This is a genomic window from Promicromonospora xylanilytica (genome assembly GCF_054782895.1).
Genome location: NZ_BAAGRP010000007.1, coordinates 458,544 through 514,199, shown reverse-complemented (window position 1 = coordinate 514,199; position 55,656 = coordinate 458,544). Strand labels below are relative to the sequence as shown.

General features: G+C 71.0%; 55 protein-coding genes (2 of these 55 running past the window's edge). 33 read left to right on the top strand and 22 right to left on the bottom strand.

All coding sequences use genetic code 11. The features are described 5' to 3' along the window. The 3 genes in view from ACYVK7_RS10075 to ACYVK7_RS10065 are tightly spaced (each overlapping or abutting the next) and all read left to right on the top strand, a layout consistent with a single transcriptional unit that may run on beyond the window. Nucleotides 1–818, top strand: partial view of an LLM class flavin-dependent oxidoreductase gene (locus ACYVK7_RS10075; protein ID WP_460887550.1) — the 3' portion only. It extends 253 nt beyond the left edge of the window; the window shows 818 of its 1,071 coding nt (coding positions 254–1,071); its start codon lies off the left edge, out of view; its stop codon occupies nucleotides 816–818. Continuing rightward, nucleotides 815–1,480, top strand: coding sequence for an NADPH-dependent F420 reductase (locus ACYVK7_RS10070; RefSeq protein ID WP_460887549.1), 666 nt, complete (start codon nucleotides 815–817; stop codon nucleotides 1,478–1,480). Before ACYVK7_RS10075 ends, ACYVK7_RS10070 begins: the two co-directional genes overlap by 4 nt. Further along, nucleotides 1,477–2,460: a pirin family protein gene (locus tag ACYVK7_RS10065; protein WP_460887548.1), complete on the top strand. Its 984-nt coding sequence runs from the start codon at nucleotides 1,477–1,479 to the stop codon at nucleotides 2,458–2,460. Before ACYVK7_RS10070 ends, ACYVK7_RS10065 begins: the two co-directional genes overlap by 4 nt. A 192-nt stretch (nucleotides 2,461–2,652) precedes the next feature. Here the strand turns inward: ACYVK7_RS10065 and ACYVK7_RS10060 are convergent, their stop codons facing one another. The 3 genes from ACYVK7_RS10060 to ACYVK7_RS10050 form a co-directional block, all read right to left on the bottom strand. Continuing rightward, a complete protein-coding gene (locus ACYVK7_RS10060; RefSeq protein WP_460887547.1) occupies nucleotides 2,653–5,952 on the bottom strand; it encodes a S8 family serine peptidase in 3,300 nt (1,099 codons plus the stop codon). Nucleotides 5,953–6,017: 65 nt separating this feature from the next. After that, the gene (locus ACYVK7_RS10055; protein ID WP_460887546.1) at nucleotides 6,018–6,587 is read right to left on the bottom strand and encodes a small multidrug efflux protein; all 570 of its coding nucleotides are present in this window, start codon (nucleotides 6,585–6,587) and stop codon (nucleotides 6,018–6,020) included. 189 nt (nucleotides 6,588–6,776) lie between these two features. Then, complete coding sequence (locus ACYVK7_RS10050; RefSeq protein WP_460887545.1) at nucleotides 6,777–7,439, bottom strand: hydrolase; 663 nt, start codon at nucleotides 7,437–7,439, stop codon at nucleotides 6,777–6,779. 170 nt (nucleotides 7,440–7,609) lie between these two features. On the opposite strand from ACYVK7_RS10050, the gene ACYVK7_RS10045 reads away from it, so the two are divergent. The 8 genes from ACYVK7_RS10045 (at nucleotide 7,610) to ACYVK7_RS10010 (ending at nucleotide 16,743) form a co-directional block, all read left to right on the top strand. Further along, nucleotides 7,610–8,617, top strand: coding sequence for a LysR substrate-binding domain-containing protein (locus ACYVK7_RS10045; protein WP_460887544.1), 1,008 nt, complete (start codon nucleotides 7,610–7,612; stop codon nucleotides 8,615–8,617). Nucleotides 8,618–8,708: 91 nt separating this feature from the next. After that, the gene (locus ACYVK7_RS10040) at nucleotides 8,709–9,350 is read left to right on the top strand and encodes a hypothetical protein (RefSeq protein WP_460887543.1); all 642 of its coding nucleotides are present in this window, start codon (nucleotides 8,709–8,711) and stop codon (nucleotides 9,348–9,350) included. A gap of 158 nt (nucleotides 9,351–9,508) precedes the next feature. Beyond that, nucleotides 9,509–10,435 (top strand): ABC transporter ATP-binding protein, encoded by a 927-nt coding sequence (locus tag ACYVK7_RS10035; protein ID WP_460887542.1) that lies wholly within the window; start codon nucleotides 9,509–9,511, stop codon nucleotides 10,433–10,435. Beyond that, entirely contained in the window at nucleotides 10,432–11,292 is an 861-nt protein-coding gene (locus ACYVK7_RS10030) for an ABC transporter permease (protein ID WP_460887541.1), read from the top strand. Before ACYVK7_RS10035 ends, ACYVK7_RS10030 begins: the two co-directional genes overlap by 4 nt. 138 nt (nucleotides 11,293–11,430) lie before the next feature. Beyond that, entirely contained in the window at nucleotides 11,431–12,699 is a 1,269-nt protein-coding gene (locus tag ACYVK7_RS10025) for a glutaminase (protein WP_460887540.1), read from the top strand. Between the two features lie 141 nt (nucleotides 12,700–12,840). Then, a complete protein-coding gene (locus ACYVK7_RS10020) occupies nucleotides 12,841–13,602 on the top strand; it encodes an SDR family NAD(P)-dependent oxidoreductase (RefSeq protein ID WP_460887539.1) in 762 nt (253 codons plus the stop codon). A 147-nt stretch (nucleotides 13,603–13,749) separates the two neighbouring features. After that, nucleotides 13,750–14,871: an Rv2578c family radical SAM protein gene (locus ACYVK7_RS10015; RefSeq protein WP_460887538.1), complete on the top strand. Its 1,122-nt coding sequence runs from the start codon at nucleotides 13,750–13,752 to the stop codon at nucleotides 14,869–14,871. Between the two features lie 120 nt (nucleotides 14,872–14,991). Then, nucleotides 14,992–16,743 (top strand): alpha/beta fold hydrolase, encoded by a 1,752-nt coding sequence (locus tag ACYVK7_RS10010; protein ID WP_460887537.1) that lies wholly within the window; start codon nucleotides 14,992–14,994, stop codon nucleotides 16,741–16,743. Between the two features lie 64 nt (nucleotides 16,744–16,807). On the opposite strand, the gene ACYVK7_RS10005 is transcribed toward ACYVK7_RS10010, so the two are convergent. From ACYVK7_RS10005 to ACYVK7_RS09960, 10 genes are all read right to left on the bottom strand, one after another. Continuing rightward, the gene (locus ACYVK7_RS10005; RefSeq protein ID WP_460887536.1) at nucleotides 16,808–18,022 is read right to left on the bottom strand and encodes a pyridoxal phosphate-dependent aminotransferase; all 1,215 of its coding nucleotides are present in this window, start codon (nucleotides 18,020–18,022) and stop codon (nucleotides 16,808–16,810) included. Nucleotides 18,023–18,065: 43 nt separating this feature from the next. Next, complete coding sequence (locus ACYVK7_RS10000) at nucleotides 18,066–18,533, bottom strand: PPOX class F420-dependent oxidoreductase (protein ID WP_460887535.1); 468 nt, start codon at nucleotides 18,531–18,533, stop codon at nucleotides 18,066–18,068. A 58-nt stretch (nucleotides 18,534–18,591) separates the two neighbouring features. Beyond that, nucleotides 18,592–19,836, bottom strand: a complete 1,245-nt coding sequence (locus ACYVK7_RS09995) for an SseB family protein (RefSeq protein ID WP_460887534.1) — start codon at nucleotides 19,834–19,836, stop codon at nucleotides 18,592–18,594. Between the two features lie 64 nt (nucleotides 19,837–19,900). Beyond that, nucleotides 19,901–20,239: a hypothetical protein gene (locus tag ACYVK7_RS09990; protein ID WP_460887533.1), complete on the bottom strand. Its 339-nt coding sequence runs from the start codon at nucleotides 20,237–20,239 to the stop codon at nucleotides 19,901–19,903. Then, a complete protein-coding gene (locus ACYVK7_RS09985; protein WP_460887532.1) occupies nucleotides 20,236–21,921 on the bottom strand; it encodes a polymorphic toxin-type HINT domain-containing protein in 1,686 nt (561 codons plus the stop codon). The genes ACYVK7_RS09990 and ACYVK7_RS09985 overlap by 4 nt, the downstream gene beginning before the upstream one ends. A 56-nt stretch (nucleotides 21,922–21,977) precedes the next feature. Further along, nucleotides 21,978–22,268: a hypothetical protein gene (locus ACYVK7_RS09980; RefSeq protein WP_460887531.1), complete on the bottom strand. Its 291-nt coding sequence runs from the start codon at nucleotides 22,266–22,268 to the stop codon at nucleotides 21,978–21,980. A gap of 184 nt (nucleotides 22,269–22,452) precedes the next feature. Further along, nucleotides 22,453–22,839: an Imm32 family immunity protein gene (locus ACYVK7_RS09975; protein WP_460887530.1), complete on the bottom strand. Its 387-nt coding sequence runs from the start codon at nucleotides 22,837–22,839 to the stop codon at nucleotides 22,453–22,455. Nucleotides 22,840–22,841: 2 nt separating this feature from the next. Next, nucleotides 22,842–23,033 carry a hypothetical protein gene (locus tag ACYVK7_RS09970; RefSeq protein ID WP_460887529.1) on the bottom strand — a complete coding sequence of 64 codons (192 nt, stop codon included), beginning with the start codon at nucleotides 23,031–23,033 and terminating at the stop codon, nucleotides 22,842–22,844. 93 nt (nucleotides 23,034–23,126) lie between these two features. Further along, nucleotides 23,127–23,657, bottom strand: a complete 531-nt coding sequence (locus ACYVK7_RS09965; RefSeq protein ID WP_460887528.1) for an SMI1/KNR4 family protein — start codon at nucleotides 23,655–23,657, stop codon at nucleotides 23,127–23,129. A 3-nt stretch (nucleotides 23,658–23,660) separates the two neighbouring features. After that, nucleotides 23,661–25,532, bottom strand: a complete 1,872-nt coding sequence (locus tag ACYVK7_RS09960) for a polymorphic toxin-type HINT domain-containing protein (protein ID WP_460887527.1) — start codon at nucleotides 25,530–25,532, stop codon at nucleotides 23,661–23,663. 302 nt (nucleotides 25,533–25,834) lie between these two features. Here ACYVK7_RS09960 and aspS point away from each other — a divergent pair, with 302 nt between their 5' ends. The 5 genes from aspS (at nucleotide 25,835) to ACYVK7_RS09935 (ending at nucleotide 30,297) form a co-directional block, all read left to right on the top strand. Further along, nucleotides 25,835–27,625: an aspartate--tRNA ligase gene (gene aspS / locus ACYVK7_RS09955; protein ID WP_460887526.1), complete on the top strand. Its 1,791-nt coding sequence runs from the start codon at nucleotides 25,835–25,837 to the stop codon at nucleotides 27,623–27,625. Continuing rightward, nucleotides 27,622–28,401 carry a GNAT family N-acetyltransferase gene (locus ACYVK7_RS09950; protein WP_460887525.1) on the top strand — a complete coding sequence of 260 codons (780 nt, stop codon included), beginning with the start codon at nucleotides 27,622–27,624 and terminating at the stop codon, nucleotides 28,399–28,401. The genes aspS and ACYVK7_RS09950 overlap by 4 nt, the downstream gene beginning before the upstream one ends. A gap of 99 nt (nucleotides 28,402–28,500) precedes the next feature. Next, nucleotides 28,501–29,019, top strand: coding sequence for a DUF4190 domain-containing protein (locus tag ACYVK7_RS09945; protein ID WP_460887524.1), 519 nt, complete (start codon nucleotides 28,501–28,503; stop codon nucleotides 29,017–29,019). A 130-nt stretch (nucleotides 29,020–29,149) separates the two neighbouring features. Then, the gene (locus ACYVK7_RS09940; RefSeq protein ID WP_460887523.1) at nucleotides 29,150–29,650 is read left to right on the top strand and encodes a DUF4190 domain-containing protein; all 501 of its coding nucleotides are present in this window, start codon (nucleotides 29,150–29,152) and stop codon (nucleotides 29,648–29,650) included. Between the two features lie 134 nt (nucleotides 29,651–29,784). Then, nucleotides 29,785–30,297 carry a DUF4190 domain-containing protein gene (locus ACYVK7_RS09935; RefSeq protein ID WP_460887522.1) on the top strand — a complete coding sequence of 171 codons (513 nt, stop codon included), beginning with the start codon at nucleotides 29,785–29,787 and terminating at the stop codon, nucleotides 30,295–30,297. A gap of 1 nt (nucleotide 30,298) precedes the next feature. Here ACYVK7_RS09935 and ACYVK7_RS09930 read toward each other — a convergent pair whose 3' ends face one another. Beyond that, nucleotides 30,299–31,723 carry an FAD-dependent oxidoreductase gene (locus ACYVK7_RS09930; protein WP_460887521.1) on the bottom strand — a complete coding sequence of 475 codons (1,425 nt, stop codon included), beginning with the start codon at nucleotides 31,721–31,723 and terminating at the stop codon, nucleotides 30,299–30,301. A gap of 106 nt (nucleotides 31,724–31,829) precedes the next feature. On the opposite strand from ACYVK7_RS09930, the gene ACYVK7_RS09925 reads away from it, so the two are divergent. Next, nucleotides 31,830–32,402 (top strand): TetR/AcrR family transcriptional regulator, encoded by a 573-nt coding sequence (locus ACYVK7_RS09925; RefSeq protein ID WP_460887520.1) that lies wholly within the window; start codon nucleotides 31,830–31,832, stop codon nucleotides 32,400–32,402. 21 nt (nucleotides 32,403–32,423) lie between these two features. Here ACYVK7_RS09925 and ACYVK7_RS09920 read toward each other — a convergent pair whose 3' ends face one another. Both ACYVK7_RS09920 and ACYVK7_RS09915 read right to left on the bottom strand, forming a co-directional pair. Beyond that, a complete protein-coding gene (locus tag ACYVK7_RS09920) occupies nucleotides 32,424–33,755 on the bottom strand; it encodes a sensor histidine kinase (protein ID WP_460887519.1) in 1,332 nt (443 codons plus the stop codon). Beyond that, a complete protein-coding gene (locus tag ACYVK7_RS09915; protein WP_460887518.1) occupies nucleotides 33,755–34,453 on the bottom strand; it encodes a response regulator transcription factor in 699 nt (232 codons plus the stop codon). The genes ACYVK7_RS09920 and ACYVK7_RS09915 overlap by 1 nt, the downstream gene beginning before the upstream one ends. Nucleotides 34,454–34,579: 126 nt before the next feature. Here ACYVK7_RS09915 and ACYVK7_RS09910 point away from each other — a divergent pair, with 126 nt between their 5' ends. The 7 genes from ACYVK7_RS09910 to ACYVK7_RS09880 all read left to right on the top strand — a co-directional run bounded on the left by ACYVK7_RS09910 (nucleotide 34,580) and on the right by ACYVK7_RS09880 (nucleotide 42,928). Then, the gene (locus ACYVK7_RS09910; protein WP_460887517.1) at nucleotides 34,580–35,692 is read left to right on the top strand and encodes a LolA family protein; all 1,113 of its coding nucleotides are present in this window, start codon (nucleotides 34,580–34,582) and stop codon (nucleotides 35,690–35,692) included. Continuing rightward, on the top strand, nucleotides 35,689–36,702 hold the full coding sequence (locus ACYVK7_RS09905; RefSeq protein WP_460887516.1) for an ABC transporter ATP-binding protein: 1,014 nt from the start codon (nucleotides 35,689–35,691) through the stop codon (nucleotides 36,700–36,702). The genes ACYVK7_RS09910 and ACYVK7_RS09905 overlap by 4 nt, the downstream gene beginning before the upstream one ends. Then, entirely contained in the window at nucleotides 36,699–37,637 is a 939-nt protein-coding gene (locus ACYVK7_RS09900; protein WP_460887515.1) for an ABC transporter permease subunit, read from the top strand. Before ACYVK7_RS09905 ends, ACYVK7_RS09900 begins: the two co-directional genes overlap by 4 nt. Nucleotides 37,638–37,804: 167 nt before the next feature. Continuing rightward, complete coding sequence (locus tag ACYVK7_RS09895) at nucleotides 37,805–38,320, top strand: DoxX family protein (protein ID WP_460887514.1); 516 nt, start codon at nucleotides 37,805–37,807, stop codon at nucleotides 38,318–38,320. Nucleotides 38,321–38,550: 230 nt separating this feature from the next. Beyond that, nucleotides 38,551–40,281 (top strand): ABC-F family ATP-binding cassette domain-containing protein, encoded by a 1,731-nt coding sequence (locus ACYVK7_RS09890; RefSeq protein WP_460887513.1) that lies wholly within the window; start codon nucleotides 38,551–38,553, stop codon nucleotides 40,279–40,281. An 87-nt stretch (nucleotides 40,282–40,368) separates the two neighbouring features. Further along, nucleotides 40,369–41,388 (top strand): chitinase, encoded by a 1,020-nt coding sequence (locus ACYVK7_RS09885; protein ID WP_460887512.1) that lies wholly within the window; start codon nucleotides 40,369–40,371, stop codon nucleotides 41,386–41,388. A gap of 160 nt (nucleotides 41,389–41,548) precedes the next feature. After that, nucleotides 41,549–42,928 carry a ricin-type beta-trefoil lectin domain protein gene (locus tag ACYVK7_RS09880; RefSeq protein WP_460887511.1) on the top strand — a complete coding sequence of 460 codons (1,380 nt, stop codon included), beginning with the start codon at nucleotides 41,549–41,551 and terminating at the stop codon, nucleotides 42,926–42,928. A 55-nt stretch (nucleotides 42,929–42,983) separates the two neighbouring features. Here the strand turns inward: ACYVK7_RS09880 and ACYVK7_RS09875 are convergent, their stop codons facing one another. Then, nucleotides 42,984–43,409, bottom strand: a complete 426-nt coding sequence (locus tag ACYVK7_RS09875; RefSeq protein WP_460887510.1) for a DUF6314 family protein — start codon at nucleotides 43,407–43,409, stop codon at nucleotides 42,984–42,986. 54 nt (nucleotides 43,410–43,463) lie between these two features. On the opposite strand from ACYVK7_RS09875, the gene ACYVK7_RS09870 reads away from it, so the two are divergent. The 3 genes from ACYVK7_RS09870 (at nucleotide 43,464) to ACYVK7_RS09860 (ending at nucleotide 47,273) form a co-directional block, all read left to right on the top strand. Next, nucleotides 43,464–45,572, top strand: a complete 2,109-nt coding sequence (locus ACYVK7_RS09870) for a M3 family metallopeptidase (protein WP_460887509.1) — start codon at nucleotides 43,464–43,466, stop codon at nucleotides 45,570–45,572. 112 nt (nucleotides 45,573–45,684) lie between these two features. Then, complete coding sequence (locus ACYVK7_RS09865) at nucleotides 45,685–45,918, top strand: hypothetical protein (RefSeq protein ID WP_460887508.1); 234 nt, start codon at nucleotides 45,685–45,687, stop codon at nucleotides 45,916–45,918. A 5-nt stretch (nucleotides 45,919–45,923) separates the two neighbouring features. After that, nucleotides 45,924–47,273, top strand: coding sequence for a M20/M25/M40 family metallo-hydrolase (locus ACYVK7_RS09860; protein ID WP_460887507.1), 1,350 nt, complete (start codon nucleotides 45,924–45,926; stop codon nucleotides 47,271–47,273). 40 nt (nucleotides 47,274–47,313) lie between these two features. On the opposite strand, the gene ACYVK7_RS09855 is transcribed toward ACYVK7_RS09860, so the two are convergent. Together ACYVK7_RS09855 and ACYVK7_RS09850 are read right to left on the bottom strand one after the other, a co-directional pair. Further along, complete coding sequence (locus ACYVK7_RS09855) at nucleotides 47,314–47,529, bottom strand: DUF5703 family protein (RefSeq protein WP_460887506.1); 216 nt, start codon at nucleotides 47,527–47,529, stop codon at nucleotides 47,314–47,316. Between the two features lie 159 nt (nucleotides 47,530–47,688). Beyond that, a complete protein-coding gene (locus ACYVK7_RS09850; protein WP_460887505.1) occupies nucleotides 47,689–48,729 on the bottom strand; it encodes a DUF418 domain-containing protein in 1,041 nt (346 codons plus the stop codon). Between the two features lie 164 nt (nucleotides 48,730–48,893). On the opposite strand from ACYVK7_RS09850, the gene ACYVK7_RS09845 reads away from it, so the two are divergent. Further along, nucleotides 48,894–49,199, top strand: a complete 306-nt coding sequence (locus tag ACYVK7_RS09845; RefSeq protein WP_460887504.1) for a primosomal protein — start codon at nucleotides 48,894–48,896, stop codon at nucleotides 49,197–49,199. 34 nt (nucleotides 49,200–49,233) lie between these two features. On the opposite strand, the gene ACYVK7_RS09840 is transcribed toward ACYVK7_RS09845, so the two are convergent. Next, complete coding sequence (locus ACYVK7_RS09840; protein ID WP_460887503.1) at nucleotides 49,234–50,208, bottom strand: aldo/keto reductase; 975 nt, start codon at nucleotides 50,206–50,208, stop codon at nucleotides 49,234–49,236. Between the two features lie 68 nt (nucleotides 50,209–50,276). On the opposite strand from ACYVK7_RS09840, the gene ACYVK7_RS09835 reads away from it, so the two are divergent. The 3 genes from ACYVK7_RS09835 (at nucleotide 50,277) to ACYVK7_RS09825 (ending at nucleotide 52,898) form a co-directional block, all read left to right on the top strand. Beyond that, entirely contained in the window at nucleotides 50,277–51,197 is a 921-nt protein-coding gene (locus tag ACYVK7_RS09835; protein WP_460887502.1) for an undecaprenyl-diphosphate phosphatase, read from the top strand. 63 nt (nucleotides 51,198–51,260) lie between these two features. Then, nucleotides 51,261–52,571, top strand: coding sequence for a cysteine--1-D-myo-inosityl 2-amino-2-deoxy-alpha-D-glucopyranoside ligase (gene mshC, locus ACYVK7_RS09830; RefSeq protein ID WP_460887501.1), 1,311 nt, complete (start codon nucleotides 51,261–51,263; stop codon nucleotides 52,569–52,571). Nucleotides 52,572–52,682: 111 nt separating this feature from the next. Continuing rightward, nucleotides 52,683–52,898: a hypothetical protein gene (locus tag ACYVK7_RS09825; protein ID WP_460887500.1), complete on the top strand. Its 216-nt coding sequence runs from the start codon at nucleotides 52,683–52,685 to the stop codon at nucleotides 52,896–52,898. Between the two features lie 121 nt (nucleotides 52,899–53,019). Here ACYVK7_RS09825 and ACYVK7_RS09820 read toward each other — a convergent pair whose 3' ends face one another. Both ACYVK7_RS09820 and ACYVK7_RS09815 read right to left on the bottom strand, forming a co-directional pair. Next, on the bottom strand, nucleotides 53,020–53,898 hold the full coding sequence (locus ACYVK7_RS09820) for a PAC2 family protein (protein WP_460887499.1): 879 nt from the start codon (nucleotides 53,896–53,898) through the stop codon (nucleotides 53,020–53,022). A 105-nt stretch (nucleotides 53,899–54,003) separates the two neighbouring features. Then, entirely contained in the window at nucleotides 54,004–54,291 is a 288-nt protein-coding gene (locus ACYVK7_RS09815) for a hypothetical protein (RefSeq protein ID WP_460887498.1), read from the bottom strand. 166 nt (nucleotides 54,292–54,457) lie between these two features. On the opposite strand from ACYVK7_RS09815, the gene ACYVK7_RS09810 reads away from it, so the two are divergent. Beyond that, a complete protein-coding gene (locus ACYVK7_RS09810; RefSeq protein WP_460887497.1) occupies nucleotides 54,458–55,192 on the top strand; it encodes a helix-turn-helix domain-containing protein in 735 nt (244 codons plus the stop codon). Next, nucleotides 55,192–55,656, top strand: the 5' portion of a protein-coding gene (locus ACYVK7_RS09805; protein WP_460887496.1) for an NUDIX hydrolase. The gene runs 9 nt beyond the window's last position; 465 of the gene's 474 nt are visible here — the first part of the coding sequence; it begins with the start codon at nucleotides 55,192–55,194; its stop codon lies beyond the right edge, outside the window. The genes ACYVK7_RS09810 and ACYVK7_RS09805 overlap by 1 nt, the downstream gene beginning before the upstream one ends.

The following is a 55,656-nucleotide window of genomic DNA, read 5'->3' as shown; positions in this document are numbered from 1 at the left end:
TGACGGTCCTGTCCTCCGACGACCCGGTGCGCGTCTTCCAGCGCTTCGCCACGGTCGACGCGCTCTCGAACGGGCGCGCCGAGGTGATCCTTGGCCGAGGGTCTTTCACCGAGTCGTTCCCCCTGTTCGGCTACGACCTGGCCGATTACGAGATCTTGTTCGACGAGAAGGTCGACCTGTTCCACAGGCTGCTGGACGAGGGACCGGTCACGTGGAAGGGCACCACGCGCGCGGCGCTCAAGGACGCCGACGTGTTCCCCAAGACGGAGTCCGGGCGGCTGACGACCTGGGTCGGCGTCGGCGGGTCGCCGCAGTCCGTCGTCCGCACCGCCCAGCACGGGTTCCGGCTCATGCTCGCGATCATCGGCGGCGCCCCCGACCGGTTCGTCCCGTACGTCGACCTGTACCGGCGCGCCACCGAACAGCTGGAGACCACCGCCTACCCGGTCGGGATGCACTCGCCCGGTTTCGTCGCCCGGACGGACGACGAGGCCAAGCGGCTCTTCTGGCCCGGCTACAAGGAGATACGCGACCGCATCGGTGCACTGCGCGGCTGGCCGCCCCTGCGGCGCGACGAGTTCGAGGCCGACGTCGAGTACGGCTCGCTCTACGTCGGCTCGCCCGAGACCGTCGCGCGCAGGATGGCCCGCGCCATCCGCACGCTCGACGTCGGACGCTTCGACCTGATCTACTCCGCCGCTGGAGCGGTCGCGGCCGGTGACCGGCTGCGCGCCGTCGAGCTGTACGGCACCGAGGTGATCCCGATGGTGCGCGAGCTGCTCGCCGACGAGACCAGCACGCTGGAGGTGGCCCGGTGACCGCGCGCACCATCGGCGTTCTCGGCGCCGGCAAGGTGGGTACGGTCCTGGCCCGTCTTGCCCTCGCCGCCGGGTACCGGGTCCTCGTCGCGGGGTCAGGGGACCCGGCGAAGATCGCCCTCACCGTCGACGTCCTGACGCCCGGTGCCACCGCCGTCCGGGCCGTCGACGCGGCGCAGAAAGCCGACGTCGTGATCCTCGCCCTTCCGCTCGGCAAGTACCGCGCCGTCCCGGCCGGTGAACTGCGCGGCAAGCTCGTCGTCGACACGATGAACCACTGGTGGGAGGTCGACGGGCCACGCGAGCGGGTCCTCGAGCCCGGTGTCTCGTCCAGCGAGCAGGTGCAGCGGTTTCTCGACGGCGCGCGCGTGGTCAAGGCCTTCAACCACATGGGGTACCACGACCTGGAGGACGGCTCACGACCCGCCGGGGCACCGGGCCGCAAGGCGATCGCGGTCGCCGGCGACCGGGCGGCGGACGTCGCCGAGGTCGTGGGGCTCGTCGACGCCCTGGGCTTCGACCCCGTGCCCATCGGGCCGCTCGCCGAGGGTGCCCGGCTCGAGCCGGGCACCGCCGCCTTCGGCGCCAACGTCCAGGCTGCCGAGCTTCGAGCGATGACCCAGGCAGCGGTGCGCGACACGATCGGGGAGTGGACCAGATGAGCAACTCAGAAGCGGTCTCGGAAGCGGTGCGCTGCGGTACACGGACCGAAGGCGCTACGGGGGTCGAGGTGCTCTCGGCGCGCGACGTGCCACTGGGCGGACCGCGGGCACTGCAGGTGCGGCGCACGATTCCGCAGCGGGCCCGGACGCTGATCGGCGCCTGGTGCTTCGCCGACCACTACGGCCCGGTCGAGGTCCAGGCGAGCGGCATGGACCTGCCGCCGCATCCGCACACGGGGCTGCAGACGGTGAGCTGGCTCTTCAGCGGCACGATCGAGCACCGCGACAGCCTCGGCACCCACTCGCTCATCCGCCCCGGAGAGCTCAATCTGATGACCGGCGGCCACGGCATCGCGCACTCGGAGGTGTCCACCGCGGACACCACCGTCCTCCACGGCGTCCAGCTGTGGGTGGCCCTGCCCGAGGCGGACCGGGAAGCCGGGCGCGATTTCCAGCACCACGTGCCGGAGCCCGTGCGGATCGACGGGGGCGAGCTGCGGGTCTTCCTCGGCGCGCTGAAAGCCGAGGTCTCACCGGTCCGGACATTCACGCCCTTGCTCGGTGCGCAGCTCGACCTCGAGCCGCACGCCACAGTGACGCTGGCCGTCGACCCCGAGTTCGAGCACGGCCTGCTCGTCGATGCGGGAGACGTACACCTGGACGGCGCGGCGGTCTCGCCGGGGGAGCTGGGCTACGTGGCGCCGGGTGTCGACGTCCTGACGGTGACGAACCGCTCGGACGGCCCGGCGCGCACGGTCCTGCTCGGCGGCCCGCCGTTCGAGGAGGAGATCGTCATGTGGTGGAACTTCGTCGTCCGCGACCACGAGGAGATCCTGCGAGCCCGCCAGGACTGGGAGTCCGCCTCCGACCGCTTCGGAAGCGTCGAGGGGTACGACGGCCGCCGCCTGCCCGCGCCGCCGGTGCCGGACGTCATCATCACGCCACGGCGCAATCCACCCCGCCGAACCGGCAGGGCATGAGGAGCACCGCACGGACCGGCGGGCGTGCGGCGGTCCATGCGGCCCGAAGGTCCGCGACTGCACTCCGCGACTACACGGAGGGCCAGGACTTCAGCAGGACGACCGCTTCCTCGCGCCAGGCGATCAGAGCGTCCTGGGCCGTGTGCCTGTCGCGCGTCGTCGCCGGCGCAGCCTGCCCGCTGCCAGGCGGGTTCACGAGGCCTGCCGCAGCAGGTAGGCGTCCTGCACCGTCTCGGAGGCCGTCTCGCCCGCGGTGTTCGACGCCGTGGCGCGCAGGGAGATGGTCGAGGCGCCTTCCGGGGCGTCCACGGTGGTGACGCCGTCGGTCAGCGTGGCCTTGGTCCACGTCGCACCGCCGTCGGCGGACCACGACAGGTCGGTGACGGACGCGCCGTCACCGCCCACTGCCTGGACCGTGATCTGGGTCGTGCGCGGAGCGTCGCCCTGCGGCCCGATCCCGGCCACGTCGTAGCGCAGGTCCAGCAGGTCGTGCCTCGTGTACCGCGCCGGTCCGGGCTCGGCACGGAAGCTCCACTCGCCGGAGACGACTGCCCCGGTGTACCACCGGTCGGAGCCGCGGGTGCCGTCGAACGTCACCTCGTAGTCGGCCCCCGACGACGGCACGGTCACGGTGGCCCAGCCCGTCCTCTCGTCCGCGACCACCTGACCGTCCTGCCGGACCACCAGGTGCACGTCGTCCGGTCCCTGGCCGGCCCCGAGGTTCCCGGTCGAGTCCGACCAGTCGGTGAGGATGTCGAGCTGATCGCCACCCAGCCCGCGGTATCCGGCGGGGGAGTGCGGAGCGCTGCCCACGGTCGTTGCGGTGCTGGACCCTGGTTCGAGGCTCAGCTCTCCTGTGCCGAACTGACCGACGGGCATGCCGTCGGCGGAGGAGTAGAGGATGCTCCTGCGCCAGCTGACCCCCGCGGCATTCACGTACTCGGTCCGGGTCCCCGGTGTGACGGGGTTCGAGAGCGCCGTGCCGGTGTCGCGGCCGTCCGGTCTGCCGGACCAGGACAGCGACGCCGTCACCTCACGCGCCGGCTCGGCGTAGGTCGTGGTGAACGTGGCGAGGTCAGCGGGCTCGACAGCGAAGGTGCCGGTCGCCACCGGTGACTGCCGGAAGGCGAGGTCATAGGTGTACGACGGCGGTGCGGCGTCCGCGCCGGGCTCGGTCAGCCGCGTGCTGGTGACGTGGTCGAACGTCCCGACCGTCACCGGATCGGTCGGTGTGACGTAGGCGTCCGCGCCGGTGTCCACGGAGATGCCCGTGGTGAAGCGCCCTCCCTGCTCGTCGACATGCGTCCCGTCCAGCACCAGCGCGGTTTGCTCGGCCGGGCGCGGTACGTCGAACGAGACGGGCAACGCCTCTCGCGCATCCAGCGTCACCGTCGTGTCCCCGTTCACCACGACCTGTGACGCGTAGGTCTGGACCATCTGGTCGACCGTCAGGTCGTCCGCGTGCCGCATCATGACCGAGCCGAGGAAGTAGGTGCCGGCCGGGACCTCGAACGTCTGCTCGGCCGCGTCCGCCCCCTCGACGGCCGACGACTGCTGGAACTTCGCGTGCCGGGCCGAGTCGACGATGCCCAGGGAGGCCGTCTCGTCGAACGGCTCGCCGTCCCGCCCGGTCTGCTTGACCGTCAGGTCGAACAGCTCGGGCTGCTTGTCCCAGCCGAACGGTGTCCGCACGGACGTGCCGTCGGCTCCGGTCGCGACGACCGCACCGCTGTACCGGCCGATCGTGCCCGCCGCCTTGGCCGCGGAGACCTTCACGGACGCGGTCCCGTTCGCGGGAACGACCACCCGGTCCTTCGAGAGCGAGACGGCCTCGACCGGATCGCCGCCGGGCCCTGTCGCCGAGTGTGCCAGCCTGAGGACGACCTTCTTGGTGCCGGTATTGCGGTAGGTGACGGTGTTCGACACCGATCCGGTGTAGGGCGGTTCGAACTCCCCGAACGACAGCGACGCCGGGTTCGCCAGTACCTGCTGATCCAGCGCCGTGGGTAGGAAGACACGCCCGGCGCCCTCTTCCCACGCGGTGCCGCCGGTGGCGTCCGCCGACCCCATGAGCGCTGACCTGGCCTGAGCCGGCGTCAGCTCGGGCCGCGCCTGCAGCAGCGCGGCCGCGGCACCCGCGACGTGCGGCGCCGCCATCGACGTACCGCCCACCGCGACGTGGTGTGCGTCGACCACCGTGCCGAGCGTCGTCCCGTCCGCGCGGGCTGCGACTATGTCGTCGCCCGGTGCCGCGATGTCGGGCTTGATCGCCCCGTCGGCACGGGGCCCCCTGCTGGAGAAGGCTGTCACCTGGTCCGCGTCGTCCACGGCGCCCACGGTCAGTGCGGACGACGCCGTGCCCGGCGAGCTGATGGTCTCGTGATCGCCGGAGTTCCCCGCCGCGACCACGAACAGCGTGCCGTGCTGCTTCGTCAGGACGTCCACGGCGACCGATGCCGGGTCGGTGCCGTCCGAGGAGTTCATGAAGCCGAGCGACAGGTTCACCACGTCCGCTCCGTGCGCGGCCGCCCACTCCATGCCCTCGATGACCACCGACATCGTGGAGACGCCCTGGTCGTCGAGCACCTTGCCGACCATGAGGTCGGCGTCGGGCGCCATGCCGCGGTTCTCGCCCTCGGACGCGTCGCCGGAGCCGGCTGCGATCGATGCCACGTGCGTACCGTGGCCGTTGCCGTCGACGACGGAGCCCGTGCCGGAGAAGTCCTTGGTGGCCACGACGTTCTCGTCCAGGTCGGGATGCGTCGGGTCGATGCCGGTGTCCAGGATCGCGATCTGCACGCCCTTGCCCGTGGCGCCGGACTCCCACGCCTGCGGCGCACCGATCTGTGGCGCGGAGTCCGCGTCGAGTGCCTCGGCCGGGGCGTCCAGCCACACTCGGCCGATCACGGGAGTGTCCGCGGTCCTCGCGCCCTCGTTCCCGTCCTGGGCGCGCAGTGTGCCGAGCAGTCTCGCGCCCTGGGTGGCACCGACGTCGTCGGCGACGGCACCGACGGACTCCAGCCGACGCTCCGGCGTCAGACCGGCTGCCTGCCATGCGGTGGCTGCCGCCAGGGCCGGGGACCCGCCACCTTGCTGCACGATCACCGGCACCGTGTCACGGTCCTCGCCGGCCGCAGCCAGCCCGGCGACGTCGAACAGGGCCTCGTCCAGGCTCTCACCCACCAGCGGGGCGATGTCGGACGGGATCACGAGCAAGCGGTCACCATCGGTCTGCTGGAGGAATGCGATCCCCTGACGTCCCTCGGCCGGGTGGATCGTGGTGGATCGGTGCCCGTCGGTCATGGGCGTCACCGTGACCCGGTCGCCGGTCAACAGGGTGACCGTGACCGGGTCGCCGGTGGGGGACGCCGGCGCGAGGCGGCCAACCGCGCCGCCCTGGCCGTCGGGTGCGGCCGGCGTGCCGGTCAGCGCTCCAGCGCCCGTCGTGACCGCCACGGCGAGTGCCGCGGCGACGATTGCTCTCGTGCGCAAGGGAAGTTCCTCCAAGATGTCCAGCGGCGGACGTGGGATGCGTGACCAGGCAGAGCTTCAGCGGTTCAGACGGGGACGACGAGCTGCAGCGCGAGCCAGGAGGACGTGGTCGCCACGGCCGTCCAGAGAACGATCGCTATGGCCTGCCAGAGCAGTACCCACGCTCGCGGGGTCCCTCCGGCGACGAGCATCGCGGACGTGAACTGGGTCGGGATGGCGAGCGGGCCGAGGATGCTCGCGCCAGGAACTCCGAAACGGACCAACCACTTCTTGAAGCGTCGGCGGCCCTTCGACTCGGGCTTGGCAGGCGTTGCCTGAGCGAGGTCCGCCGAGGACTCGGAAACTCCCGCAGCCCCCACGTCCGCTCCGACACCGGCGGTGCGGCGGCTCACGACGGCGGCGCGAGCCCTCGAGGTGAGGAGCACGACGAGGAGAACGCAGAGAAAGTTTCCTGACGCTGCGGCGATGCCTGCCACGAAGGGGTTGAGGCCGCCGACGACGCCGATCATCCCTGCCACCTCGCCCTCGATGAACGGAATCGCCCCGGCGAGCAGCACGACGACAGGTTGAAGGATCTCGGGAAGCTGTCCCACGAGTTCTTGGAAGCCATTGACGAGTTGCTCAAGGGGGTTCATGGCAGGATTCCTTGTGGTTGTAGGCTGCAGATGTCGAGCTGTCTCGGCTGGTTTCCAGTAGAGACCGTGTCCTTGGAACCGGGTCAACTCGTTCGGTGCACGCGATCTCTGCTTCGACGGGACACACGGAGGCCGGCCTGGGTCACGCCACGGTTGCCAGGCCCGCCTCCTGCTACGCAGCGGTCTGCGCTACGCACCCGCGCTGTCGATGGTGGGGGTGGCCAGCAGCTGCAGCTCCCAGGCGAGTGCGACGCCGGTGGCACCACCGTGCTCGAAGAGGATCGGTCCGAGCTGGTTGGCCGTCTCCTCGCGAGCCCAGTCGCGCTGCCATTCGCTGGACACGACGAGCCAGGTGACCGGGACCACGCCGGCTCGTTCCATGCGGCGTACCGCCATGTCGTGCGCCTCGGCGCTCACCCCGCCGCTGGCGTCGGTGACGACGAAGACGTCGTACCCGTCGTCGAGCGCGTGGATGGCGGGCATCGCGACACAGATCTCGGTCCATAGCCCGGCGATGATCAGCTTCTTGCGTCCGGTCTTCTTCACGGCGTCGACGACGCGCGGGTCTTCCCAGGTGTTGATCGACGTGCGGTTGATCGGCGTCTGGTCCGGGAAGACGTCCTGGATCGCTTGGATGAGGTGGCCGCCGCGTTCCTCGATCACTGTGGTCAGGATGGTCGGCACGTCGAAGACCTTCGCGAACTTGGCGAGGCCGACGGTGTTGTTGACGACGAGGGTCGGTTCGTGGCTGTGGAGATTGGCCACCTGGAAGGGCTGGTGGTCGATGAGCACCAGCACGCTCTCCTCGGGAGTGAGCAGTGCGTCGAGTCCGACCTTTGCGGTACGCGTCATGTTCTTCCTTCTGGGTGAGGGGTTGGACACCGAGGGGAGTGCCGGGCTCAGAGAGCTGCCTCCACGCGTCCCGGCCGGGTAGGCCGGAGCCTGTCCCCGTGGCGTGACATGACGCTATGGCGGGCGTCCGGCGAGCGTCCAAGACTTGTGCTGACGTCGGACGATAGAGTTTGTCTATCGATATCAGCCCCCGCCTCCTGCGCTACTTCCTGGCCGTGGCCGAAGAACTCCACTTCGGCCGCGCAGCCATGCGCCTCTATATCTCTCAGCCGTCTTTGAGCCATCAGATTCGCAAGCTCGAGGAGACTCTCGGCACGCCGCTGTTCGTCCGTTCGAGTCGTCGGGTGCATCTGACCGCCGCGGGGCGAACACTGGTTCAGGAGGCGCCGAAAGCGCTGACTTCGCTGGAGCAAGCCGTGCAGCTCACCCGGCTGGCCGGGTCAGGGGTCGCTACGACGATCCGGTTGGGCTATACCCCGGTCGCCAACTTCGGCACCATCGCCGTGCTCCTGGACGCACTTCAGGAGGCGCACCCCGACTTCACGATCGACGCCCGAGAGATCTTCAGCGCCGAGATCCCCGGGCGGCTCCGCGCCGGCGACCTCGACGTCGGCCTCGCCCTCTCACCGCAGCCCTGCACCGGGGTCGCCGGTGAGGCCTTGCGCCGGGAGGTCGTCTCCGCCCTCCTGAGCACGCGGCACCGCCTTGCCGCGGCGCCGAAGACTCCGCTGGCTGACCTGCGTGACGAGACGCTGCTGCTGTTCCCACGCCGACTCGCACCCGCTTACTACGACGGTATCGTCGCCGCATGCCACGAGGCGGGCTTCACGCCGGAGATCTGCGCGTTCGAGGATCCACCGGTGAACGCCATGCTCGCGCGCCTCTCCAGCGGGCGCGAGGTCGGACTGGCCCCCGCATCGTTCGCCGACCACGCCGCGAATCTCGGTACTGCTCTCACCGTTCGCGACGTCATCGACCCGCAGATCCCGGCAGAGCTGTCGATCCTGCGGCCGATCAACGATCCCTCGCCCGCTATAGCAAGCGTCCTGGACACCGCACGACGGTGTGCCGAACGCCACCACTGGCTGCGCGGTCCGTCGGGTGACAGGAGTGGGACGTCGTGGAGCGTTCCCCCAACGGCTCGGACGAGTGGCAGCACGCCGAGCCACCCCAACTGAGCCAGCTCTCGTTCATCGTCCGGACAACGCGTGGTAACCGTGCAGCGGCGCGGGTCGCATACGGTCGCGTCACCACACTGCAGGAGGCGACATGAGCACTGAACCAGGTACGGCGCGGGCGCTCGCCCACAAGCTGTCGCGCGGAATCGACCCGGACGCCCTCGGTCACGATGCCCTCGGAGCCGACATGGCACGGGCTGCCGAGGTGCCCGGCCCGCCGCTGCTCGAGGCGGGCTGCGTGCGCGCTGCGTACGAAGCAATCGCCGCGGCGGGAGAGCGCACCGACGCACCGGACGACGCGACGTTCCTCTCGCTTCGAGCCGGCGCAAGGGCTGCCGCCGACGCGGCTCGCGTCGCCGACGAGATCGGGGCAGGGGCGGGTGGAGCGCTGCGCGCCGCGGCCCGGGCCTGGTACCCGTACGCCGTCGAGAGCGAGAGCAAGTCGTGGGAAGCGGGGCTGAAGGCATTCAGCGAGACCTGCGACGACAACGTCGACGCGGACCAGGATCTCGTCGTGCGGGCTGTCGAGGCGGCGGGTGTGGCAGCGGGACGTGATGACACCGCGACGGGGCGCGCAATACACGTCTTCGCTGGTGAGCTGAAGGGCAGGGCCTCGGCCGGCGAGGACCTGCTGACCGCGTGGAGCGGCGCCGTTCGCCACACAGCCGAGACAGCACCCGACCCGGTCTTCCAGACCGTGGTCGACGCGGTGCACGGTGTGCTCACCCGGTAGGAGGTGCGAAGAGCTGGGGGCCGTCACTTCCTTGACTGTGTCCCGGCAACACGGTGTCGACTGACTGCAGACATCGGACGTGACGGTTCATCGGACCTAGTCTCACGACACCGAATGACGCAGGAAGGCATTCAGTTGAGAACAGATGGAGTTCATTCGTGATCGAGGCCCAGTCGCTCACGAAGCGCTATGGCACCAAGACTGCTGTCGACAGCATCGACTTCACCGTTCGCCCCGGCCGGGTGACTGGTTTTCTTGGTCCGAACGGCGCCGGCAAGTCGACCACGATGCGGATGATCCTCGGCCTCGATCGCCCGTCGAGCGGATTGGTCCGGGTCAACGGCAAGGCTTACGCCCGGCATCACGCCCCGTTGCGCCAGGTAGGTGCTCTGCTCGACGCCAAAGCGGTTCATCCGGGGCGCAGTGCGCGTAACCATCTCCTCGCCATGGCGGCTACACATCGCATTGGCGCCCAGCGCGTCGACGAGGTGATCGAGCTGACGGGGCTCGAGTCGGTGGCCCGCAAGCGCGTGGGCGGCTTCTCGCTCGGGATGGGCCAGCGGCTCGGTCTTGCCGTGGCACTGCTCGGCGATCCCGCCACACTGATCCTTGACGAGCCGGTCAACGGGCTCGACCCCGAGGGCGTGGTATGGCTGCGTCGGTTCGCGCGGAGCCTTGCCGCAGAGGGACGGACTGTCTTCCTCTCCTCCCACTTGATGAGTGAGATGGCGCAGACAGCTGATCACGTCATCATCCTCGGCCGAGGGCGGATCGTCGCCGACGCCCCCGTGAGCGAGATCCTCTCGGGTGCCGAAGGAGACTCGGTGCAGGTGCGTACTCCGCAGGTCGAGCTCCTCACCCGTCTGCTCGAAGCAGAAGGCGCGACCGTATCGCACCTGGAGGTCGACCTGGTCTCGGTGACGAACCTCGGTACGTCGCGTATCGCCGAGGTCGCCGCCGGCGCGGGGGTCGTTGTCTACGAGCTCACCCCGGTGACGCGCTCACTCGAAGAGGCCTACATGGCCTTGACGCGAGACGACGTCGAGTACCGCACCACGCAGACATCTCCCGAGGTGAACCGATGAGCACCACCGATGCACCGACCGTCTTCATCCCCGCCGAGGGCGATCTCGACTTCGGCGGCGTCGTCCGCTCGGAGTGGGTCAAGTTCCGCAGCGTGCGCTCCACCTGGTGGGCTTATGCAGTTCTGCTGGCGGTCTCCGTCGGGATCGGGGCGGAGGTGTCGTCGTCGCTCAGCTTCGACGGTATGACGGGCGTGCCTACCCAGGACGCGATCCAGGACCTGGCTGTGTATGCCGTCACGATCAGCACCGATTTCGGTGCGCTGATCGTGGGCGTTCTCGGTGTGATCGTGATCGCCGGAGAGTACGGCACAGGCATGATCCAATCGACCGTCACCGCCGTGCCGAGGCGCCTGCCGGTCCTGCTCGCCAAAGCGCTCGTCCTCGCCGTCGCCACCTTCGTCGTGAGCGCCGTCGCGTTCGCTGTCACGGTTCCGGTCTCCGTCAGCCTGCTTGCGGGCAACGGTGTCGCCGTCCGCCTCGATGATCCGCAGTACTGGACCGCGCTGTTGGGCGGTGTGGGATACCTCGTGCTGGTCGGTCTTGTCGCGTTCTCGATCGGCGCGCTCCTGCGCAGCACAGCGGGTGGAATCGGCGCGATGCTCGGCCTGCTCCTCGTGGCACCGCTCGCAATGAGCTTCCTGCCGGCCGGGACGGAGAACATCGGCATGCTGTTGCCCTCGCTCGCGGGTGACGTGCTCCTGAGCTACCCGACCGAGCAGAGCTGGGTGGACCTGGCGGCGCCGTCTGCCGGCAGCGATTGGATCACCGAACCGTGGCAGGGCGGCCTCACTCTCGTAGCTTGGGTGGCGGTGCTGTTCACGGCCGCGGCGGCGCTTCTCAAGCAGCGCGATGCGTAGTCGGACGGAGCCTCGCCACGCGGGTCGATCGTCCAGGAGGAGTCTGCCGTGCCTGCCAGGTCACTACCCTGGGCACGTGGGGCGGGGGAGTCCCGGAGCCACACCCGAGAGAGCTTCGTCCGAGCGTCAGGAGCACGCGTGCGGTCCATGATTCCGGACTATCTGAACGGTGCGCTCGAGGATGTGGTGTCGGACACGTCCGGCGAGCTCGCGGGCTATATCCCTGAGCTTGCTGCGGCGGACCCCGAGCGTAGCGGTGCGGTCTTCGCCACGGTCGACGGGCGCGTGTACGGCGCGGGAGACGTCGACACCGAGTTCACGATCCAGTCGATCTCCAAGCCGTTCGCCTACGCCTTGGCGATTGCCGACTCCGGTTTCGATCCGGTGCTCGCGAAGGTCGGTGTCGAGCCGTCCGGGGAAGCCTTCAACGAGATCTCCCTGGAGAGAGGTACCGGGCGTCCTCTCAACCCGATGATCAACGCCGGCGCGATCACGACCCATTCGCTCGTCGGCGCCGGGCGGCTGACACCGGACGAGCGCGTGGATCGTGTGGTTCGTGGGCTCTCGGCCTTCGCCGGCCGTTCATTGACGGTTGACGCGGCAGTGTGCGCTTCCGAGATGGAGAACGCGCACAGAAACCTCGCGATCGCTCACATGCTGCGGAGCTACGACATCCTCGCCGAGGACCCGCGCGCCGTGGTCGACGGGTACGTCAAGCAGTGCTCCGTGCTGGTCACCGCCCGAGATCTGGCGGTGATGGCTGCGACGTTGGCCAACCGGGGCGTCAACCCGCTCACCGGTGACCGGGTGGTCGCCGCGCCTGTGGTGCGACAGGTGCTCAGTGTGATGGCAACCTGCGGCATGTACGACGCCGCAGGTGACTGGGCGACGCAGGTCGGTATACCGGCCAAGAGCGGTGTGGCCGGGGGGCTCATCGGCGCACTGCCCGGCCAGATCGGCATCGCGACCTTCTCACCACGGCTGGACCCGCACGGGAACAGTGTCCGTGGTGTCGCTCTGTTCGAACGCTTCTCCTCCGACATGGGCCTGCACGTCATGGAGGTTCCGCCTGCCGCGCGTGCGGTCGTGCGGTCCAATCACGTCCGAGACGGCGCCGTGGGTGCGATCCGCGTCATGCAGTTTCAGGGTGGTATTCGTTTTGCCGGTGCCGAGCGAATCGTCCGTGAGGTGGTGGACACCGCGCCCACGGAGAGTCGGGTGGTGCTCGACCTCACGATGGTCTCCTCGATCGACGACGTCTCACGACGGATGCTCCTCGAGGTGGCGCGTCGGCTCACCTTGGACGGGAGCGAGGTCTATCTGGTGGATCCCGCGGCGATGATCCCCGATCCGGACCCCGGCGACGGTGGCCGGCTCACTGTCGTGGACGATCTCGATCAGGTTTGAGCCAGACGCGCGGGATGATGCACAGGACTGGAGACGTCTGGATGCTGTCCTTGCCGTTTCATGGCGCGTTTCTGTCGGGTGTGGGTTCTGATATTGGTTCACCCGCCCAGGCGTCCTGGGTGGATCGCGGAAGGTGATCTGATGGCGAACGTTCTGGTGACGGGCGCGTCCCGAGGGATCGGGCGTGCGATCGCGGTGGCTCTTGCTGGTCGTGGCGATCGGGTCGCTGTGCACTACGGCTCCGATCTCGCGTCCGCTGAGCAGACGCTCGGATTGCTCGCCGGTACGGGGCACACGGTCGTGGGCGGGGACCTGAGCCGGCCCGAGGGTGCCGAGACCACCGTCACGGCGGCGGCACGGGCGCTCGGAGGAATCGACGTCCTGGTCAACAACGCGGCGCTCGCGCCCAGTGCACGTCACCATCATCCGATCGCGACCGTGAGCTACGAGGACTGGCAACGAAGCTGGCGGGAGATGGTCGACGTCGACCTGATCGCGGCGGCGAACGTGACGTATCTCGTGGCACGTCAGATCATCGCCAGGGGCTCAGCGGGGGTCATCGTGAACATCGGCTCCCGGGACGCGTTCCGCGGCGAGCCGGAGTTCCCCGCGTACGGGGCGGCGAAGGCGGCGCTGCACGCCTTCGGGCAGTCGATGGCGGTCGCGCTCGCGCCGCACGACATCGCGGTGGCGTCGGTCGCGCCCGGATTCGTCAGCTCCGAGCGCCAGGCCGAGAAGTTGTCGGGCCCTACGGGTGACTCCGTGCGTTCGGAAAGCCCGTTCGGCCGGGTGGGGACGCCGCAGGAGGTCGCGCATGCGGTGCTGTACCTCACCTCACCGGGGGCCGCCTGGGCATCAGGAGCGATCCTTGACCTCAACGGCGCGTCCCACCTGCGCACCTGAGGACCCGCTTCTCTCGGAGCCTCCGCGACGTGGGAGCCGTCCGACAAGGACCGCCGGCCGCGGGTGATGCCTCAGCACTGACCGGCGGTCCTCCCGGCAGGCGGCCTCGTGACTTGACGCCGGTTCGAACGAGTGTTCGAATCAGGTATGCGATGGCAAGGTCAGGCGATCAATCATGACGACGGTGCGCTTCCAGGGCTCGAGCTGCCCGGGTTGCGCACCGCCGGCCTGCTGCGGACCGTCAGGTCGCCGGAGTTCGCGGGCGTGACGTTCCACGAGGTGCTGGCCAAGAGCGCGCTGTCGAAGGTTCCGGCGGTGTCGCAGATGCCGTTCCGGTGGACGGTCAATCCCTATCGTGGCTGCTCCCATGCCTGTTTTTACTGCTTTGCTCGAAACACCCACGAATATCTCGACCTCGACGCCGGGCACGACTTCGACTCCCAGGTCGTCGTCAAGGTCAACGCCGACCAGGTGCTCCGCGCCGAGCTGGCCAAACCCTCCTGGACCCACGAGGCCGTCGCGCTCGGCACCAACACCGACCCGTACCAGCGGGCCGAGGGGCGTTACCAGCTCATGCCCGGCATCATCTCGGCGCTCGCGGACTCGGGCACGCCGTTCTCGATCCTCACCAAGGGCACGCTCCTGCGGCGTGACCTGCCGCTGCTGGAACGGGCCGCCGAGAAGGTGGACGTCGGGCTCGGGGTGTCCCTCGCCTTCGCCGACACGCCCGCCGGCAAGACGCTGCAGCATGCCGTGGAGCCGGGCACGCCGTCGCCGCGCGCCCGCCTCGACCTGATCCGCGCGATCAGGGCGGCCGGCCTGCCGTGCGGCGTCATGGTCGCGCCTGTCCTGCCGTGGCTCACGGACTCGCTCGCCCACCTCGAACGGCTCCTGGACGACGTGGCCGACGCCGGTGCGACCGGCGTCACCGTGCTGCCGCTGCACCTGCGTCCCGGGGCCCGCGAGTGGTACCTGGGCTGGCTCGAACGGGACCATCCGCACCTGGTGGAGGGCTACGGCAGGGTCTATGCGCGTGGTGCCTACGCGCACAAGGGCTACCGGGACTGGCTCTGGGAACGGGTGCGGCCGCTCATCGAGGAGCGTGGACTGGGCGGTGCCGCCATGCACCGCGCCCGAGCGGCCGGCGCGCACGAGGGCGGCCGGCACGCGGAGGGCGACTACCCGCGCGGCGCCTTCGGCGGCGTACGCGCCGACGGCACCGGAGCGGCGTCGTTGGTGGCGGACGTCGGAGGCGAGACCCTGTTCTGAGGCAGCAGCCGGTGACCGGCCGACGCCACTGCCCGGCCCGCCCGCGCGCTGGACGAAGCGCGCCGGCGCGCGCCCGAACTTTCGTTGTGCCTCCGGGCGTGGGCTGTTTCACTCGACGCCATGACCTTGCGCTCGACGGCGTCGCGCCGAGCACGCGCGGCCCTCACCCCCACCCTGTCCCTGCTCTTCGTCGGCTCGCTCCTCGCCGTGGGCGCGGTGCCCGCCCGGTCGGCGACCGCCGCATCACCATCACCCGCAGCACCCGCGGCGGTAGGGGCGAGCACACCGTCCGAGACCATCGTTCCTGGGTCCGCCGAGGACATCTCCTGGTCCTCCTGCGAGGGCGCGGAAGCCTTCGACTGCGCCACGGTCGAGGTGCCCTCCGACTACGACGAGCCGCAGGGAGCGACCACCAGCGTCGCGGTGACCCGCCTGCGGGCCCTGGACCAGGAGAACCGCATCGGCAGCGTGCTGGTCAACTTCGGCGGACCGGGAGGGCCGGGCGTCTCGACACTGCACCTGCTCGGCGAGGACCTCTTCGACGAGTCCGTCCGCGAGCGGTTCGACATCGTCAGCTTCGACCCGCGTGCGGTCGGCACGTCCGACCCCGCCACCTGCTTCCCGTCGGCGGAGGCCGAGCAGGACTTCCTCTCGTCCAGCCTGGCGCTCCCGCTGACCAGGACCGAGAATGCTCGCTTCCTCGGGGAGGCGGCGGCGCTCGGGACGGCGTGCACGGTGTTCGGTGGCGACCGCATCGCGACGGCGTCCACCGCCAACGTGGCCCGCGACATGGATGTGCTGCGGCAGCGGCTGGGCGACGACGAGCTCACCTATGTCGGGTACTCGTACGGCACCCTCCTCGGTGCGACGTACGCGGCGCTGTTCCCGGACAACGTGCGTGCCCTGGTGCTCGACGGCACCGTCGACCCGCGGGCCTGGACCGGCCCGGCCGACGGCGAGCTGTTCGGTACCCGCCTGCGGCAGGCGGAGGCCGGCACCGAGACGTACGGCGAGTTCGTGCGGCTGTGCGCCGAGGCGGGGGAGCGCTGCGCCCTGAACGCCCTCGGACACCCCGCCGAGGTGGTCGAGGACCTCTACGCGGCTGTGAAGGAGGGGCCCGTCGAGGTGCCGCTGGGCGACGGGACCACCGTCGAGCTGGGATACGCCTACGTGGTCCAGCAGGTCTTCTTCTCGATGTACGGCGCGGCGGGCTGGCCGGACCTGGCGGCACTCCTCGCCGAGCTCGCGGTCCTGGCGGACGTCGTCCCGCCGTCGGCGGCGAGGGCGTTGGACGGCGGCCCGTCCATCAGCGAGCTGCTGCGCCGCCTCGGTATCACGGAGGACTACGAGTCCGTGGGCGGCGGCCTCGCGAGCCTGTGCGTGGACGCCGACTTCTCGGGCTCGCCCTGGTCCTACCCGCGCAAGGTCGCTGAGCTCGACGAGCAGTACCCGCACTTCGGGCTGTTCCGCGGCTGGGTGGGCGTCCACTGCGAGTTCGTCCCCGTCCAGGACGAGGACGCGTACGACGGCCCCTGGGAGCAGACCACGCAGCGGCCCGTGCTCGTGATCGGCACCCGGTTCGATCCCGCCACGCACTATGGCTTCACGGCGCCCTACGCGGCCCTGTGGCCGGACGCGCGGATGCTCACCGTGGAGGGCTGGGGCCACACGACGGTAGGCGTGAGCGAGTGCGCCGACGCAGCGATCGGGCGGTACCTCGTCACTCTCGAGGCCGACGACGGCGCGGTGTGCCGGCAGGACCTGGTGCCCTTCGCACCGGGCACGCTGCGGGACGACGCGCGGCCGACCCTGCCCACGCCTCGGGTGCCGGTGCTCCCGGGTACGACGCCTGTGCTCGGCTCCGGACGCTGACTCACGTTCGCTGGTCGAGCCTGTCAGGGTCCGGGTCTCGACGGGCTCGACCAGCGGGAGCGAGTCAGGCGCGCAGAGTCTCCAGGTGCTCGGCGATCCGGCCGATCGCCTCGGTGAGCACGTCGACGTCGGGCAGCGTGACCAGGCGGAAGTGGTCCGGCTGCGGCCAGTTGAACCCGGAGCCGTGCGTGACCAGGATCTTCTTGTCGCGCAGCAGGCCGATCACGAACGCCTCGTCGTCCTTGATCCGGTACACCTCGGGGTCCAGACGCGGGAAGCAGTACAGCGCTCCGCGCGGCCGCACGGACGTGACGCCGGGGATCTCGTTGAGCAGCTTGTCGGCGAGCATGGACTGCTCGTAGAACCGGCCGCCGGGCACGATGAGCTGGTCGATCGACTGGTAGCCGCCCAGCGCCGTCTGGATGGCGTGCTGCGCCGGCACGTTGGCGCACATGCGCATGTTCGCCACGAGGGTGAGACCCTCGATGAAGTCCGCGGCGCGGTGCCTGGGGCCCGAGATCATGGCCCAGCCCGAGCGGTAGCCGCAGATCCGGTACGCCTTGGACAGGCCGCTGAACGTGATGCACAGGACGTCGTCGCCGGCGTAGGTGGCGGTGTGGTGATGGGTGGCGCCGTCGAACAGGATCTTCTCGTAGATCTCGTCGCTCAGCAGCACCAGGTCGTGCTTGCGCGCCAGCTCCGCCAGGCCCTTGACCGTCGACTCGCTGTACACGGCGCCGGTCGGGTTGTTCGGGTTGATGACCACGAGCGCCCTGGTGGCGGGGGTGATCAGCGACTCGATGTTCTCCAGGTCCGGGTTCCAGCCGTTGTCCTCGTCGCACAGGTAGTGCACGGGCGTGCCGCCCTGCAGGCTCACGGCCCCGGTCCACAGCGGGTAGTCCGGCGCGGGGACCAGCACCTCGTCGCCGTCGTCGATCAGGGCCTGCAGCACCAGGCTGATCATCTCGGACACGCCGTTGCCGACGTAGACGTCGTCGACATGGGCGTCGAGGCCGTGCGACTGGTAGTAGTGCGCCACAGCCGTACGAGCCGAGTAGATCCCACGGCTGTCGCTGTAGCCCTGCGCCTCGGGCAGGTGGTGGATCATGTCCGCGAGGATCGCCTCGGGCGCCTCGAACCCGAACGGCGCGGGGTTGCCGATGTTCAGCTTGAGGATCTTGTGACCCTCTGCCTCCAGCCGGTACGCCTCCTCGAGGATGGGACCCCGGACGTCGTAGCGGACGGACTTCAGCTTGCGGCTCTGCCTGATCTCTCGCACCGGCACATGTTCTCAGACCGCGGGGCCGGCTCAGGCGACGTCGTCACTCCGCGAGCCGCGCGGGGAACCCGCCCGTCGCGATCGGGCCCCAGCGCTCGATGGTGATCCGCACGAGCGACTTGCCCTGCTCGACCATGGCGGCGCGGTACTCGTCCCAGTCCGGGTGCTCCTTGCCCGCCGCGGCACGGAAGTAGTCCACGAGCGGTTCGACGGACTCGGGGACGTCCAGCACCTCGGCGGTGCCGTCCACCTGCACCCAGGCCTCGTCGAAGCCCTCACCGAGCGCCATGAACGACGCGGCGGGCCGCTTCTTCAGGTTGCGCACCTTGGCGCGCTCCGGATACGTCGAGACGACGACGCGCCCCTGCGGGTCCACGCCGTACGTGACGGGGCTGAGCTGCGGGGCGCCGTCGGCCCGGCCGGTTACGAGGATCCCGTTGCGGCGCGAGCGGAGGAACTCCAGCAGCTCGTCGCGGGTCACTGTCGTGTTGGTAGCGATCGTCCTGGCCATGCGCAGAGGCTACGCCAGGGGAGGGGCCCCGGGTGTGCGTACCGGGGCTCCTCCCGGGTCAGACGCCGGCGGGGCTCGGCGTCGCCGGCGCGGGAGCGGCAGGGCCCGGCTCGGCGGGACCGGCCTCCGGCGCGGCGTCCGTGGGCGCGTCCTCGCTCGGCCGGCCGAGGATCCACTCGGTGGAGAACAGGATCTTGTCGGTCAGCCGGAGCATCTCGTCGCGGATCCCGACGTGCGGCGTCGAGAACGCCAGTCGTGCGACGGACTGCTTGCCCGGCGCCTCGGCCCAGTAGTCGATCAGGAGCAGGGGCACGTCCTGACCACCGACCTCCTCGGAGCCGTGCGTGAGCCGGATGTGCCGCAGGAACGGCCCCGACAGCGTCTCGGTGCGCGTCAGGGCGTCGTCCGGGCCGGGGTTGGCGCCGAGCCGGTCCTGGATGCGCTGGAGGTGGCTGGCGCTGCCCGCCTCGGGGCCCAGGTCGTGCCAGTACAGGGTCACGTTCAGCGCGAGCGTGGCCTCCTGGCCGGGCAAGAGGAGGTAGGCCATGGCCTTGCCGCCCGCGGCATCGGCCTTGTCGGCCACCTCGATCATCTTCTCGCGCAGGTCACGGCGCAGGGGAGCGGAACGGTCGCCCAGCTTCGCCGTCTGCTGCTTGACGATCTCGCGGATCTGGCGCTCACGCTGCTCGGGCTCGTCGAGCTCGATGATGGCCCAGTGGTCGGGCAGGTTCATCTCGATGCCGATACCGCGGAACCCGCCGGGGTCCTCGACCGTGCCGAGGGCGTGCAGGGCCTCGCCGCTGATCCCGGCGCCGGTCTCGTCGAACAGGCCGGTGGGGTCGTCGGCGGGGGGCTCGGGGTCGAGGAGGGCAAGGGTCTCGGCGACCCCCAACGTCATCGGGCTGGGCCCGGCGGGGTCGATGACCACTTGCTGGAGCGCGTCGCCGTGCCTCTTGATGAACGGAGCCAGCGAATCGCGCCTGCGCAGGCTGAAGGCCCGGTCCGGCGCGTCTCCCAGGAACTCGCCAAGAGTCTGGGTCGAGGAGAACAGGTGCAGCTGGTAGGGCTTGACGGAGCCCTCCGGTGTGGGGAACACCTGGATCTGGGGTGTGCCGTCCCCGCGGTCGAGGATCGGCACGACGACGGCGTCGTCCTGCAGCGCCTCGCCCACGGCGGCTCGGTCACCCGTCGCAAGGGCCAGGGCAAGGGCGGGAGAGCCGATGTCGGTCTGGGGATCGACGGTCGGGCCGGGGCTCTCACTGTCGGATCCGAGAGGTGCCACGGGGGACGATTCGTCGTTCATACCTGAGGGTCTCCTTCGTTCCGGTCCTGACGGGGGCTGTTCCGGGACGGACGTGGTGCACGTATCACGAGGAGGCTTCTTCTGAACGCGCGACGAACGTCCAGGCCACTGCGTCGTGAGGGGTGATGGTGGGTCTGTCGTGCACCTCTTGTGCGATCGTGACGGAGACGTGCTCCCCCAGCAGCATGGAGAGTTCTTGGGCGATTTCCTCGAGATCCTCCGTGTCCGCATCGCCAATCTCCCGCAGCTGGCACGTGAGGGTCACGTTGAGGCCGTCGACGGCGACCCCGAGTGCCAGAGCGCCCCGCGGGACGAGCCCGAGGGATGCCTGGGTCGTCTGAGCGATGATGTAGTTCTCCCACACGGGGGCGTTGCCCAGATCTTCTGGTGTCGGCAGTGTCATGGGGTCCATCCTGGGGTTGTAGGAACGACGCTTGGGCTGGCGCTTCCCTTGATGAAGAAGGTGTTGGTCGGCTGGTCCGGGAAGCCGGCTCTCGGGTTGTGGTTGAAAGCCGTGACATTCGGCGACTCCACGCCGATGAACGCATCCGGTCCGGTGCCCTTGAGCCCGATCACCGTGGCCGTTCCATCGTGGAATTCGTCGAGAACCTTCTGCGCATCCCCGACGTTCTCGGCCTTGAAATATCCACCATGGCGGTAGCCCGGGCCTTCGACGTGTCTCGCCTGCTTCTGCGTGCTGATCCTCGTACTGATCTTCGCCCGGTCGATGACCTCCCCGCTCCTCGCCGTGACCAGATCCGGCGGCTTGGGTGCGTGCGCGTTGTGGGCCAGGACCGGTGTGGTGCCAGCGTGGACGTAGTAGTTGTGGTTGTTCTCGACGTGGAAGTTGTAGACGTTCTCGATGTCGGCGAGGTCGCGTTCCTCGACCTCGACAGACTCCAGGATGGTGGTGCCGTCGGGGGTGATCAGCACGTCACCGGGGCGCAGGTTGCCTGCCATCTGCCAGCCGCGGCCCTCGACCATGAACGGGTGCTCGGCCGTGGTGGAGACGGTCGCGCCGTTGATGGTCAGGTGGTGCAGGGTGACGGTCTGGTGCACGAACGTCTCGGCGACCAGCTGCAGTTCATCGAGGCCTGTTGCGAGGTTGCGGGTCCAGACCTTGTCCCCGACGACGATGTCCTCGATCGGCTTGGTGCCGTCCGCGGTCAGCACGGGCGTCCCGGCCACGAAGCAGGTGCTGAACCCGAGCCTGCAGTTCTTGCCCGACTTCAGCCCCTGCTTGACCGCGGTCTTGCTGATGCCCTTGGCTAGCCCGGTCGCGGCCTTGGCAGCGGCACCCAGGCCGATCAGAGACAATGCCGCACCCGCGATCGCCAGCCCCGCCTCCGCCCAGGATCTTTCACCCGTCGCGGCGAGCGTAATGTTCGCGACCGCGGACACTATCGCCGCGATCGCGGCTATCACTATGAGAACCCCCGCCAGGGCGGTACCGACGACGGGGATGAACGCGACGATGATCGCGAGGATCCCCGCGATCGTGGAGATCATGTCCGCGATATCAGCGATCGCCGCGACGAGCTTGGAACCCCAGTTGTCCCACCACCCATCATTCAGATCATCCGAAGAAGTGATCTCCTCGATCTGATCGACCGCATGCCCCGCCGCGCGGTCCCGGTCCGAGACCGCGGTCTCCACGGTGGACTTCGCCGAAGCGAGCACCCCCGCGGCCTGGTCGGCGTCACCGCTCGCCTGCTGGGCCTTCTGCTCGTACTCGGCCTTCTCGGTCTCGTCCTTCGCGCTGTCGGCGAGGTCCTGCCACCGGTCCTTGGACCCCGCAGCGGCCTGTGCGGCGTCCTGCGCGTCCCGCGCCCGGTCCAACGCAGCCAGCGTCTCCGCCTGCACCCGCTCCAGGGAGGACGCGTACCCGACCAGGGCGTCACCCGCGGCGACGTAACGGGAGTGGGCTTTGCGGATCTCGCCGATGGTGTCTTCCTTGGCACTCATCAGAGAGTCCACGGCCTGCGAGATCGTCCCCTCGACGTCCAGCCGGGACATGGCGGAGGCGGCGTTGTCGATCGAGCGGGCGACCTCCTGATACTCCTGCCCACCAGAGAGCACCAGCACCGGATCACCCGGCGTCGGATCCGCATCCAAACCCACCGGCGACCAATCGGATGGCCTCACGCGCCTTCGCCCGAGATGCCCTTGGCCAGGTCGCCATCGACCTGCGTGAACGCGTCAGCCACCTGGGTCGAGGCGTCCGCCAGCTTGCGCAGGTTGTCCGTCATCTTGCCGCGTGTGTCGTCCCACTTGTGTGCGAAGTCCCGCACCACGCCGGACAAGCCCTCGTGCCCCACGGCCCCTGCGATCCGGTCACTGTTCGCGTTCGCGTTCTCGAACTCGTTCGCCACCGTCGTCAGGCTCGAACCCAGCTCCCGCACCGCATCCAGATCCACCTTCAGATCAGCCATCGCACACCGCCTTTTCGCCGTCAGTCACCGTCTGATCAGCGAGGATACTGGGCGCTCGTGCAGCGGGCCATGGGTTTAGGTACCCATGGCCACTGGCCGCGTGATACCTGCTACACCTTCAGCCTGCGGCTCGGGTCAAGTCCAGCCAGGGCTGGTGGTGATGTTCCCGCCGAGCGAGAGCGCGTCACGGCTGATCGAAGGTCACGACTACGGGAGCGCCGCCTTCGGCAAGGTAGAAATGGTCCGGGAACCACTCGACGTGCCAGTGCTCGCCGGGCTTCCCTTCCCGCGCGAAGTCGACGAGGTTCTCCGCCAGGACTTTCCGGCTCGCCTGGCTTCCCGTGATCCGCATCGCGGCTGCGCTCTCGTCGTGATCGATCAGCACCAGCGCGTCGGTGGGCTCGACCCGCACGGAGGCGAGTGCCTCGTCGTAGGGCCAGATTCTCTCCGGGGCCTCGACCTCGATCGTCGCCGAAGCGTTGGCGACCGCCGCAGCCAACGTGGCAAGGCCTTCGGGATCGGCTCTGATCTCCATCTCGCGGGTCTCGGCGTGCCGCCTGAGGTGGATCATGCTCAGCTGCCCTTCGGTCCGAAGCGGTTGCAGGGTGTGGCGGAGCTCAGAGCGCGAGGCTGCCCGCGCCGCCGCGAGGAACTCGTGGAGGGCAGGTGCTCGAGCGACTGTCCTTCGATCAGGGACGCGGTGATGTCGGCTCCTATCGCGTTGGCGAGCCAGTCAGCGACGGTGCTCTGTTCCTCGACGGTCATCGCTGAGAAGGTGACCCCGATCGTCGAGGCGTCCGCCGCGGGCCATGGGTCGAGGCACCCATGGCCCGCTGTCCGCCTGAGGTGAAGGTCGTCCTACGCGGGATAGGCCCGGAAGGTCTGGGTGCGGTCGAGGAACCCTTCGGCGAAGAACGTGCTCCGCACGGTGTTCTGCTGCACTCCACGCAGGAAGTCCGTGGTCGTCGTCTCGAACCGTTCCCACGCGTCGCCGTCGGCGTTCTGGACGTAGATGGGGTACGGGTCATCGACGGCCGCCTCCGGCTCGACGAGCCAGTAGAGCACCGGGCCGGTGCCGGTGCTGGCCCAGGCGATGAGCCGTGCGCCGGTCGGCAGGTCGTCGGGCGGGGTGGAGAACTCGTTCTCCCAGAAGATCTGCAGGTCCTCGAACACGCCGTTCGAGTCGAGCAGGTTCCGGTCGCTGTACTGCTCGCCCGGCGCGTAGACCCGGATGTAGTCGAACCAGAGGCCGGCGCCTCCGGCGTCGACCAGCGCCCGGTAGTCCTGCGGGATCCGGAGCTGCAGGACGTTCTCGGCCTGCTCCCAGTCGAAGGGCTCGCCGGGCGGGACCAGTCCTCCGGCGTCGATCAGCTCATCCAGGCTTGCCATGCGTCATGACCTCGTTCCGAAGAAGAATCCATCTGCGTTCTTGGTGATGTTCCCAGCCTTCACCTCAGCACTGAGCAGGGGCAGGTCAGTGTTGGGCAGGGTGTAGTCGAGCTTGTAGCCGTTCGACCCCTGACCGCTGAGGTGAATCGAGTGCGGGACGTTCGATGACCCGTTGTACTGCGGCGTCACTTTGTACAGTACGTCCTCGCCGTTCTCGACCACCTTGCGCACCTCGCCCTCGATGGCGCGCTGCCAGGGGTTGTTCGACCGGTTGTACTGGGACACGAAGTTGGCCGCGTGGTTGTTCGGCCCGCCCAGCTGTGCGCCGTGCAGGTGTCCCGCCTGGTGGATGGACGGGTCGTAGTCCAGCGGCTTGACCGACGGGTTGGTCGAGCCACCGATGTTGTTCTTGGTGAGCTTGGCCTCGATGCCGGAGGGCCTGCCGAGCCCGTCGACCTTGTAGCTGGCGCCGTTGATCTTGTAGGTGTGGTTCTTCTTCAGGTCTGCGGCGTGCACGGCGTTGTGGACCAGGACGAGCGTGTCGCCCGCGTGCACGTAGTAGTTGTGGTGGGTCTCGACGTGGAAGTTGTAGACCGTCTCCACGTCGGCGTCGGTGCGCTGTTCGGTCTCGATGGCCTCGACCGGAACGGTGGTGCCCTCGGGGGTGACGAGCAGGTCGCCGACCTTGAGGAACGCGGCGTCGATCCAGCCGCGGCCGTGCACCATGAACGGGTGCTCCGCCGTCGTGGAGACGACGACGCCCGCGATGGTCAGGTGGAACAGCTCGGTCGTGGTGCGGACGAACGTCTCGACGACGAGCTGCAGCTCGTCCCGTCCGGTGACGACGTCACGGGCCCAGACCTTGTCCCCGACCCGGATCTCCTCGATCGCTCTGGGGCCGTCCGGGGTATGGATCAGGGTGCCGGCGACGAAGCACTTCCCGAACCCGAACTTGCAGGTCTTGCCCGACCGCAACGCACCCTTGCTGATCCCCTTCGCGAGCCCTGTCGCGGCCTTCGCCGCCGCACCGAGACCGATCAGGGACAGCGCCGCACCGGCGATCGCGAGCCCCGCCTCCGCCCACGAACGTTCACCCGTCGCGGCCAGGGTGATGTTCGCGACCGCACTGACTATCGCCGCGACCGCCGCGATGACGATCAGCACCCCGGCCAGGGCGGTACCGACGACGGGGATGAACGCGACGATGATCGCCAGGATCCCCGCGATGGTGGAGATCATGTCGGCGATGTCAGCGATCGCCGCGACGAGCTTGGAACCCCAGTTGTCCCACCACCCATCATTCAGATCATCGCTGGAGGTGATCTCCTCGATCTGATCGACCGCATGCCCGGCCGCGCGGTCCCGATCCGACACGGCGGTCTCGACCGTGGACTTCGCGGACGCGAGCACCCCCGCGGCCTGGTCGGCGTCCCCGCTGGCCTGCTGGGCCTTCTGTTCGTACTCGGCTTTTTCGGTCTCGTCCTTCGCGGAGTCGGCCAGGTCCTGCCACCGGTCCTTGGAGCCCGCAGCCGCCTGCGCCGCGTCCTGCGCCTCCCGCGCCCGGTCCAACGCCGCCAGCGTCTCCGCCTGCACCCGCTCCAGAGAGGACGCGTACCCGACCAGCGCGTCACCCGCCGCGACATAGCGGGAGTGGGCCTTGCGGATCTCACCGATGGTGTCTTCCTTGGCCTCCATCAGAGAGTCCACGGCCTGCGAGACCGTCCCCTCCACATCGAGACGACTCATCGCGGAGGCGGCGTTGTCGATCGACCGAGCGACCTCCTGATACTCCTGCCCACCCGCCAGCACCAGCACCGGATCACCCGGCGTCGGATCCGCATCCAAACCGACGGGCGACCAATCAGACGGCCTCACGCTGCCTTCTCCCGCATGCCGTCCCGCTTGTGCCTCAGATCAGCCATCGTGCACTGCCCTTTCACCGTTGGTCACCCGTCTGACCAGGGAGGATACCGGGCGCTCTGGCGGTGGCTCATGGGTTGAGGTACCCATGGCCGCCAACCGCGGCGGACGATACCGGCGACCCGGCCCGCAAGGCAGCCGGGGCAGGGAACCAGCACCACCGATTAGACTTCCGACGGCGCACGCTGCGTCCCGCCGTCGGACAGCCCCCGGGCGACGAACGGCGGAAACCCACCCCACGCTGGAAGGACCTCTCAGTGCTCCGCACCCACACGGCCGGCTCACTACGGGCCGAGCACATCGGCCAGACCGTCACCCTCACGGGCTGGGTCGATCGCCGCCGTGACCACGGGGGAGTGGCGTTCATCGACCTGCGTGACGCCTCCGGCATCGCCCAGGTCGTCATCCGGGACGAGGAGATCGCCCACCCGCTGCGCGCGGAGTTCGTGCTGCAGGTGACCGGCGAGGTCGGCCGCCGCCCCGAGGGCAACGCCAACCCCAACCTCGCCACGGGCGAGATCGAGGTCGTCGCCACCGAGGTCGTCACGCTCAACGAGTCGGCGCCGCTGCCGTTCCAGGTCTCCACCGCCCTCGCCGAGACCGAGGTGATCGGTGAGGAGGCGCGCCTCAAGCACCGCTACCTCGACCTTCGCCGTCCTGCCCCCGCCACCGCGCTGCGCCTGCGCGCCAAGGCCAACCAGGCCGCGCGCCGCGTGCTGGACGAGCAGGACTTCGTCGAGATCGAGACGCCGACCCTCACCCGGTCCACCCCGGAGGGTGCCCGCGACTTCCTGGTCCCGGCCCGACTGGCGCCCGGCTCCTGGTACGCGCTGCCGCAGTCGCCGCAGCTGTTCAAGCAGCTCCTCATGGTCAGCGGCATGGAGCGCTACTACCAGATCGCCCGCTGCTACCGCGACGAGGACTTCCGCGCGGACCGCCAGCCGGAGTTCACGCAGCTCGACGTCGAGATGAGCTTCGTGGAGCAGGACGACGTCATCGCGCTCGGCGAGAAGATCCTCCAGGCGCTGTGGGCGCTGATCGACGTCGAGATCCCGACGCCCATCCAGCGCATGACGTTCCACGACGCCATGCGCCTCTACGGTTCCGACAAGCCCGACCTCCGCTTCGGCAACCCGATCGTGGAGCTCACCGACTTCTTCAAGGACACGCCGTTCCGCGTCTTCCAGGCGGAGTACGTGGGCGCCGTCGTGATGCAGGGCGGGGCGGCGCAGCCGCGGCGCCAGTTCGACGCCTGGCAGGAGTGGGCCAAGCAGCGCGGAGCGCGCGGCCTCGCGTACGTGACGTTCTCGGACGAGGGCGAGCTCGGCGGCCCGGTCGCCAAGAACCTGTCCGACGACGAGCGGGCGAACCTCGCGAAGGTCACCGGCGCGGAGCCGGGCGACGCGGTGTTCTTCGCCGCGGGCAAGACCTCTGACTCCCGGTCGCTGCTCGGCGCCGCGCGCGTCGAGATCGCGCACCGGACCGGCCAGATCGACGAGGACGCCTGGGCGTTCGTCTGGATCGTGGACGCGCCCCTGTTCAAGCCGGCGGGCGAGGACGACGACGTCGACCTGGGCTCGTCCGCGTGGACCGCGGTGCACCACGCCTTCACGTCGCCGACGCCCGAGTGGATCGACAGGTTCGAGCAGGAGCCGGGCGAGGCGCTCGCCTATGCCTACGACATCGTCTGCAACGGCAACGAGATCGGCGGCGGCTCGATCCGTATCCACCGCCGCGACGTGCAGGAGCGGGTCTTCGAGGTCATGGGCATCGGGCCGGAGGAGGCGCAGGAGAAGTTCGGCTTCCTGCTCGACGCGTTCGCGTTCGGCGCCCCGCCGCACGGCGGTATCGCGTTCGGCTGGGACCGCATCGTGGCGCTGCTGACGAAGTCGGCCTCGATCCGCGACGTGATCGCGTTCCCGAAGTCGGGCGGCGGGTTCGACCCGCTGACCGCCGCGCCGGCACCGATCACGCCCGAGCAGCGCAAGGAGGCCGGCGTCGACTTCCAGCCGGAGCCCGCAGCGCCCGTGGCGGCCACCACGGCGTGACCCGGCTGGGCCGGCACGGGCTCGACCACGTCTTCCACGCCGCCCGGAACGACTTCCTCGACGTCGTCCGGTCGTGGACGGACACCACGGGACCGGACGACGCCGGTGCGGCCGGCGTGGTCGAGCTCGTCGACCCGACCGGTGAGCGGGCCGGACTCGTCTACACGGCGGTGGGCGAGCCGGAGCGCGTGGCGGCTCTGCTCCGCACGGTGACGCCGGGTGGGCCGGTGCGCCGAGCCACGCTCACCCGCGGGACCGGGGCCCTGGCCGGAGACACGCTCTCCGGTTGGGGCCTCGTGCCCGGCGCCACCTGGGACCGGATGGCCACCGAGGCGGCGCCGGACGTGCCCGCCGCGGACGGCGCCGTCGTGGAGCTGCTCGACCTGGACCGCGACGCCGACGAGATCGCGGCCCTGCTCGCCGTGGCCAACCCGGCCACACGGCAGGGCGTGCGCGGTCCCCGGGCGCACCGGGCCCGCTGGTACGGGGTCCGGATGCGACCCGACGGGGCCGCAGGCCGGGCGGGGTCACTCGTCGCGGTCGGGTCGGCGACACCGGTCCCGGGCACCGCGGTCCACCTCGGCGCGATCGGGACGCTGCCGCCGTTCCGTGGCCGGGGGTACGCCGCGGCGCTGACGGCGCGCATGACCGCCGACGGCGTCGCCGAGAGCGGGTTGGTGACCCTCGGGCTGTACGACGATAACGCCGCCGCGCGGAGGATCTACGAGCGGCTCGGCTTCGTGCTGGCGCACGAGGTCGAGACGTGGCACCGCTGACCCCGCGTGTTTACCGGGCGTGCCTGCGGTAACACTGCTTAGGTGGACGTGGGGCGCCGGTCCCGGCGCCTGACAGCTCGCACCCCGAGAGGCAGCCTCATGACCGAGAACGAAGGCGGCGCACCCCGCGACCCCCGGCGGGACCCGGAGACACCGCCCACGCAGCCCGTGCCGGAGTCGTCACTGAACGCGGAGCAGCCGCCGGGCACGCCGACGGATCCCCTCTCGAACGAGGCCGCGGGGCAGCCTGGCCCGCAGACCCCCTACGGCATGCCGGGCGCGCCCGTCGCCCAGCAGCACGGCTACGCGCCGTCGCCGCCCAAGAACGACCTGGGTGTCTGGTCGCTGGTCACGGGAATCCTCAGCTACGTGTTCTGCCCGCTGCTGCTCGGCATCGCTGCCATCATCACCGGCACCATGAGCCGCAGGGCCGCCGACGAGGGCCTCGCGAACAACCGTGGGATGGGCACAGCCGGTCTCATCCTCGGCTGGATCAACGTGGCCCTGTCGTTGCTCGCCATCGTCTTCTTCGTGATCGCCATCGCGGCGGGTCTGTTCGCCGGGGGCGTCGGCAACTTCTACGAGATGAACGAGATGGGGGACATGAGCGGCTACTGATCCTCCCACCTGCGCGGACGTGGGTAGGCCTCCCCATGCGTACGGAGTGCCGCACCCCGTGTCCGGCCTGTAGGTTTGGGACCTCCGCGCCGGATCAGTCCCGGCACAACGCAAGCAGAGAGGCAGCACGATGACCCAGCCTGACGGTGGCCAGTCGCCGTACGACCCGCCGCAGCAGCCGCAGCAGCCCGAGCAGGGCCAGCCGGTGCCGCCGGCGGGGGCAGCTCCGGGCGAGCCGTCGCCGTACCAGCAGACGCCGTTCCCGCAGGCGCCGCAGGGCCCGGCCTACGCACAGGGCGGGCAGCCGTACGCCTACGGCGCGCCGCTGCCGAAGAACAGCCTCGGCGTGTGGTCGCTCGTGCTCGGCATCCTGGCAGTGCTGGGCTGTGGCCTGCTCACCGGTATCGCCGCCATCATCACCGGGCACAAGAGCCGCAAGGCCCAGCAGGAGGGCCAGGCGGACAACGGCGGCATGGGCCTCGCCGGCATCATCACCGGCTGGATCGGCATCGCGTGGACCACGGTCTACGTCATCATCATGATCTTCTTCGTGGGCATGGCGATCAACGACCCGTCGTTCCAGGAGGGCTTCGAGCAGGAGCTCGAGAGCGGCTACTCCGAGAACTACTGAGCCGTCCCGCACAGCAGTCACGGTGCAGCCCGGCGCACCCGGGGTGAGATGTCCCATCTCGCTCCGGGCGCGCCGGGCTGACCTGTAGGTTGATGCCTGCGCCGCCCGGCGCGCCGAGCATGGAAGGCAGCACGATGACCCAGCCCGACGGGTGGCAGTCCCCGTACGACCCGCCGCAGCAGAACACCCCGGCACCTGGCCAGGCCCCGGCGCCGAGCCCCGCTCAGCCGCCGTACCCGCCGCAGCCCTACCTGCCCCAGCCGTACCAGCAGGGTGCCCCCTACCAGGCCGGGCCGTACCAGCCGCAGCCGGTGTACGGAGCCGCGCCCTACGGGTACGCCGCGCCCCCGGAGAAGAACGCGCTCGGCGTGTGGTCGCTCGTCCTCGGCATCCTCAGCATCGTCATGCTGTTCAGCTGCTTCGTCGGCATCCTCGCGGGCATCCCCGCCGTGATCACGGGACACCTGAGCCGCAAGGCGCACAAGGAGGGCCTGGCGGACAACCCCGGCCTGGCCCTCGGCGGCATCATCACGGGCTGGGTGACGATCGGCCTGACGCTCCTGGCGGGCATCCTCATCGGCGTCCTGTTCAGCATCCCGGAGTTCCGCGAAGGGTTCTTCAGCGAGTCCAGCTCGTCCTACCCGTGACCTACCGGACCGCGACCGGGGTGTCGGGGGCGGCGGCGTCGGCCACGTAACCGTCGGGGCGGACCAGCAGGGTGGTGGCGCCGCCGTCGGCCCGGCGGGTCAGGACACGCTCTGCCGGGTCCACCTCGCCGAGCGTCGCCGGCAGGCCGACGGCCGGGGCCCCGGCGGGGGCGACCAGCACGAACCGGCCCGCGCGCAGCGCCTCGGCGAGCCGCGTGCCGCCCTCCAGGGGCAGGTCACGCGCCCGGGTGCCGACCAGGGGATGGGTACCGCGGGGCCGTGGGTACGCGATGCCCAGCGCGGAGATGAACCCCGCCGCCCGCCGTCGGACCGGCGCCGCCCGCGAGACGATGCCGACGCCGACGGCGCTCGCGAGCCTGGCGAGCGGGCCACGGCGGGTCGCGGCTCGCAGGATGCCGCCGCTCGCGCGCAGCACCTGCCGGCCGACGGGGTGCCGCTCGGCCTCGTAGCCGTCCAGCACCTCCGTGCCCGCGCCCTCGGGCAGCCGGAGGGTCGCGGCGAGCCGCCAGCCGAGGTTGGCGGCGTCCTGCAGGCCTGTGTTCATGCCGAGCCCGCCCGCCGGGCTGTGCACGTGTGCGGCGTCACCGGCGAGGAGGACGCGGCCCTTGCGGTAGGTGGGGGCCTGGCGCTCGTCGGCGTGGAAGCGGGACAGGAACCGCGGCTCGGTCATGCCGAAGTCGTCGTGCAGGGTGGCGCGCGCGATGGCGCGTACCTCGTCGAGGTCGACGGGCTCGTCCTCGCTCACGTCGCGGTCGCCGTGCCAGCCGATGAACCGGTACCAGCCGTCGCCGAACGGGGCGATGAAGCCGAGGGAGTCGTTCGCCGCCGCCACGGTCAGGGTGTCGGCGGGCTCGCGCGCGAGCCGGACGTCGGCGAGGACCATCGACCGGATCACGGCCTGGCCGGGGAAGGGGATACCGACGGCCTCGCGCACCGTCGACCGCGCGCCGTCGGTCCCGACCAGGTAACGGGCGCCCAGGTGGGAGCCGTCGGCGGTGGTGACCGTGACGCCGGTGTCGTCCTGCGTCAGGGACGTGACCTCGCTGTCGTAGCGGAACGTGGCGCCCGCGTGCTCCGCACGCCGGCGGAGCAGCCGTTCCACCTCGTACTGGGGCGTGACGAGCACGTACCGGAAGCGGGAGGGCAGGTCGGTGAGATCGATGGTGAGCCGCTCGAAGAGCCGGACGCTCCGCACCTGCTGACCGTTCGCGACCAGCTCGTCCGCGAGTCCGCGCGCGTCGAGCACCTCGAGGCTGCGGGCATGGACGGCGAACGCGCGCGTGAGGTTGCTCAGCTCCGCAGGACGCTTCTCCAGCACGGTCACGCGGGTCCCCGCGGTGGCGAGGTCCCCGGCGAGCAGCAGTCCCGTGGGTCCCGCTCCGACGACGATGACGTCAGTGTCCATGATGCCCTCCTCCAGGCTTGGCCAACGGTTGTTTGCCAACGCTTGTTGACCACCCTAACGAGCCCGCCGTGCCGAAGTCAACGGTCGTTGGCATACAGTTGTTGGCATGACAGGCCCCGACAGCCCGCCCCGCCGTTCCGACGTGACCCGCACCGCGATCCTCGAGGCGGCTCGGGAACGCTTCGCGTCCGACGGGTACGAGCGTGCGACGGTGCGCGCCATCGCGCACGCCGCGGGGATCGACCCCTCCATGGTCATGCGGTACTACGGCTCCAAGGAAGGCCTCTTCGCCGCGGTGATCGACGTCGAGCTCGACTTCCCCGACCTCGCCGGCCTCGACCCCGACCGGCTGGGCGTCGTGCTGGTCACGCACTTCCTGGAGCTCTGGGAGCGGGACACGGTCCTGCGGACCCTGCTCCGCGTGGGCGTGACGAACGAGTCCGGCGCCGACCGGCTGCGCCAGGTGTTCCGGTCCCAGCTCGTGCCCGCCGCCCGGGCGTTCGTGCAGGACCCTGCCGACGCCGAACGGCGGGCCGCGCTCGTGGCTTCGCAGGTGCTCGGCATGGCGCTGGTGCGGTACGTGCTGCGGTTCGGCCCGGCCGCGGACATGTCGCGGGCGGACGTGATCGCGTGGCTCGCGCCCACCGTGCAGCGGTACATCACGGCACCCGTGCCCTGACCGGGGTTCAGCCGGCCGGGCTCAGCCGGCCCGGCGCCACACGACGGTGAACCGGGCGCCGCCGTCGGGCGACTCGCCGACGGCGACCCGGCCGCCCCGGCGCCGGACGAGCTCCGCGACCAGGGCGAGCCCGAGCCCCGCGCCACCCGAGGTACGTGCCCGGTCGTCCGCGACCCGGTAGAAGCGGTCGAAGATCTTCTCCCGGTGCTCGGGCTGGACGCCGGGGCCGTCGTCGTCGACCAGCACGCGCACCGTGGCCCGGCCGGTGAGCACCGACACCACCACCCGCGTGCGGGTGTACCGGCAGGCGTTGCGCAGCAGGTTGTCCAGGACGAGCTCGATCTCGGTGTGTGCGGCGGATGCCCACGCCCGGCCGGCCATCGCGTTGACCACGATCGGCACCGGCTGCTCGCCGGCGCGCCCCACCGCCGCCTGCACCTCGCCGACCAGGTCGACGGAGTCGGCCGGCGGCAGCTCCCCGGCATCCGAGCGGGCCAGCGCCAGCAGCCCGTCGAGCAGCGCCGACAACCGTTCGGCCTCCGCGAGCACGTCGGCGTGCACCTCGTGCGAGAGCTCGGGGTCGGGGTTGGTCACCGCGACCTCCGACTGCACGCGGATGGACGCGACGGGGGAGCGCAGCTCGTGCGCCGCGTCCCCCGTGAACCGCCGCAGCCTTTCCGTGGTGGCCTCCGTCCGGTCCAGGAGCACGTTGAAGTCGTCGGCCAGGGCACGCAGCTCGCGGGCCGCGGCGTCGGGGACCTCCACGCGCTCACCGGGTGCGAGCCGGCGGACCGACTGCCGCATCCGGGCGACCGGGCGCAGCGCCGACCCGACGGCGAACCAGATCGCCACCCCGGCCACGACGGTACCGACGAGCGCCGTGACCAGCAGCCAGCTGCTGCCCGCCGCCTCGGCGGCCTCCTGCCCCACGAGGCCCGCCCCGACCACCACGAGCCGCTGGCTCCCGTCGGGAGCCGTGACGACCACGCCGTGCCACCGCACCGGGCCCCGGCCGTCCGTGGTGGTGGGGGTCCCGGCCTTGAGGGTGCGCACCTCGTCGCGGGTGAGGCTCGGTGGCGCGCCGTCGTCGACGGGGTCACCGGCGGTGTCCAGGACCCGCACCTCCAGTCCGTCGCGCGGCACCGGGTCCCGTCCCGCCACGACGGCCCGGGTCGCGTCGCTCAGCCCCGCCCGGAGCTCGTCGTCCATGGCGTGCGTCAGCAGCGGCCCGAGCCCCTGGCCGGCGACGGTCGCCAGGCCCAGCAGGCAGGCCAGCGTCACCGCCGTGGCGAGGGCCGTGACCCGCAGGCGCAACGACAGACCGGCCCAGGGTCGACCCCGGGACGCCCTCACTACGGCGCGTCCCCGAGGGGTGGGTCCCCGAGCCGGTACCCCTGCCCCCGCACCGTCCGGACCAGTCCTTCGGCGCCGGCGGCCGACAGCTTGCGACGCAGGTAGCCGACGTACACCTCCACGACGTTCCTGGTCGCCGCCCACTCGTCGCCCCACACCTCGTTCAGCAGCTCCTGCTTGGTCCGCACGGTCCCCGCGCGGGTCGCGAGCACCTCGAGCAGCGCGAACTCGCGAGGGCTCAGGGGCACGTCGGCGTCGTCGTACCGGACCGTGCGGGCCTCCCGGTCGATCGCCAGCGAGCCGATCCGGAGGTCGCCGCGCGCCGTCCCCGCGGACGCCCGGCGCAGGATGGCGCGCAGCTGGGCGAGCAGCACCACGAACGAGAACGGCTTGACCACGTAGCCGTCGGCGCCGAGGTCCAGGCCGTCGGCCTGGTCCACCTCGCCGTCCTTCGCCGACACGAGCAGCACCGGCGTCGACACCCCGGCGGAGCGCAGCTCCTCCAGCACCCGGTAGCCGGACAGGCCAGGGATCATGATGTCCAGGAGAATCGCGTCGAACGACCCGGTGCGCGCCAGCCGGAGCGCCGTCGGTCCGTCGGCGGCGACCGTGACGTCCATGCCCTCGGCGCGCAGACCGCGGTCCAGCGCCTTGCGCACGCCCGGCTCGTCGTCGACCACCAGTATCTGCGGCCTCATGGCTGCCAGCATGCCGCATGGGGCTCGCGGCGTGCGACCGTCCACCTGAGGAAGGTCTCAGCGGGGACCGGGCATCGTTGGACGCATCGGATGCAGCACACTGGTCGAAGAGCGAAGGAGCCGGACATGGGGCCGAGGACGAAGGCATGGGTCGCCGCGGGGTCGGGTATCACGGTCGGTCTCGCGGGACTCGCGCTGAGCGCGCTGCCCGCCGGCGCGGACGACGACCCGACGCTGCCGGAGATCAGCGCGGAAGAGCTGGTCACCTCCGCCCTGGCGGCACGGGCGCCCGCGTTCGCCGGCGTGGCGGAGATGCAGAACGAGCTCGGTATCCCTGCCGTGCCAGGCGCCGAGGCGCTCGACTTCGAGTCGGCCCGCGTGTTCCACGACGGCGGCGAGAGCGCCCGGGTCCAGGTCGAGCGCGAGGCGTCCGAGCTGACGTTCGTCAAGAACGCGGACGAGGCGTGGGCCTACGACTCGCGTGAGCACACCGCGCACCGCCTCACCTGGGACGCGGCCGACGCCGCCGAGGCGAGGAAGCATGCGGAGTCCGGCATGGCGGACCCGTCGCAGGCGGCGGCCGAGATCATCGAGCGCCTCCGGCCGACCAGCGACATCGCGGTGGACGGCACGGCACGCGTCGCGGACCGTGCGGCGTACGAGCTCGTGCTCACGCCGAAGCCGACCGAGAAGACCCTGCTCCGGGAGATCACGATCGCCGTCGACGAGGAGACCCGCGTGCCGCTGCGGTTCGACGTCTTCGCGAACGGCCGCTCCGAGCCGGTGCTCTCCCTCGGGTTCGTCGAGCTCGAGATCGGCGCGCAGGACGCCGAGCTGTTCGAGTTCACGCCACCGGAGGGCGCTGAGGTCGAGACCACCGAGGCGGACGACGCCGGGCGCTCCGCCCGCGACGGTCGTGCTGGCGTGGCGCAGCACGCGTCGACGGTCGGCGACGGCTGGGACACGGTGGTGGTCGGTGAGGCGCCCGAGGGCGCACCCGCGGCCGGCGCTCTCGAGGACGGCGCCCTCGAGGACGGCGCGCCGGGGGACGGGCAGGACCTCAGCGGCATCCTCGCGCAGGTCGGGCAGCCCGTGTCGGGCGAGTTCGGCTCCGGTACGCACGTCCAGGTCGCCGTCGGCGGGGCCGTGATCACCGAGGACGGCCGCATCGCGGCGGGCGCTGTGCCGCGGCAGGTGCTCCTCGACGCCCTGGTGGCCGACTCCCCGGACCAGCAGTGACCACTGCCGGCGCGGCGACGGCGGTACCGGAGGCCAGGAACGGCTCCGGTACCGCCGTCGCGGCGCGCACGCGCGGCCTGCGCAAGGTCTACCGCGGCACGGTCGCGGTGGACGGGGTGGACCTGGAGGTCCCGGAAGGCGCCGTGGTGGGCATGCTGGGACCCAACGGGTCCGGCAAGACGACGACCATCCGGATGCTGCTCGGCCTCGTCGAGCCGACCGACGGCGACATCGAGCTGCTGGGCGTTCCGATGCCGAGGGCCGCCGACCGTGTGCTCCCGCACGTCGGCGCTCTGGTGGAAGGGCCGGGTTTCCACCCGTTCCTGTCCGGCAGGGAGAACCTTCAGCGTCTCGCGGCCGCCGAGCCGCTGCTGTCCGGCAGGGCTCTGGACGGCGCGGTGTCCGCGGCGCTGGAGCGCGTGGGCCTCGCGGCGGCGGCCCGGAGGAAGTACCGCGCGTACTCGCTCGGCATGAAGCAGCGGCTCGGGCTCGCCTCGGCGCTGCTGGCGCCCCGCAGGCTGGTCGTGCTGGACGAGCCGACGAACGGCCTCGATCCAGCCGGCACGCAGGAGGTGCGCCGGATCATCGCGGAGCTGCACGACCAGGGCGTCACGGTGCTGGTCTCCTCCCACCTCCTCGCGGAGGTCGAGGCGACCTGCACCCACGTGGTGGTGCTCAACCAGGGCGTCGTCGTGGCGCAGGGGGCACTCGACGACCTGCTGGAGTCCGGCAGCCCCACGCTGCTGGTCTCCACGCCCGACGGACCGGCGGCTCTCGACGCACTGCGGGACCGCAGGATCCCCGCACGGCTCGCGCCGGACGGCGTCCGCGTGGACACCACGACGACCACCCCCGCGAGCGTGATCGAGACCCTGGTCCGCGCCGGCGCCCGGGTGGACGAGGCCCGGCGTGAGCGCGCGGGGCTCGAGGACGCGTTCGCGCGGCTGACGCACGACGTCGGCGACCTGGTCGGCGAGCTGGAACCCGACGAGCCGGAGGTCGTGCGATGACCGCTCAGGGCCAGGTGGCCGCCCACGCGCCCGCGTCGCCGGGCACCGACGCCGTCCCGGCCGACGTGCTGCCCCCGCGGCGACGCGCCCCCCTCGGGCGTCTGCTGCGTGCCGAGGTGCGCTGGATCTTCCGGCGGCCGCGGACGCTGGTCGTGCTGGGCCTGCTGGTCCTGCTCCCGGTGATCACCGGCGTGGCGGTGGACCTGACCCTCGACGGCGCGGTGCCGGCCGACGCCGGCCCGCCGGGCGGGGCTCCGGGGGCCGGCGGGGGACCGCCGATCTTCGTGACGATGGCCACCAGCGCCTTCGTGCTGCCGCTCGGGTCGCTCATGACGCTCCTGATGCTCATGCTGCCGCTCACGGTGGCGATGGCGGGGGGTGACGCGCTCGCCGGCGAGCAGTCCCACAGCGCCCTGCGGGGCTGGCTGCTCGCGCCGGTGGGGCGCGCCCGGCTCCTGCTGGTCAAGTCGGTGGGGGTGCTCGTCGTCGCGCTGGTCGCGGCCGGGCTGGTCGTCGCGTCGGGCCTGGTGACAGGGTTCGTCCTGGCCGGGACCGACGGCCTGACGTCGATGTCCGGGACGGAGCTGTCGGTCGGCGACGTGCTGTGGCGGCTGGCCGTCGCCGTCGCCTGGGCCACCGTCTACCTGATGGCGATCGGCGCGGTGGCGCTCGCCGTCTCGGCGTCCACCGAGCACCCGATGCTGGTCGTGGTGAGCGTGCTCGGCGGTCTGATCGTCTCCGTCGTGCTGCTGCAGATCTCGGCGCTGGACTGGCTGCACCCCTTCCTGCTGCCGTCCTCGCTGGCCGACCTGGTCGACCTGATCCGGGACCCGGTGTCGTTCGACGGCCTGGCCGAGGGCGCGTTCCGGTCGGTGTGCTACCTCGTGATCGGCCTGTCCATCGCCTACGCCCGCCTCACGACCCGGGACGGCTGAGCGCCCGGGACGGCTGAGCCTCGCGCGCGGGGAGGCGGCAGCGCCTCCCCGCGTGGTCTCCGGCGTGTCCGGTCGGCTAAACGATTAACGCCGTGGGCTGCGCCGACGTCAGGTCCTACGTTTCCGGTGACCGCGCCGCTGATGTCGCACGAGACGGAGACCACGACATGACCATCGATGCCCCAGGACCCACCGAGGTAGTCAGACCCGCCGCGGCACGGACCGCCAGGACGACCGCGGCACCGGCAGACCGGGAGACGGGACCGGTCGCCGGACCCCGCGAGGTGCCCGCGTGGCGGGCGCTCGCCGAGCGCGTCGCTCCCGTGCTCGGCTGGCTGGTCACCCTGGCGATCGCCGTGAACCTCGGCCAGGGCGCGTACGGCCAGCTCACCGAGTCCGAGCGGTCCGTCGGCATGTTCGAGGCCATCGGCTACCCGGCCTCCGCCGTGCTCCTGATCGGCGTGCTGCAGGGGGTGGCGGTGGTGCTCTACGTGGTGCCGTGGACCGCGTTCCTCGGCGCCCTGCTCCTCACCGCCTACCTGGGCGGCGCGGTGGCGGCGCACATCCGGATGGAGGACACGGTGGCGCACGTGCTCACACCGGTCCTCTACGCGGTGGCGCTCTGGGCCGCGCTGTTCCTGCGCAGCGAACGGATCCGCCGGGTCGTCCTGACCGGCCGCTGACCTCGCCGGGGCGCGGCGTCACGCACGGCGACGGCGTCGTGATTCACGTTGCGCCCCGGCGTACGGCCATGCCAGGCTTTGTCTGCTCCTGCGGGTGTGCCGCGCGTGTGAGGGAGCGACGTGAAGGACTGTGATGACAGACATCTCCCGGTACGAGACGACCTCGCGCTGACGTCTGCCCGCTTCGCGGTACCCGGCGTCGGCACCAGCCACCACCCGGGAGTCCTTCCATGTTGTCCAACCCTTCCGTCGTGCTGCACGACGTCACCTTCACCTGGCCCGACGGCGCCGTCGCGCTCGACCACGTCTCCGGGGCGTTCGGCCGGGGGCGCACCGGCCTGACCGGCCTCAACGGGGCCGGCAAGTCCACCCTGCTGCGACTGGTCGCGGGCCTGCTGACGCCGACGTCGGGAAGGGTCGCCCTGAGCGGCGCGGCCGACTACCTGCCGCAGCGGATCACGCTCGACGCCGCGCCCCACGAGCTCGCCACACTGCGCTCGGGGATCGCGCAGGGTCCCCGCACGGGCGGGGCCACGGTCGCCGACCTGCTGGGCATCACGCCGGTCGTGCGCGCCCTGCGGGCCATCGAGTCGGGCGACGTCGACGTCGCGCACTTCGACGTGGTCGGCGACGACTGGGACGTCGAGGAGCGCGCCGTCGCGCTCCTGGCCGCCACCGGCCTGCCCACCGGGCTGGACCGCCCGGTCGCGACGCTGTCCGGCGGGGAGGCGGTGCTCACCGCGATCACCGGGGTCCGGCTGCGGCAGGCGAGCGGGGCCGCCGCCGTCGCCCTGCTCGACGAGCCGACCAACAACCTCGACGGCGCGGCCCGCGAGCGCCTGTACGAGCTGGTGCGGGGCTGGCGGGGCGCGCTCGTCGTCGTCAGTCACGACCTGGCGCTGCTGGAGCTGATGGACGAGACGGCGGAGCTGCGTGCGGGGTCGTTGACGACGTTCGGCGGGCCGTACTCGGAGTACCGGGCCTGGCTGGAGGTGCAGCAGGAGGCGGCGGCGCAGACGCTGCGCTCGGCGGAGCAGACGCTGCGCAAGGAGAAGCGGCAGCGTGTCGAGGCGGAGGAGCGGATCGCGCACAGCGAGCGCAAGGGCCGTAAGGACGCGGCGAACAGCAAGTACGTCAAGGCGGTGATCAACGACCGGCGGAACAGCGCGGAGAAGTCGGCGGGTTCGCGCCGGGGATTGCTGGACGACAAGGTGGAGGCCGCGCGGGCGGCGGTGGACCTGGCGGAGCGTGCCGTGCGGGACGACGACCGGATCTCGGTGGACCTGCCCGACCCGCAGGTGCCGGCGGGGCGGCGGCTGGCGGTCCTGCGGGGTGCGGACGGCCGGGAGATCGTGGTCCAGGGCCCGGAGCGCATCGCGCTGACGGGTCCGAACGGCGTGGGCAAGACGACGCTCCTGGAGCGCCTGCTGTCCACCAGCCCGCCGCCGTCCTCGCTGAGTGCTGGCTATCTGCCCGCTGAGACCGGTTCCACAGGGCAGATCTCCAGCACTCAGCGGGGTGGGGCGGGGGGTGAGGTCGTGACCGGGCTGGTCGGGTATCTGCCGCAGCGGGTCGACGTGCTGTCCGAGGACTCGACGGTGCTGGACGCCGTGCGGGAGGGGGCGTCGCACGTGCCGCCGGGGGAGCTGCGCAACCGGCTGGCGCGGTTCCTCGTGCGGGGTGCGGCGGTGGACCGCCCGGTCGCGACGCTCTCGGGTGGGGAGCGGTTCCGGGTGGCGCTCGCGCGGTTGCTGCTGGCGGATCCGCCGGCGCAGCTGCTGATGCTGGACGAGCCGACGAACAACCTCGACATCGCCAGCACGGACCAGCTGGTGGACGCTCTGGCGGCGTACCGGGGTGCGCTGCTGGTGGTGAGTCATGACGCGGCGTTCCTGGACCGGCTGGGCCTGGACGCGGAGGTCCGCCTCGACGCGGCGGGGAACCTGACGGAGGTGCGGTAGCGGGTACGGGATAACCCTGATGCGCGAAATTTCACCCGGGTTGTACGGTCTCTTTACTTATTCGACCGACATCTTCGGGAGACGACGATGAAGACACACCCGAGGCGCCTCGGCGTTCTCAGCGCGCTGACCGCGGCGGTTCTCGCGGCAGGTGGCGTGGTCGGTACCGGCCTGCTCACCTCGGCCAGCGCCATGGAGATCAGCGGTCCGCGCGTCGCGCCGCAGGCGCAGGCGGAGAAGATGCCCGGCGCGCCGTACCTCTACCTCGGCTGGGGCGAACCGCAGGACGCCACCTCGGTGATGAGCGAGACGGGTGTCTCCGCCTTCACGATGGCGTTCATGCTCTCGTCGGGCGGCTGCACCCCCGCGTGGGACGGTCAGCGTCCGCTGACCGGCGGCGTCGACGAGCAGACGATCGACGCGATCAAGGGTGCGGGCGGGCAGGTGCAGATCTCGTTCGGCGGCTGGTCGGGCAACAAGCTGGGCCCCAACTGTTCCAGCCCGGAGGAGTTCGCCGGTGCCGTGCAGCAGGTGATCGACGCGCACGGACCCGACGTGGTGGACTTCGACATCGAGAACACCGACGAGTTCGAGGACTACGAGGTCCAGGACCGGATCCTGCGGGGCATCGCGATCGTCAAGGAGAAGAACCCTGGCGTGGGGACGGTCGTGACCATCCCGACGTCGGTCAGCGGCCCGGCCGGTGCCGGGACGCGCCTGATCCAGCGTGCCGCCGAGCTCGGCACGCCGATCGACAACTACACGATCATGGCGTTCGACTTCGGCGGCTCCGACATGGTCGCCGACTCCATCAGCGCGGCCGAGGGCCTGAAGGACCAGCTCAAGGCCGCCAACGGCTGGTCGGACGCCGAGGCGTACGCGCACTCCGGCATCTCCGGCATGAACGGGGTCTCCGACGTCGGCGAGACGACGACGCCGGAGCAGTGGACCGAGATCCGTGACTGGGCCAGTGGCCAGGGGCTGACGCGGTTCGCCTACTGGTCGGTCAACCGGGACCGGCCCTGCCCGGGCGGGGGCGTGGTGGCGAACTGCAGCGGTATCGCGCAGGAAGACCTCGCCTTCACGCGGATCACGGCCGGCTTCTGACGGCCCCGCGCTGACGGCCTCGCGCTGACCCGCGCCGGTGACTCGGACCACCCTCCGGTGGTCCGAGGCACTGGCGTGTACGGGTAAACCCCAGTATCGGTGGGATCAAAGCTGGCAATAAGGTCTCCTTACTTAATCGTGAGCGTCAAGGAGGACGACCATGCCAGCACGTCGACGGCGCCGTGTACTCGGTGCCCTCACAGCTCTGACCACCGCACTACTGACCGTGCTCGCCCTCGGCGTCGGCGCGGCACCGGCCCAGGCGGCCACGGGAGCGATCTCCGGGTTCGGCGGCAAGTGCGTCGACGTCGCGGGCGGGAACAGCGCCGACGGCACCCAGGTGCAGCTGTACACCTGCAACGGCACGGCCGCGCAGACCTGGGACGTGCGTGCCGACGGGACGATCCGGGCGCTCGGCAAGTGTCTCGACGTGGCCTGGGGCGATTCGGCCAACGGCACCAAGGTGCAGATCGTGGCCTGCAACGGCAACGTGGCGCAGCAGTGGAGGCACCAGGCGGACGGCACCCTGCGGGCACTGGGCAAGTGTCTCGACGTGTCCGGCTGGAACACGGCCGACCGCACCCCGCTCATCATCTGGGACTGCCACGCCGGGGCCAACCAGGTGTGGCGGCTGCCGGCGGGTGACGGCGGCGGCGACCCCGGCACCGGTCGCATGGCCGGAGCCCCCTACCTGTATCTCGGCTGGGGCAACCCGCAGAACCCGGTCGACGTCATGAACCAGACCGGCGTCCGCGGGTTCACCATGGCGTTCATGCTGTCCTCCGGCGGGTGCAACCCCGCGTGGGACGGTCAGCGACCGCTGACGGGCGGCGTCGACCAGCAGACCATCAACGCCATCAAGGCAGCGGGCGGGCAGGTGCAGATCTCGTTCGGCGGATGGTCCGGCACCAAGCTGGGCCCCAACTGCGCGACCCCTGAGGCGTACGCGGGAGCCGTGCAGCGAGTGATCGACGCGCACCACCCCGACGTGGTCGACTTCGACATCGAGAACTCCGACGAGTTCGAGAACGAGGCCGTCCAGGACCGGATCCTGCGGGGGCTGGCCATCGTCAAGCGGAACAACCCCGGCACCGAGGTGGTCGTCACGTTCGGCACCGGCCTGAACGGCCCGAACTGGTGGGGCACCCGCCTGATCAACCGGGCCGCCGAGCTGGGGACGCCGATCGACAACTACACGATCATGCCGTTCAACTTCGGTTCTACGAACATCGTGCAGTCCACGATCAGCGCCTCCGAGGGCCTGAAGAACCAGCTCAAGGCGGCGCACGGCTGGACCGACGCCCAGGCGTACGCGCACATGGGGATCTCCGGCATGAACGGAGTCTCCGACCAGGGCGAGGTCACCACGCCGGCCGCCTGGACGCAGATCCGGGACTACGCCCGGAACAACGGGCTCACCCGCCTGGCGTTCTGGTCGGTCAACCGGGACCGCGGCTGTGCGGGCGGCGGGCTGTCGGCGAGCTGCAGCGGCATCGCACAGCAGAACCTCGAGTTCACGCGCATCACCGCGGGCTTCTGACCCGCTCCTGAACCGCTCTCCTGGCCGTGGGCAGCAGGCCCACGGCCAGGAGGGGTCAGGGGACGGAATAGGCCGTGTGCATCGTGTAGTCCTTCTCCGGGCCCGTGACGCGCCAGCGCAGCTCCCACGACACGGCCGGCGCCCGGGGAACCGCCACGCCACCCTGGTACAGGTCGCGCCCGCACAGGTGCTCGACCGCGCCCACCGTCCACGGGTGGAAGTCGCGGCCGTCCTCGAACGTGACCCGCCACGCGCCGCGGGAGGCGGGGGCGCCACCGTCCTCCCGGACGAGGAACAGGGTGCGGGACACCGGCGTGCTCCCCGCGGCCCAGCGCAAGGTGCCGTGCTCGGACCAGCGGATCCGGCCGTCGTCCTCCTCGGTGAACCGGGCCCGCCCGTCCGCGGTGTACTCCACGCCGTCGCGGTGGTCGCGGACGTCTCGGCGGAAGTCCCAGGTGCGAAGGAGCAGGAACGGATCCACGACCCGACCATAGCCCCACCCGGGACACCCGCCGGCATGGGTGAGGATGTCCCCATGACGTCGATCCACGAGACCACCGCGTCGTCGCGGCTGGACCCCGCCAACCCCTTCGCCGCGCCGTCGACCCTGCCGTACGAGCTGCCCGACTTCGCCGCGATCCGCGCGGAGCACTACGAGCCGGCCGTCGTCGCGGGCATGGCCGCGCACCGCGCCGAGGTCGAGGCGATCGCGACCGACCCGCAGCCGCCCACCGTGGAGAACACCCTGGAGGCGCTGGAGCGCGCCGGACAGCTGCTCGACCGGGCGACGTCGGCGTTCTACAACCTGCTCCCCGCCGACTCGACGCCCGCCCTGGAGGACATCCAGGAGCGCCTCGCCCCCCGCCTCGCCGCCCACCGGGACGCCGTCGGCATGGACGCGCGGCTCCACGAACGGGTACGGACCCTCGCCGACGCCGCGGCGTCGGGCACGCTCGCGCTCGAGCCCGACGCCGCTCACCTGCTCGAGAAGCTCATGACGCAGTTCAAGCGGTCCGGCATCGCGCTGCCCGAGGCCGACCAGGACCGGCTGCGCGCCCTGAACTCACGGATCACGTCACTCCAGGCGAGCTTCGGCCGCAAGCTCCTGGCCGGGGCCAACGAGGCGAGCGTGCTCGTGACCGACGAGGCCGAGCTCGCCGGGCTGTCCGCCGGAGCGAAGGCGGGCGCACGGGCGGCCGCCGAGGCCCGCGGCAAGGAGGGCTGGCTCCTGGAGATGCAGCTCTTCACGCACCAGAGCGTGCTCGCGTCACTGGACGACGCCGGCCTGAGGGCGCGGATCCAGGAGGCCTCCAGCACCCGCGGTGCCACCGGCGGGGAGAACGACACCCGCGAGGTGCTGCTGGAGCTGGCCCGGCTGCGCGCCGAGCACGCCCAGCTGCTCGGCTACGAGCACCACGCCGCGTACGTCGCCGACGACGCCACCGCCGGCACCACCGCCGCCGTCAACGAGATGCTCGCCCGGCTCGCCCCCGCCGCCGTCGCCAACGCGCGACGCGAGGCGAGCGAGCTCGCGAAGGTGAGCGGCGCACCCACGAACGAGCACGGCGGCGTCGCCGCCGCCGACTGGTCCTACCTCAACGAGGCGGTGCGCAAGGAACGGTTCAGCCTCGACGACGCCGCCCTGCGGCCCTACCTCGAGCTCGAACGTGTGGTGCAGGACGGCGTGTTCAAGGCTGCCGGCCTCCTGTTCGGGCTCTCCTTCACCGAACGGCACGACCTGCCCGGGTACCACCCCGACGTGCGGGTCTTCGAGGTGTTCGACGCGCCGCGGCCGGGCGAGCCGGACACCGGCCTCGGCCTGTTCCTCGCCGACTGGTACACCCGCGAGTCCAAGCGTGGCGGCGCCTGGATGAACAGCTTCGTGCGCCAGAACCACCTGCTGGGCCAGAAGCCCGTGGTGGTCAACAACCTCAACATCGTCAAGCCGCCCGCCGGCGAGCCGACCCTCCTCGTGTGGGACGAGGTGACCACCCTGTTCCACGAGTTCGGCCACGCGCTGCACGGCCTCCTCAGCGACGTGCGCTACCCGTCCCAGTCCGGCACCGCCGTGCCGCGCGACTTCGTCGAGTACCCGTCACAGGTCAACGAGATGTGGTCCTGGGAACCGCAGATCCTGCGGTCGTTCGCCGTGCACCACGCCACCGGCGAGCCCATGCCCGCCGAGTGGGTGGACACCATGCTCGCGTCCCGCACCTGGGGAGAGGGCTTCGCGACGACCGAGTACCTCGCCGCGGCGCTGCTCGACCAGGCCTGGCACCAGCTCGCGCCGTCGGACGTGCCGACGTCGGTCGAGGACGTGCTGCCCTTCGAGACGGCGGCGCTCGCGGCGGCCGGCGTCGACCTCGAGTCGGTCCCGCCGAGGTACCGCACCACCTACTTCAACCACATCTTCGGTGGCGGTTACTCGGCCGCGTACTACTCGTACATCTGGTCGGAGGTGCTCGACGCCGACACCGTCGAGTGGTACACGGAGCGCGGCGGGCTGACCCGGGAGAACGGCGAGGCGTTCCGCCGCAAGCTGCTCGCCCGTGGCGGGTCGCAGGACCCGCTGGCCTCGTTCGAGGACCTGCGGGGCCGGCCCGCGGAGATCGGTCCGCTGCTCGAGCGCCGGGGCCTGGCTTGATCGGGGGCTGATGTCGTACGCCCTGGCATCAGAGGTGACTCCAGGCCGCTGCAGCCCACCGTTACCGGCATCCAGGGCTGAAAATCAATGGCAGCGGGACCATTCTCCAGAAGTGGACGGTGTGATGTTTGGTATCAACCCCATTGAGATGTCTCTCGTGGTGCTGTGGTTCGCAGGTATCGCAGCGGCGATCTTCGTAGGACCGATGCTTTCCACGCAGCGCCGGCGTATCGGGCTCGTGGTTGTCGCCGTCGTGCTCCCCGTACTCGGTTCACTCGTTGCGTTGGTGGTGGCCGGCGGCAAGCTGTGGGTGAGGCGAGAGTCGAATCTCGGCCGGTTACGGTAGCCCTCGTGACTGAGACTGTTCCGACACCCACGCCCGTGCCCGCCCCGGTACCCACCGCCGCAGACGAGGTCATCCGGATCTGCCAGGACCTGATCCGGATCGACACGTCCAACTACGGCGACGACGAGGGCCCGGGGGAGCGTGCCGCGGCCGAGTACGTCATGGAGCTGCTGCACGAGGTCGGCCTGGAGCCCGAGCTGTTCGAGTCCCTGCCCGGGCGCGCGTCCGTCGTCGTGCGCCTGGAGGGGCAGGACCGCAGCCGGCCCGCCCTCGTGCTGCACGGGCACCTCGACGTCGTGCCCGCCGCCAAGGACGACTGGACCGTCGACCCGTTCGGCGGGGAGGAGACCGACGGCCTGCTGTGGGGCCGCGGCGCCGTCGACATGAAGGACATGGACGCCATGATCCTGGCCGTCGTGCGCCAGATGGTGCGCGAGGGCCGCAAGCCGGCGCGCGACGTGGTGGTCGCTTTCTTCGCCGACGAGGAGGCGGGCGGCGTGCACGGCGCGCGGTGGGCCGTGGACCACCGGCCGGAGCTGTTCGAGGGCGCCACCGAGGCGATCTCCGAGGTGGGCGGCTACTCGGTCGAGCTGGGCGGCAAGCGCGCCTACCTGCTGCAGACGGCGGAGAAGGGGCTGGCCTGGCTGCGCCTCGTCGCCGACGGCCGGGCCGGGCACGGATCGCAGGTCAACGCGGAGAACGCGGTGACGGAGCTGGCAGCGGCCGTCGCGCGCATAGGGCAGCACGCCTGGCCGTACACGATCACGCCGACGGTCGACGCGCTGCTGCGCGGTGTCGGGGAGCTCACCGGGCTGCCCGTCGACTACGAGGACCCGGCGACCGTGGACGCCCTGATCGCCGCGCTCGGCCCCGTCGCCAAGTTCGTGGGCGCCACGGTGCGCAACACCTCCAACCCGACGCAGCTGCAGGCGGGCTACAAGGCGAACGTGATCCCGGGCCGCGCCGAGGCGACGCTCGACGTGCGGCTCCTGCCGGGGCACGAGGAGACCGGCATGGCAACGCTGCGCGAGCTCGCGGGGCCCACGGTACGGATCGAGACGATCCACCAGGACACGGCGCTCGAGGTGCCGTTCGGCGGCTCCCTGGTCGACGCCATGGTCGCCGCGATCGACGCGGAGGACCCGGGCGCGAAGGTGCTGCCCTACACGCTGTCCGGCGGCACGGACAACAAGTCGCTGCACCGCCTCGGCATCACGGGCTACGGGTTCGCGCCGCTCCAGCTCACGAACGACCTCGACTTCGCTGGGATGTTCCACGGCGTCGACGAGCGCGTGCCCACCGAGGCCCTGCGGTTCGGGACGCGCGTGCTCGACCGGCTGCTGGCGACCTGCTGAGCCCCGTCCGCACGGGGCCCGGGTCGCTCGGGGCCCGGCGTCACAGGGTGGAGGAGACCTTGATGATCTTGCGGCGGAGCCAGACCTTACGTCTGCCGCCGATGTAGAGAAGGGTCCTTGCCAGTTCCCAGCGACCGTACTCGGCCTCTTCGGTGAGCAGCCGGCGGGCGTCCGGAACGGTGGTCCCCGGGTCGAACGTCACGACGCGATACTCGTACTGACTGTGCTTGCGGAGCAAGGAGCCGTCTCTCGCCATCTGATGCACCGTCCTCGGGTAGCGGGTGAGGTCAGTTTATGCCGTTTTCGCTCGTGAGCGGCGACAGCAACACGCTTCGATCCGACCATTGTTGCCCAGGCGGCCGTCACGGCACAGTGACCGAGGTCGCAGCCGTCGGCGCCGCGGCGCGGGACCGGTTCACGCGGTAGGCCGGGCGACCCGTGGCGCGTCGCGACGCAGCGCGACCGGCCGGAGCCAGGTCGCGGCGCGCCAGAGCCACTCGACGGGGCCGTAGGCGAAGTACGTGAGCCAGAGGCGGCTCAGCAGCGACTGGGCGACGATCAGCGCCAGGGCCAGCGCGACCACGGGACCCACGCCGGTCAGGTGGCCCACGTCCGCGACCAGCGGGACCAGCGCCATCACGACGGCGGCCCCCACGTAGTTGCTGAGCGCCATACGGCCGAGCGGCTCGAAGGCCGCCACCAGCACCGCGCGGGCGCGCGTGCGCCACAGCAGCGCGAGCCCCGTGACGTACAGCACCGCCATGACCAGGCCGGCGATGCCGCCCGGGGTCGAGAACCGCGGGTCGCCCGGCGTGGTCTGCTGCCACAGCAGCGCTGGGACCGTCAGCGCCGCCGCGACGGCGAACGCGACGGCCACGGGCCTGCCCGCGGACTCGAGGGCCCGCGGCAGCCCGAGCGCTGCGGCGCCCGCCCCGAGCAGCACGAGGCCGGGGACGGACGCCAGGCCACCGCCGAAGAGCGCGTACGAGACGACGGTCAGCACCACGCCCGCGCCGAGCGTCACCCAGCGCGGGGCGAACAGCACGACCGGCAGCATCAGGAGCCCGACGATGCCGTACTCCAGGAGGATGTTGCCCGGGTACGCGAGCATGAGGAGCCCGCCGATCGCGGTGAGCCCGACCAGGCGCCGCACCAGCACGAGCGCGGGACGCGCGGCGCGGGCGCGGGCGCCGTCGAGCACCATCCACAGGCTCATGCCGAACATGACGACGAAGATCGGTACGAAGCGGGTCTGGACCGCGAGGTAGAGCACCTCCTGCACCGGGTCGGTGATCGCGGCGCCGCCCTCGAGCAGCCGTGCCATGCCGACCTGGGTGATATCGACGGCGTTGACCAGCAGGATCCCGAAGACGGCGAAGCCGCGCAGCGAGTCGAGGAACTGCCAGCGCTGCCGGGTCCCGGCCACCGGGCCGGCCGGAAGGACAAGAGTGCTCATGCCCCCCATCCAAGCCGCGGGGCCCCCGCGGGTCGTCCGACCACGGGACGATCTTCCCGGTCCGGTATCGGGGGAAACCCTGTGCGCGGCGCTCCTGCGAAGATCGGCCGTAACGATCAGGATTTGCGATCCCGCCGGCCAGGACCTGACGCTACAGTCAAGGCATGACCGTTGAACCGCGTGCCGCGCTCGATCGCCTCATTGCCGCACTCGAGGCCCATCACCACGCGGTCGCCACTCGCCGGAGTGACGACGACCCCGCCGTCGACGACGCGTACGACGTGCTCGCCGACGCCTACGAGGTGTACGAGGAGTCCTTGGCCACGGTGTTCGGCGAGGTGACGCCGTTCTACCTGGCCGACGAGGTCGACGAGGACGACGACGATGACGAGGACGACTTCGACGACATCGACTTCGACGACGACCTGGAAGAGGCCGAGGAGGAGCCGCAGCCCGCGCAGCAGCGCTGATCAGGCAGCCGGTCAGGTACGGGCGCCGGCGCGGTCACCAGCGCTCGGGGTAGCCGATCTCGGGGGCGGAGACGTCGTCGAGCGCCGCGTGCACCTCGTAGGGCAGCTCGAGGGTCGTGGCCTCCAGCGACGAGCGGAGCTGGGCGGGCGTCCGCGCGCCCACGATCGCCGAGGCGACCCCCTCGCGCTCCAGCAGCCACGCGATGGCGACCTCCCCGGCGGTCCGGCCGAGGCCCTCGGCCGCCGTGGCCACCGCCTCGACGACGGCGGGTGCCGAGCCCTCCAGGTAGGGCTGGACGAATCCCGCGAGCGCCCCGGCGGCCCGCGAGTCCGCGGGGATCGCGCGCCGGTACTTGCCGGTGAGCACCCCACGGCCGAGCGCGGACCAGGCGAGGAGGCCCGCTCCGAGCGCGTCGCCGGCGGGCAGCACGTCCCGTTCCACGCCGCGCTGCAGCAGGGAGTACTCGAGCTCGACGGCGGCGAGGCCGACGTCCGGCTCGAGCAGTGTCGCCACCCGCGCGGTGGCCCAGCCCGGGTGGTTGCTCAGCCCGACGTACCGGGCGCGCCCGCTGGTGACCGCGATACGCAGCGCGTTGCAGGTCTCCTCCAGGGAGGTGTGCGGGTCGGGGCACGCCACGAGGAACAGGTCCACGTGGTCCGTCCCCATGCGCCGCAGCGACTCGTCGAGGCTGTCGAGCAGGGCGCCGCGGGAGGCGTCCACCACGCGGCCGGAGCCGCCGTCGGGCCGGGACTCCGAGCGGATGCCCGCCTTGGTGGCGAGGACCACCTCGTGGCGGGCCACCTTGCCGGACAGCAGGGTGCCGATGACGCGTTCCGCGTCGCCGTCGGCGTAGCTGGCCGCGGTGTCGATCAGGGTGCCGCCGGCGTCGAGGAAGTCCCGCACCTGCTCGGCCGCGTCGATCTCGTCGGTGTCGCGACCCCATGTCATGGTCCCGAGTCCCAGCTCGGAGACCCGTAGGCCAGAGGTGCCCACGCGGCGTCGTTCCATGTGAGGCAGGCTACCCGCGGCTCCTGCGGGTGCGTCAGGAGGCGCGCCGTGGGGTAGTGTCACCGCCCGTGACAGCGTGGGAAGCGATCCTTCTGGGCCTGGTTCAGGGTCTGACCGAGTTCCTGCCGATCTCGTCGTCGGCGCACCTGCGGATCGTCGGGGAGCTGATGGGCTCGGGCGATCCGGGTGCGGCGTTCACCGCCATCACGCAGATCGGCACCGAGGCGGCGGTGATCATCTACTACCGCAAGAAGATCGGTGCGATCCTCGTCGCCTGGTTCAGGGCGCTGTCCGGTGCGAACGGCTCCGGCTGGCGCGCGCGCACGGGCATGGGGCCGCGGCCCGGCTCCGTCGAGGTGCGGCACGGCCGTCCGGGCGTGGTCGCGAACCACGACGCCGCGATGGGCTGGTACATCATCTTCGGCTCGATCCCGATCGTGGTGCTCGGTCTGCTGTTCGAGGACCAGATCGAGTCCACCTTCCGCAACTTGTGGCTCACGGTCTTCACCCTCACGTTCTTCGGGCTGCTGCTCCTGCTGGCCGATGTGTTCGGCCGCCAGGAGCGTGAGCTGACCTCGCTCACCGGGGGCAGTGCGATCGGCTTCGGCCTGGCCCAGGCGCTGGCGCTCGTGCCGGGCGTCTCGCGTTCCGGTGGCACCATCACCGCGGGTCTGACCATGGGCTTCACCCGGAAGGCTGCCGCGGACTACTCGTTCCTGCTCGCGCTGCCCGCCGTGCTCGGCTCGGGCTTCTACCAGCTGATCAAGACGATGGGGGAGCCCATCCCCGCGGGTGCGCCCGGCTGGGGTGCCACGATCATCGGCACGCTCATCGCGTTCGGGGTCGGGTACGCGGTCATCATCGGGTTCCTCAAGATCGTCGGGAGCTACTCCTACAAGCCGTTCGTGTTCTACCGGTTCGCGCTCGCCGCGTTCGTCGTGTGGCTGCTGATGTCGGGCACCATCGATGCGACCGGCGGCGTCGTGTAGCCCACAGCCGCGGCGCCCTCACCTGGTCCGGGACGCCCCTGACCGCCGGTTATCGTTGGTCGCGTGCATGCCTGGCCCACACCCCAAGTCCCGGAGCTCCCCGGCTTCCCCTCCTCCGACCCGGTGCGGGTCCACGACTCGTCCACCGGTGCGCTGGTCGAGGCGGCGCCCGGGCCGCAAGCCCGGCTGTACGCGTGCGGCGTCACGCCGTACGACGCCACCCACATCGGCCACGCGAACACCTACGTCGCGTTCGATCTGCTGGTGCGCGCCTGGCGTGACGCGGGCAAGGAGGTGCTCTACACCTCCAACGTGACCGACGTCGACGACCCGCTGCTGGAGCGCGCCAAGGCGACCGGGGTGGACTGGCGCGAGCTCGCCGCGTCCCAGACCGCGCTCTTCCGCGAGGACATGACGGCGCTCGGCGTGGTGCCGCCGGACACGTGGACGGGCGCCGTGGAGTCGGTGCCCGAGGTCGCGAGTGCCGTGGCCGCCCTCCTCGAGTCGGGTGCCGCGTACCGGGTGCCGCTCGAGCCGGGGGCCGGCGGCACCGCGCCGGACCTGGGCGACGTCTACGCGGACCTGACCGCGGACCCGCGTTTCGGCAGCGTCGCACGCCTCGACCGGGAACGGGCGCTGGCCGACTTCGGCGAGCGTGGCGGCGATCCGGACCGTGCGGGCAAGAAGGACCCGCTCGACCCGTTGCTGTGGCGTCGCGAGCGCCCGGGCGAGCCGGCCTGGGACGGCGGGGTCCTCGGCACCGGACGCCCCGGCTGGCACGTCGAGTGCGCGGTGATCGCCCGGGACGGGCTGGGTCTGGCCGCGGGGGAGCGGTTCGACGTGCAGGGCGGTGGCTCGGACCTGCTGTTCCCGCACCACGAGATGTCGACGTCGCACCTGCGCATGCTGTGTCCGGGGCCCGAGGGGGGTGAGCCGGCCGGGGCGCGCACGCACGTGCACGCGGGCCTCGTCGGCTACGAGGGCGAGAAGATGAGCAAGTCGCTCGGCAACCTGGTACTGGTGTCGCACCTGCGCGCGGCTGGCCACGACCCGATGGCGATCCGCCTGGCCCTGCTGGTACACCACTACCGCACCGAGTGGGAGTGGGACGAGCAGTCGATGCCCGAGGGTGAGGCGCGGCTCGTGCGGTGGCGCTCCGCGGTGTCCGGAAACGGTGGTCCGTCCGCCGACGCGACGCTGGCCGCGGTCCGTGCGGCGCTCGCGAACGACCTCGACGCACCGGCGGCCGTCGCGGCCGTCGATGCCTGGGCCGAGCTGTCGCTCGACGCCGCGCGCGACACCTCCGCGGACGAGGAAGGTGCCCCCGGGATCATGGCTCGGACGGTAAACGCCCTGCTCGGAGTGCGTCTTTGACAGTTCACCGACCCGGTTCGGACCAGGTAGGGCAGGGCCACGTCATGCGCCCGTCAGGTTAGTTTTGACCCCTGCTTCCGTTTGCATTTAACCCGGGGCAGGATGGGGAGCATGACGGAGTACGAGGAAGACTTCACGGGCGAGACCCGGGTCACCGTCACGACGACGCCCCGGTGCAGCACACGCTATCGAGTGGTGCGCAACGGACCGGGCTACACACCGGTCTACGACCGCGTGGAGGACGCCGCACGGTGCCTCGAGACGTGGGTGGGTTTTCATGGTCCGGACGCCGGAGTACGGATCGAGCCGATCTCGACCAGTGCGTGAACGCCGGATCGAGCTGACGACGACAGAGGCCTGAGTCCCCACGGGGGCTCAGGCCTCTGTCGTCGTGCGGGCGTTCAGCCCTTGGCGCGGGCCGTCACCGGCTGACGGACGGTACCGCGCGTCAGAGCTTCTCGGGACCGCTGTCCTTGCCGCCGGTGTCCCGCCGGCGCAGGTAGCGCTCGAACTCGCGCGCGATGGCGTCGCCCGAGGCCTCGGGGAGCTCGGCGGTGTCCTTCGCCTCCTCGAGCTGGGCCACGTACTCGGAGATCTCCGAGTCCTCCGAGGCCAGCTCGTCCACGCCGTGCTGCCAGGCTGCGGCGTCGTCGGGCAGCTCGCCCATCGGGACGGACTCGCCGAGGATCTCCTCCACCCGGGTGAGGATCGCGAGCGTCGCCTTGGGCGACGGCGGGTTGGCGACGTAGTGCGGCACCGCGGCCCACAGGCTGACCGACTGCAGGTCACGCTGCGCCGCCTCGTGCTGGAGGACCCCGACGATCCCGGTCGGGCCCTGGTAGGTGTTGGCCTCGATGTCGAGCACGGCCTGCAGGCCTACGCTGTCCGACGTCGCGGTCATCGGGATGGGCCGCGTGTGCGGCACGTCGGCCAGGAGAGCGCCGAGCGTGATCACGGTCCGTACCCCGAGGTCGTCGGCCACCTGCAGCAGCTGTTCGCAGTACTTGCGCCAGCGCATCGACGGTTCGACGCCGTGCACGAGCACCACCTTGCGCTCGCCCACCTGCGCGACCGACACGGAGGTCGTGGGCCAGGTGATGGACCGCTTGCCGTCGTCGTCCAACGAGATGTACGGCCGGTTGACCTGGAAGTCGTGGAACTCCTCGGGGTCCAGCTCCGTCACCTTCTCGGCTCCCCACACCTCGGCAAGGTGCGTGAGGGCCGTCGTTGCAGCACTCCCCGCGTCGTTCCAACCTTCGAAGGCAGCGAGGAGCACGGTCTGGCGAGGCGAGGCCTGCTCCGGCTGCTCGTGGTGCGCGTCGGTCATCCCCCCAGCCTAGGGTGTGGGGCGCTCGTCGTGACCAGGGGCACGGCCGCGTTCGCGGACGGGCGAATCGGCGCGCCGGCGTCGTCGGCCGGATCACCACCGAGGTCAGAAGACCGGCACTCCCGCCCGCAGCGCGCCACGGACCTGTACCTCGACACCGCGCCAGGTACCGGTCCACAGGGTGTAGCCCGGGTTCATCATGCGCTGGTCGATGGCGTGGTCCAGGCCCAGAGCGCGGGCGATGCTCTCGCCGTCGTCCAGGTGCCAGGGCTGCAGGCACACGCGCTCGGGCGTGACGGTGAGCACCTCGATCCAGTCGGCGCGGACGTGCCGCAGGAGATCGATGACATCGCCGAGACGTTCGGTGACCGACTGCGCTGCAATGGGATTCACGAGGCTCTCCGGGGCACGGGTCGGGCATAGGGCGGACATGTGATGACTGGCTGTCTCCACTGTGCGCCGAGGGCATGGGACGTGCCATCGGCAGCGCTCGGGACGTTTCGGTGATAGATACGTCCCTGGGGGGTAACACGTGAGGAATCAACGACTGGTCGCGGCCATGACTCAGGCCGGCTTGAGCCAGGTACGGCTGGCGGCTGCCGTCGGTGTGGATCCGAAGACGGTGGAGCGGTGGGTGGCCCAGGGCCGCACGCCGCACCCTCGGCACCGCGTCGCGGTCTCCGACGCCCTGGGCTGCGACGTCGCGGCGCTGTGGGGCGACGTCGACCGGGCGGAGGCCGCCGCGCAGGAGATCGTCGGGGTGTACCCGGCGCGACGCGCCGTGCCGTCAGGGACCTGGCAGGCGTTCCTCGCGGGCGTGGAGCGGCGGTTCGAGCTGCACGCGTTCGCCGCGACGTTCCTGCCCGATCAGACCCTCGACCTGACCACGGAGATCGTCACCATGGCGGCGCGCGGGGTGCGGGTGCGGCTGCTCCTCGGCGACCCGGACGGCGACGCGGTCGCGGTGCGCACGCAGGAGGAGGGCGGCACCGGGCTCGCGGGCCGGATCGCGCTGGTGCTGGCCTACCTGGCACCGGCTCTCGGCACCCCGGGGGTCGAGGTGCGGCTGCACGACAGTGCCCTGTACGCCACGACCTTCCGGTTCGACGACGACCTGCTGGTCAACACCCACGTCTGGGGCTCGCCCGCCGGCGCCAACCCGCTCCTGCATCTCAAGGACGGGCCGGAGGCGTCGATGGCGCCCGCCTACCAGGCAGGGTTCGAGCGGGTCTGGAGCGGCGCGAAACCCCTGGAGGCCTGGCCGCGGACGGAGGAGTCGGGCAGGGTGGCGTGATGGTGCGGTTCGACTATTTCGACGATCCTGCCGCCCCGCCGGTGAACTCGGTGGTCCCGTCGGTCACGGTGGCGGTGCGCGACCATGTCGGGCGGCTGCTGCTCATCCATCGCACCGACAACGACCTCTGGGCACTGCCCGGCGGAGGCATCGACCCGGGCGAGACCGTCCGCGAGGCGGGCGTCCGGGAGACCGAGGAGGAGACCGGGTACCACGTGCGGATCACCGGCCTGGTCGGGATCTACACCGATCCCCGCCACGTGATCGAGTACTCGGACGGTGAGGTCCGGGCGCAGTTCTCCATCTGCATGCGCGGCACGGTCACCGGCGGCGCCCTGCGCACCTCCGGTGAGTCGAGCGAGGTCGTGTGGCAGCGGATCGACCGCCTCGACGAGCTCGAGATCCACCCCTCGATGCGGCTGCGGATCGAGCACGCGGTGGACCCGGCACGGACCCAGCCGTTC

Coding starts and splice junctions, on each gene's coding strand:
- ACYVK7_RS10065 (WP_460887548.1), top strand. CDS start 1,477: ATGAGCAACTCAGAAGCGGTCTCGGAAGCGGTGCGCTGCGGTACACGG.
- ACYVK7_RS10055 (WP_460887546.1), bottom strand. CDS start 6,587: ATGAACCCCCTTGAGCAACTCGTCAATGGCTTCCAAGAACTCGTGGGA.
- ACYVK7_RS10050 (WP_460887545.1), bottom strand. CDS start 7,439: ATGACGCGTACCGCAAAGGTCGGACTCGACGCACTGCTCACTCCCGAG.
- ACYVK7_RS10040 (WP_460887543.1), top strand. CDS start 8,709: ATGAGCACTGAACCAGGTACGGCGCGGGCGCTCGCCCACAAGCTGTCG.
- ACYVK7_RS10030 (WP_460887541.1), top strand. CDS start 10,432: ATGAGCACCACCGATGCACCGACCGTCTTCATCCCCGCCGAGGGCGAT.
- ACYVK7_RS10020 (WP_460887539.1), top strand. CDS start 12,841: ATGGCGAACGTTCTGGTGACGGGCGCGTCCCGAGGGATCGGGCGTGCG.
- ACYVK7_RS10015 (WP_460887538.1), top strand. CDS start 13,750: ATGCGATGGCAAGGTCAGGCGATCAATCATGACGACGGTGCGCTTCCA.
- ACYVK7_RS10010 (WP_460887537.1), top strand. CDS start 14,992: ATGACCTTGCGCTCGACGGCGTCGCGCCGAGCACGCGCGGCCCTCACC.
- ACYVK7_RS10000 (WP_460887535.1), bottom strand. CDS start 18,533: ATGGCCAGGACGATCGCTACCAACACGACAGTGACCCGCGACGAGCTG.
- ACYVK7_RS09995 (WP_460887534.1), bottom strand. CDS start 19,836: ATGAACGACGAATCGTCCCCCGTGGCACCTCTCGGATCCGACAGTGAG.
- ACYVK7_RS09990 (WP_460887533.1), bottom strand. CDS start 20,239: ATGACACTGCCGACACCAGAAGATCTGGGCAACGCCCCCGTGTGGGAG.
- ACYVK7_RS09980 (WP_460887531.1), bottom strand. CDS start 22,268: ATGGCTGATCTGAAGGTGGATCTGGATGCGGTGCGGGAGCTGGGTTCG.
- ACYVK7_RS09975 (WP_460887530.1), bottom strand. CDS start 22,839: ATGATCCACCTCAGGCGGCACGCCGAGACCCGCGAGATGGAGATCAGA.
- ACYVK7_RS09970 (WP_460887529.1), bottom strand. CDS start 23,033: ATGACCGTCGAGGAACAGAGCACCGTCGCTGACTGGCTCGCCAACGCG.
- ACYVK7_RS09965 (WP_460887528.1), bottom strand. CDS start 23,657: ATGGCAAGCCTGGATGAGCTGATCGACGCCGGAGGACTGGTCCCGCCC.
- ACYVK7_RS09945 (WP_460887524.1), top strand. CDS start 28,501: ATGACCGAGAACGAAGGCGGCGCACCCCGCGACCCCCGGCGGGACCCG.
- ACYVK7_RS09940 (WP_460887523.1), top strand. CDS start 29,150: ATGACCCAGCCTGACGGTGGCCAGTCGCCGTACGACCCGCCGCAGCAG.
- ACYVK7_RS09935 (WP_460887522.1), top strand. CDS start 29,785: ATGACCCAGCCCGACGGGTGGCAGTCCCCGTACGACCCGCCGCAGCAG.
- ACYVK7_RS09930 (WP_460887521.1), bottom strand. CDS start 31,723: ATGGACACTGACGTCATCGTCGTCGGAGCGGGACCCACGGGACTGCTG.
- ACYVK7_RS09925 (WP_460887520.1), top strand. CDS start 31,830: ATGACAGGCCCCGACAGCCCGCCCCGCCGTTCCGACGTGACCCGCACC.
- ACYVK7_RS09915 (WP_460887518.1), bottom strand. CDS start 34,453: ATGAGGCCGCAGATACTGGTGGTCGACGACGAGCCGGGCGTGCGCAAG.
- ACYVK7_RS09910 (WP_460887517.1), top strand. CDS start 34,580: ATGGGGCCGAGGACGAAGGCATGGGTCGCCGCGGGGTCGGGTATCACG.
- ACYVK7_RS09900 (WP_460887515.1), top strand. CDS start 36,699: ATGACCGCTCAGGGCCAGGTGGCCGCCCACGCGCCCGCGTCGCCGGGC.
- ACYVK7_RS09895 (WP_460887514.1), top strand. CDS start 37,805: ATGACCATCGATGCCCCAGGACCCACCGAGGTAGTCAGACCCGCCGCG.
- ACYVK7_RS09890 (WP_460887513.1), top strand. CDS start 38,551: ATGTTGTCCAACCCTTCCGTCGTGCTGCACGACGTCACCTTCACCTGG.
- ACYVK7_RS09885 (WP_460887512.1), top strand. CDS start 40,369: ATGAAGACACACCCGAGGCGCCTCGGCGTTCTCAGCGCGCTGACCGCG.
- ACYVK7_RS09880 (WP_460887511.1), top strand. CDS start 41,549: ATGCCAGCACGTCGACGGCGCCGTGTACTCGGTGCCCTCACAGCTCTG.
- ACYVK7_RS09870 (WP_460887509.1), top strand. CDS start 43,464: ATGACGTCGATCCACGAGACCACCGCGTCGTCGCGGCTGGACCCCGCC.
- ACYVK7_RS09855 (WP_460887506.1), bottom strand. CDS start 47,529: ATGGCGAGAGACGGCTCCTTGCTCCGCAAGCACAGTCAGTACGAGTAT.
- ACYVK7_RS09850 (WP_460887505.1), bottom strand. CDS start 48,729: ATGAGCACTCTTGTCCTTCCGGCCGGCCCGGTGGCCGGGACCCGGCAG.
- ACYVK7_RS09845 (WP_460887504.1), top strand. CDS start 48,894: ATGACCGTTGAACCGCGTGCCGCGCTCGATCGCCTCATTGCCGCACTC.
- ACYVK7_RS09840 (WP_460887503.1), bottom strand. CDS start 50,208: ATGGAACGACGCCGCGTGGGCACCTCTGGCCTACGGGTCTCCGAGCTG.
- ACYVK7_RS09825 (WP_460887500.1), top strand. CDS start 52,683: ATGACGGAGTACGAGGAAGACTTCACGGGCGAGACCCGGGTCACCGTC.
- ACYVK7_RS09820 (WP_460887499.1), bottom strand. CDS start 53,898: ATGACCGACGCGCACCACGAGCAGCCGGAGCAGGCCTCGCCTCGCCAG.
- ACYVK7_RS09810 (WP_460887497.1), top strand. CDS start 54,458: ATGACTCAGGCCGGCTTGAGCCAGGTACGGCTGGCGGCTGCCGTCGGT.